This window comes from Caballeronia sordidicola (assembly GCF_000729995.1).
Taxonomy (GTDB): Bacteria; Pseudomonadota; Gammaproteobacteria; order Burkholderiales; family Burkholderiaceae; genus Caballeronia; species Caballeronia sordidicola_A.
On the sequence record NZ_JNFG01000050.1, the window covers coordinates 1 to 40,543 of the forward strand.

The window sequence follows — 40,543 nt, forward strand, 5'->3', positions numbered from 1 at the left end:
ACCTGGCCTTCAAGGTAGTGGGCGTCGGCAGCGTCGGGACTCGTTGCCTGGTTCTGTTGATGATGGATGAACTGGGAAAACCCATGTTCCTGCAGATCAAGGAGGCGCGAGCATCTGTGATCGAACAGCATTTTGATGCCGATCGGCTGAACCACGCCGGCGAGCGCGTGGTGCGTGGCCAGCGCGTGATGCAGGCCGCCAGCGACATCTTCCTTGGCTGGGCGACCGGGCCATCGGGACGCCATTTCTATTTCCGGCAATTGCGTGACATGAAGCTGTCGGCGAACATCGAATTATTCGATATCGATTTGCTGGAAGGTTACGCCCGGTTGTGCGGCTGGATACTTGCGCGCGCTCATGCAAAAGCGAGCGGCAAGGCCATCGAGATCAGCGCTTATCTGGGCCAGGGTTCACAATTCGCGGAAGCACTGGTCGCCTATTCGAAGGACTATGCTGATCAGGTTGAACGCGATTTCGACCTGTTTTCACAAGCCGTCCGAAACGGCCGGCTGGTCGCCCGCACGGACGAGGATATGGCGGCGGACTTTCATCTTTGAGCGCCCGGGCAAGTCCGGTGGCAGTCCGTCCTTTAAGGAGGCTTTATGCGCATTCGATCATTCTCGTACCGCCGTCCCGGCTGGCTTCAGTTAGCGGTTTGCAGCGTATTCCTAAGCTATGCCGGGAGCTCCTACGCGGCCAACCTTGGGTTCCTGATGAACACGCCGATTAGTTATATGAAAGAGCGTGATCTGCAGCAACTCAACCGTGCCGCGCAAAAGGCGCTGAACTCGAAGCAGGACGGCGAAGCGCTTGACTGGAACAACGACGGCACCGGCAATGCAGTTCATGTAGAGGGTACCGTTACGCCGCTCAACACACGAAAGGAAGGTGACCGGAGTTGCCGGACGATTGCTATCGTCGCCAAGGCAAAAGGTCAGACGCAAACCTGGGCGCCAACTGCTTGCAAGGACGGCGGCGCGGACAGCAAATGGCAACTGCTTAAACAATAGAGCGGGTTGCGCCAAGACCATCGGGCGATTGGGGCCACTGCAGTTGCACGCATGGCGCGAAGCGTCAAACCGTTGGGAGCTACCGATTACGCAGATCTATTCCGCAACCGGTCCGCTGATTTGAATTGTGAAGCACGTAGCGCAATGCAAGCTGGATGACATCGATTTTTAAGAACTTTGACCTACACTGAATTCGTGTCCGAACGACCTCATTCCGGGTGTGCTTCGATCGCGCAAACAGCAATGCTGTAGATGCACTGCATCATGCATTTCCACACGCAGGCCGTTCGTATCTATCGCAACGCATGAATGCCGGGCGCGCGGATGAGTCTTGCGGCAAACGCCGGCCAGGCACCTAACTCGAAGCAGAAACGCAAACAGGATCGACTATAAAAAAGCGAAGCTTTTCGTGAAGCGCAATTGTCGCTTAGCGCGCCTGGCCACTTCGTATTGAAACCGTTAACCAATCTTGGAAGGCACATCATGCGATTACAACAACGTCTTGCTGCGGAAATGTTTGGCACGTTTTGGCTAGTACTTGGCGGTTGTGGCAGTGCCGTTCTCGCAGCCAAATTTCCCGGTGTCGGAATTGGATTTGCAGGCGTCGCGCTCGCGTTCGGATTAACCGTCCTGACCATGGCTTATGCACTTGGACACATATCGGGTTGCCACTTGAATCCGGCCGTCAGCGTGGGCCTCGCTGTTGCAGGCCGTTTTTCCCCGCGCGACCTGGCGCCTTATATTGTTGCGCAGGTCGTTGGCGCGACCCTTGGAGCATTCGCGCTCTACCTGATTGCGTCCGGCGTGCCCGGATTCGACGCAGTTGCTAGCGGATTTGCATCGAATGGATACGGTGCGCGTTCACCCGGCGGGTATTCGATGACAGCCGCCCTGATCTGCGAAGTCGTGATGACGTTTTTCTTCCTGATGGTCATTCTCGGCACAACCGACGGACGCGCCATCTCCGGTTTCGCGCCGCTAGCCATCGGGCTTTGCCTGACGCTGATTCACCTGATATCCATCCCTGTGACGAATACCTCGGTCAATCCCGCACGCTCGACCGGACCGGCACTGTTCGCAGGTGGCGCCGCGATGGGTCAGCTCTGGCTTTTCTGGGTCGCGCCCATCATTGGAGCATGCATTGCGGGGGTGTTATATCCGCGGCTCTTTCCCGAGAAGGTCGAGGCGATTGCCCCGGCACCCTTGGCTATCGACGCTCCTTGACGCGGGGCTGCATGACGGCTTAATGGGGCCGAGACGGGGCTAGTGGGGCCGCGGTCACGCGATCCCCGGGACAACGGCCGCTCATGGCGCCCACGCCCTGTCCTCGCCTATCCTTGTGTTGCGACATTCGTGCCTCAAAAAAACGAATGGCCCGCCTAAGCGGGCCATTCGGTTCATGCAATCAAGCCGTGCTGTAACGAATTACAGCGGCTGGATGTTCGACGCTTGCAGACCCTTCGGGCCTTGCTTCGCTTCGTAGCTTACTTTCTGATTTTCCTGGAGTGTCTTGAAGCCTTCCGAGCGGATCTCAGAGAAATGCGCAAAGAGGTCATCGCCACCGCCGTCCGGCGTGATGAAGCCAAAACCCTTCGCATCATTAAACCACTTCACAATACCTGTTGCCATTTGCTGATTTTCCTAGAAGAGACGTAATTCCGTTTGGTAGCGCCACCGGCCGTCAATCGGCCAAGCGTTGCAGACTCCTTTTACCACGCGAAAATGACAGTCTGCAATTGGATTCTGCCCGATGTTTCCAAAACAAAGCTCCAAAAACCGTCACGTGCGCAGTCCGGAGACTGCTTGGCGCCCACAATCCGGAAGCTCAGATAATAAATAAAAGATTCGATAAGACAAAGGAAAAAATCTGTTTCTAGCTGACATCGAGGGTCCTGAGAGCGCCTGTCAATGAAAAAGGTGCTGGATACCGGCACTTGTAGCGCCGTTTTTGTATCGGAGGCGCTGTCCGGAACCGCCCATGCCGCATGCAGTTCGACTGGGCCGGCGACAGGCGCGAGCGTCGTTTGCATCGGCTCCGACCGCGGCGCATTGAGGCGCACGGGCGGCGGCGGGTCTGGCACCAACCGCCGCGCCGTCCCGCTCGGCACGGGCGAGGCAAACCAGCCTACGGATACGTCGGCGGACAAGGTCACCACAGCCGGGCCGAACGCCTACGGCATGCCTACCGCCTGGGAAAAGACAAACATCGAGCAATTAAACAACACCTTGGTCCATACCGCCGCCCCGCCCGGCTACCGCTAGCGGTAATAGTTACTCCGACGGGACGACGATCAATGCAGGGACCCTCGCGATTGGTGATATATCGCATTCAAGTGCGCTCCCATGCGTTGCATCGCCGTGACGGCCGGGAGCGGCGGGAGCTGGAATTTGCACAGTACTGTGGCGCCCACACCTGTGGTTCCGGCGACACAACCTAACACTCCGTCAGGTCCGACGAACGCCATGAGCGCCAACCGGCGACATTAGCCAGTACGTCCCTCGCGCCCCATGGACAGCTGCGCTGGTACGCATAGCTGGGGCGCCAGGTACGGTTGAAGGTTCGCCAAGCGCAAATTGTCTGGTGAAACCCGCCGCTCAATGACTTCGGCGACGGCGTCCCCTCCGTGTCGTTCAACAACGGCAACACGTGCACCGGCCGCGTCGGCGTGAGGCTACAGCAAACGTTCAGCGCCGGAATGACCTGGCAACCGTACGGGCAAGTCAGCGTCCTGCGCGCATTCGGCGAGGGCGACAACACGACCTTCGCCGGAACAAGCGTCATTCCGGGCGGCGTCGGACATACGGCTCGACGGTTGAAAGTGGACTGATCGTCCAGGTCACGCGTTCGGGCAACACGTTCGTCAGGGCGAACTATCTGACGAATCTGGGCGGTTCGCATCAACGGACCCTGGACGGAGCGCGCCCGATAGAACTGGCAGACACTCCAAGGCTCTCGCTCCCGCGGGTGAACGCGCTTTTCGGCGCGGCTTCCACGTCCGGCTCGGCGATTCGCCGCGCTCAAGCTCAATACAGGTTGCGCGGTCGACAAGACATCGCAACTCTGCACGATTGTTATTACTGACCGCGTTTTGGCGCGTTGCAGTCGGGCGTGCCGTTGCTCTTCAGAAGCGGCGTGATGCCCTGGCCTTCTGCAATCAGATAGCGGCAACCTGTTTCGTGATCGGTTTCCATCTGGACGTTGATGTCCTCCGTGGTATCGCGAGTGAACCGAGGCGATGAGTAGGCGTTAGTGGCCTGCTTCGGTTCAGCGTTCTGCGCATATGCACTGGATCCAACCAACGCCGCAAGCGATACAAGTAGCCACTTCATATTTTGTACTCCGTGATTTGCAGTCTGTGAGTCTTAGCGATAAAGCACCTTAGTGTAAGAGTGAATCGGCAAGGCTGACGCACCAATGCGCGTTGGCACCGGCGCCGGAAAGGGATAAGTCGACAGACTTGGGCCGGTCAGATCTTCTCCGGTGGTTCTACTTCGTACCGCGTTCGCGCAAATAGTTCTCGAATATTTTGAGAACGTCGGGCAAGTTTCGCCGTCCCAGGCCGATCCGGAAATGCTCGTCACCGTGATCGAGCAGCGTGCTGGGTAGCAGAAGCACGCCGGTACGTTCGAGGACTTCGGCACAGAAGCACTCGAGCTTCTCCAGCGCGTCGGGATCCAGGGCCCAATTCTCGGATTCACCCGCAAGCCACGGCCACGCCGAAACCCCGCCTGCTTCAGCAATCGAATCGTGCGACTGATAACCGGGCATGTGGACGATCATATGATCGCCAGCCCTGAACATCGAATGGACGAAAGAGAAGATCGCTTCCTGAGCGCCCGTGTGCACGATCAGGTTGTCCATATCGATTGATTCGTACAACGTCGCAAGTTCTCGCCGAAGTTCCAACGCACCGGGATATTCGGTGTATCCCAGACGCAGGCTTCCAGGACCTTCCATAGAGCCGGGCTCGAACGCAAGCAGGTCTGTGATCGACATGGATTCCGGGTCGGAACTGCACATCAAGTAGCGTGCGGCGAATTCGTGTTCAGGGCCATGCTTCAGCAGCGCGCGACCGAGTTTCTCGACTGAAAAGCGTGACTGAAGCACGCAAAAGCGCGATGCAGTCAGGCCATCTATCATGTCTTCCAACCGCGCAGGGCTCGTATCGCGGAGCTGACGGATTCCAAGGAGGGTGGCTGACATGAAGAAGCTCATCAACGACGTCTCCAGGGTCGTGCCCGAAATGCTAGACGGACTTGCCGCGCTCAACCCCGGCTTGTCGTTGCTGCAGGGCAGCACGATCATCGTGCGCGCCGATGCCGAGGCGGCCGCAGCGCGCGGCGAAGTGGCCCTGATCGCAGGCGGCGGGTCGGGGCACGAACCCGCTCACGGGGGTTACGTAGGTCCCGGCATGCTTAGCGCGGCGGTAGCCGGCGAGGTCTTCACATCGCCCTCGACCGATGCCGTCCTCGATGCCATCCGCGCCGTATCCGGTCCTGCGGGCGTGCTTCTCATTGTCAAGAATTACACGGGCGACCGCTTCAATTTTGGCCTTGCTGCGGAGATCGCGCGGGCTGAGGGCGTTGCAGTGGAAATGGTGATCGTCGCCGACGATGTCGCTCTCTCGGCGCACGGCGAACACGCTGGCCGGCGCGGTCTTGCCGGGACCGTGTTCGTGCACAAGATCGCGGGCGCTGCTGCTGCCGAGGGACGGCCACTCGGCGAAGTAGCGCAGATTGCGCGCGACGCGGCGGCAGCGCTTGGCACCATGGGCGTGGCCCTTACGCCGTGCACGGTGCCCGCCGCTGGCAAACCGGGCTTCCAACTCGCCGACGATGAAATCGAATGGGGTCTCGGCATTCACGGCGAGCCTGGCGTGGAACGTGGTGCGCTTGAACCTGCACAGCAAATTGTCGGGCGCCTGCTTGCGAAGATCATCGATGACCTTGCATTGAAGCCCGATGACCGCGTCGCGTTGCTCGTGAACAATCTGGGCGGCACGCCATCGAGTGAACTGAGCATTGTTGCGGGATCCGCGCTGCGCTACCTTCGCGAACGTCGGGTTCAGGTGGAGCGTGCGTGGTCGGGCACATTCCTGAGCGCACTCGAAATGGCGGGCATTTCCCTCACGTTATTGCGCGTGGACGATCAACGGCTCGCATGGCTCGACGCTGCAACGCAGACCACTACGTGGCCCGCGTTGAGCGGGCGGGTCGCAGACGCGTCCGTCAAGCCCGTACCTGTCGTGGCAGTTACGAGCAGCGGCGCGCGGCTCTCGCGGGACTCGTCGTTGCGACGGGTTATCGAATCGGTGTGCGCATGTCTTCTCGAAGCGGAACCGGTCCTGACCGAGATGGATCAGCGCGTGGGCGACGGCGATCTTGGTATCAGCCTATCGCGAGCGGCTCGCAGCATCCTTGGCGAAATCGATACCTATCCCTCGGAGAACACGCCGGGCACCGTGCTGCGGACCATGTCCGCCACAATAAGACGCGTGGTTGGCGGCACATCGGGACCGCTTTACGCAGTGATGCTGTTACGCGCGGCAGCGGTCATCGAACAGTCTAACGAGTCGGCCGCGAAAGATTGGTCGGCGGCGTTCACTGCGGCTGTCGATGGCGTGACGGCGCTGGGTGGCGCGCATCCCGGTGACCGAACAATGGTTGATGCACTGCATCCGGCAGCCGTTGCTCTACACGACGCGCTTGCGAAAGATAGTATCGATACGGACGAAGCACTAAAAGCAGCCGTCGATGCAGGGACATCAGGCGCGGCGTCGACGGCCTCGATGACACCCCGGCTCGGACGTTCGAGTTACGTCGGCGATCGTGCGTTGGGTTTCGCCGATCCCGGTGCGCATGCGGTCGGACTTTGGCTTGCCGCGATCCGAAGCGCACTGCAAACTTAACTAAGCTTAAGCAACTAAAACGGAGACGATAAAAATGGATCTGAATCTGCGCGGTAAGGTTGTCGTATTGACGGGCGCAAGCGTCGGGATCGGGCTCGCCGTAGCCGAGGCATTCGCGGCGGAAGGCGCGAACCTGCTGCTCGCGGCGCGACAGGAAGAGCGGCTGACGGAGGCTGCAGCGCGCATCGTGCGGGAGTTCGGTGTATCGGCGGTGCCGGTCGCTTGTGACGTCGCTACCGCTGCAGGCGTCGACAAGATCGTTGCTGCTGCGAGCACGAATTTCGGCGGTGCCGATATCCTCTTCAACAACGCCGGCACGGGCAGCAACGAGACCATCATGGACGCGCCCGATGAGAAGTGGCAGTCCTATTGGGACCTTCATGTGATGGCGGCCGTGCGCCTCGCGCGCGGTCTCGTGCCGTTGATGAAGGCGCGCGGCGGTGGCGCGATCCTGAACAACGCGTCGATATGCGCAACGCAGCCGCTCGGCTACGAGCCCATTTACAACGTGACGAAAGCCGCGTTGATGATGCTGTCGAAGAATCTGGCGAACGAGCTGATCAAGGACAACATCCGCGTCAACACGATCAATCCGGGGCTGGTGCTGACGCCCGACTGGATCAAGACGGCCAAGGAACTGACGCGCGATTCGGGCGGTGACTGGGAAGCGCATCTGCAACACGTCGCCGACGAACACGCGCCCATCCGCCGCTTCGCCACGCCAGCCGAGCTGGCAAGCTTTATCGTCTTCCTGTGCTCGGAGCGGGCTAGCTATAGCGTGGGATCAACTTATTTCGTCGATGGCGGGATGCTGAAGACGGTGTGACGCGCGCCCATGCGCTTAACCGTCCTTGCGGCTTACCGGCAACTTGTTCTCCCGCCGGATCTCGCGAATAAGCGCGCTATGGTCGAGATCGCCGTCGCCGTGATCGACCATTGAAGCGAACAGCGCATCCACGACGTGCGCAACCGGCAACTCCAACCCGAGCGACCGGGCCCGCGCCAATGCGGTCCGCGTGTCCTTCAACTGATACTTCGCGGCGCCGCCGGGTGCGAACGCTTCGTCGATCATGCGTTGTCCGTGCTTGCGCAGGATCGGCGAATCGGCGAACCCGCCAGCAAGCGCTTCGATGACCTTCGCCGGGTCCGCGCCGCCACGCTCCGCGAACAACAAAGCTTCAGCCACGGCAGCAATCGTGTTTGCCACGATCAACTGATTCGCAAGCTTCGTCTGCTGCCCGGTTCCAGCGGGGCCAACGCGCACCGGGCGACCCATCGCACCCAGCAGTTCGCGCGCTGCCTCGAAGGTGTCCAGCTCGCCGCCCGCCATGATTGCGAGCGTTGCATCAATCGCGCCTTGCTGACCGCCTGACACTGGCGCGTCGAGATAACGAAGACCGCGCTCGGCGCTCATTCTCGACTGTTCGACGGAAGTCTCCACGGGGATCGAACTCATCACGATCACGGTCGCGCCGGCGCTCAGCGCGGCTAGCACAGTCTTATCGTGGAATACGATGGCGTCGCAAGTCGGACCATCGCTCAACATGCAGATCAGTACGTTCGCACCTTGTGCAGCGTCGGCCGCCGTGTCGCAGACCACTGCCCCTTTTTCTGCAAGCGCGAAAGCCTTCCCCTTCGAACGATTCCAGGCCTGCACGCCGTACCCGGCCGTGAGCAGGTTACGCGCCATCGGCTCGCCCATGAGCCCGGTCCCCAGAAATGCAATCACCTGGTCCTTCATGCGTCACCTCGTTGTTCGGTAGTCACCATCGGCATGGTCGCCGATCCGGGACGGCGCGGCAACAGCAGCGCGCCCACTCCGCCGGCGCCGACCAGCGCAGCAATCAGAAGGAAGCCCGGCGTGTAGCTGCCGGTCGCCGTCTTGATCAGCCCAATGAGGTATGGCCCCACGAAACCGCTAAGGTTGCCAACCGAATTGATCAGTCCAATACCCGCCGCCGCACCCACGCCCGTGAGCACTTGACCCGGGATAGCCCAGAACGTGATCACCGCGCTATAGACCCCGATTGCAAGCAGGGTAAAGCCCAGGATAGTCGCCAACGGATGATCCACCACAAGCGCAATCGCAATGGACACCGCGGCCAAAAGCGCTGCGCTAGCCACGTGAACATGGCGCTCCTGCTTGCGGTCCGACCGTTTGCTCCAAAAGAACATGACGATGCCGGCAAGCGCGTACGGGATCGCCGTGATCAGGCCGTTTTGCAGCAGTCCGAGCTTGATCCCGAACGACTCCTGAAACGACTGGAGGACGCTGGGAAAGAAGAAGTTCATCGCGTTCGAACCGGACGTAATGCCGAAGTAAGTCAATGCCATCGCCCAGACAACGCGGTTTTTCAGCACGGTCCGGATCTGCGCACCGTGGCTCATGCCCCCGCCCACGGCAAGCGGTTTCGCTGCTTCTTCCGCCGCGAGGGTACGCATGAGCCAGTTGCGTTGTTCGTCGGTGAGCCAGCGCGCTTCCGACGGCCTGTCGCTCAAATAGAACCAGCAGACCACACCCAGCAAGATTGCCGGCAGCCCTTCGAGCACGTACATCAGCCGCCAACCCGTCACGCCGATATGTTCGCCAAGCTCGATCAGGCTGGCGCTCAGCGGTGCGCCGATCACCTGCGAGATCGGCACGCCGAGGTAGAAACCCGCGATCACCTGGGCGCGGTAACGCGCAGGAAACCACAGCGAGAGCAGATAGATGACCCCCGGGAAGAACCCCGCTTCCGCGACGCCGAGCACCGCCCGCAGCACGACGAAATGCACGGACGTTTGCAGCAGTCCCATCGCGCTCGCCACGATGCCCCACGTCACCATGATCCGCGCGATCCAGATGCGTGCGCCGTATCGATGCATCAGGATGTTGCTCGGCACCTCGAAAATAAAATAGCCGAGAAAGAAGATGCCCGCGCCGAAACCGTACAAGGTCTGACTGATGCCAATGTCCTGGTTCATTCGCAACGCGGCGAAACCTACGTTGGTCCGATCGAGGAAAGCAATGATAAAAAGCAGCGCCAGGAACGGGATGAGTCTGCGCGTGACGCGGCTGATCGTCTGCTTTTCCAGATCGGACACTGGCGTGGATAGTGTGCTCATTCGCGCACTCCTCGCGGGTCAGCTGTGCGCAGGACGGGGACAGCTTCGTCCTCGATATGCGCCTGCACGATGGCATCGAAGTCCGGATCGGCATGAAAGCCGAGCGCGCTGGCACGCGCGGCTTCGACATGCGTCGGCCAGCTTTCGACAATGCGTTGCACCTGAGCGTCCGGCACCCAGTCGATCAACCCGGTCGCCGCCACGCCGCCCGCGCGCGCCAGCGACTCCACCATGCCGGCGACGCTGACCGTCAGCCCCGGCAAGGGCAACGTGCGTTCGGCGCCGATGGTGGCATCGTCGAGATACATCGCGTGCAGCATGGCGTCGAGTGCGCGACGCGGCGACGAGATATACACAATCGTGTCCGGCCTGACCGGGCAAACCGCACGATGACCGTTGAGCGGCTCGCGGATGATGGAGCTGACGAAGGTTGATGCGGCCTTGTTCGGTTTGCCCGGGCGAACCGTGATGGTCGGCAGGCGCAGCGTGCGCCCATCGATAAAGCCCCGGCGGCTGTAGTCAGCCACCAGCAATTCGCCGATCGCCTTCTGCATGCCATACGACGATTTAGGCGTGGGCGCGGTTGCATCGGTGACGACGGACGGCAGTTCGCCGCCGAACACCGCGAAGCCGCTTGCGTAGACCAGGCGCGTGCGCGTAGTGCGGGCACGCAGTGCTTCGAGCAGGTTCAGCAAGCCGTACAGGTTCACCTGCATGCCGAGATCGAAATCGGCCTCCGCGGCCGAACTGACGACCGCAGCAAGATGCCAGACAAGATCGACATCGCGCGTGATCTCCGCGACGGTTTCGCGATCATCGATATCGCCAATGCGCACTTCTATGCGCGCATCGGTGGGTACGTCTTCGCCGGGGAAGGCGTCGAAGAGAATGATCTTGGCGATCTCGCGGGGCGCTTCGCCTTCGAGCTGGAATAGGCCGGCATTGAGCAGGTGGCGCGCAATCCGCTTGCCGATAAAACCGGTTCCGCCGGTGATCAGGATACGCAGGGGTGAATGTGATTGCACAGGAACGTCCTCCATGGGGTGAGCGGCCCGGCTTACACGGGTCCGCTCTGTCTCGTCTAAATTTTCTAGCGGGCCAGCCGGTTTCTCCCGGTGCCGTTAAGCTGTCGTCAGACGCGAAGCATCGCGTCGTGTGAACACGTTTATAACCGCACTTCGCCGAATAAAGTGTCGCCTACATGACAGTCTCCCAATCCCTTGAGAACGACGGCGAGCGCCCGTGGACCAGCGCGGAAGCCGTCGCTTATCTGCGCTCATGCGCAGGCATTGACCCCCTGCTCGCGGCGTTGCCTCAGGAAGAAATCGACTGGATCGTCGAGCGCGGGTCGGTTCGCCAACTCAACGCCGGCGACGCTATTCACAGCAAACATGCGCCGTCTGATTCGCTGTATCGCGTGCTGTCTGGCGCGGTGCGGATCAGCTCGGTGTCGGCGCAAGGGCGCGAGGCGATCTTCAATTACTACGGGCGCGATGAATGGTTCGGGCAAATAGGACTTATTGATGGCGGTCCGCGCACGCATGACATTCGCGCTTGCGGGCCGTGCGTGCTTTACACGCTGGCACGGCGCGATGTGCAGGCGCTGCTTGAGCGGCATCCCGCTTTGTATCGGGAATTCGCGCTGCTGTTGTGCGCGGTGATTCGATATTCGTTCGCGCTCGTGGAGGATCACGCGTTGTTGAGTTTATCGGCGCGACTGGCGAAGCATCTTGTGACCCTGGTGGATGCGTATGGGGCCGATCATCCGGCTGGGCGGATCATCGACCTGCATTTACCGCAAGAGGACTTGAGCATGCTGCTGGGTAGTAGCCGGCAGACGATGAATCGCAAGCTTGCCGAGTGGTCTCGGCTGGGACGGATCAAGGTGCAGTACAGCCAGATAGTGGTAGTGAACCGCGAAGCGCTCGTGCAGCTTTATGCGTGAGCAGATTTTTGTGGCGGGCCACGGCTTGCTGCACGCAAAGCTCTGGATAACTTCTGCATAAGTCAGTGAAGTCCTGTGGGCGAAACCTTGATAACTCAGGTGCTGTGCATAAAGTGCCAGAAGTTATCCTTCGCCCAAGTGCCCGCTCCACATTTGGTACGCGAGTTACCTGTTCGCCAGATCCTTGATTCAAAGGGCGATTGACCGCTTATCCACAGAAATGGTCGATGCTTGTTAACTATTACTATGTATACATATCAATCCATTAAAAACCATAAGGCATGGATGCACACAGCGACTTGATGCTGCCTTTTTTATGAGCGCCAGTCCGAATGCAATGACCGGCGGCGCAAGGTGCGTCTCTATGCGAACCGAACTCGCTCGCGTCATCTCCTGACAACACTTCAACCTCAGTAGTTAACATATGTTGTAATTTATTTTGTCATGGCAACATATGGTTATCGGTGCTGCGAGGCGCCATTGATAACCAATGGAACGACTGAGGAATGCCATGAACCGGTTCACATTGCTCGCAGCCGCCGTGATGGCCGCTGTGTCCACGGGCGTCTTCGCACAGGATGCGCAAACGGCCTTGGGCAAGATCCAGGCCTCCAATACGATTGCAATCGGGCATCGGGAAACGTCAGTGCCTTTTTCCTACGTCGATGCCAACAATGAGGTCATCGGTTTCTCGCAAGATATCTGCAACAAGATCATTGATGCGGTGAAGGTGAAGATCAAGAAACCTGATCTCAAGGTGCGGTTCATCCCGGTCACATCGCAGAACCGGATTGCGTTGGTGCAGAACGGCACGGTCGATCTCGAATGCGGCGTCACCACGAACCTGAAAGCGCGTCGGGACCAGGTCGCGTTTTCCGACACGTTCTTTGTCGCGACGACGCGCCTGCTGACACGCAAGGATTCGGGCATCAAGGACTTCCCGGATCTTGCCGGCAAGACCGTCGTCACGAATCAGGGAACCACGTCCGAGCGAATTCTCCGCAAGATGAATGAGGAGAAAAAGATGAACATGCAGATCATCAGCGCGAAGGACTATGGCGAAGGGCGCCTGACGCTGGAAACAGGCCGTGCAGTGGCCTACATGATGGACGACGTGCTTCTGGCCGGCACGCGCTCGCTGACGGCCAACCCCTCGGACTATGTGCTGGTCGGCACGCCACAATCTTCGGAAGCCTATGGCTTCATGCTGAGAAAGGACGATCCGGAGTTCAAGAAGCTGGTGGATGACACCATGAGCGAAATCATGAAGGGACCGGAGATTAAAGCCATGTACGCGAAATGGTTCTTGAAGCCGGTGCCGCCGAAGAACATCAACTTCGATTTCCCGATGAGCGATGCCCTTCAAAAGCTGTACGCCAATCCGAACGACACCGCTTTCGAGTGATTGCTCCTGGCGCGTAAAAAAGCCACCTTACTTCGAAGGTGGCTTTTTATTTGGAGCGGGTTAGCGTTACTCCAGGAACGGCAATGCAGTCTGTCCTTCGGCGCGCATGCCAAAGGTGTTCAAAGTCATCGCGACCAACGCGTAGTAACCGAGCAATCCGACCAGATTGATGACCACCACATGTTCGAAGCGTGCGACGGCTGCTGCGAACGTGTTATCCGATACTCGACGGGTCTCGTATAGCTCCGTGGCAAATTCATAGATGAGCGCGTCATCGGCGTCGTCGAAGGTGGGACGCTCGCCTCGCTGGATGGCATCGGCTACCGCCTTCGGAACGCCTGCATCCAACGCGATCGGATAGTGGATGAACCACTCCCCTTGCGATTGCCATCGCGCGGCGGTGACCAGAATCGCCAGTTCCGACAAGCGCAGCGACAAGCCCGTCTTGTATCGACAAAACGCGCCGAGCCGTTGAGCATGGTCAGCTAATTCCGGGCTATGAATCCACCCGAGGAACGGGCCGTTCAAGTTGCCGCGCGGACCGCTCAGGATGCTTTGAAGAACGGTTTTTTGTTCGTCGGTGGCGTTAGCGATATCGAAATTCGGCAGGCGATGGGTCATGGGTTGTCCAGAGTTTGATTGTCACTTAGTGAGCGCCCGGTGCACCGATGGACGTCAATGCCGCTTCTATGGCGTCGGAAAAACGTGCACCGATTTCATCGATTTGTGCGGGTGTCGTGATGAACGGTGGCGCCAGAAGCACATGGTCACCAACGATGCCATCTACTGTGCCGCCCATCGGATAGACCATCAGGCCGCGCTTCATCGCTTCACTTTTTATCACTGCGTGCAATTTCTTGCTTGCGTCGAATGGTGTCTTCGATACCCGGTCCTGCACCAGTTCCACGCCGATAAACAAACCTCGTCCACGGATATCGCCGATGAACGGATGCTTCGCATAATGCGCGCGCAGCAATCCACGAAGCTGCTCGCCTCTTGCCTGCACATTGTCCAGCAATTTCTCGTCGGCGATGACCCGCTGGACTTCCAAAGCTGCCGCACAAGCGGTCGCGTGGCCGATGTACGTGTGGCCATGCTGGAAGAAACCGGAGCCGTCGACAATTGTGTTGTAGATCTCGTCGCTGACCAGCGTCGCTCCAATCGCCTGGTAGCCGGCCCCCAAGCCCTTCGCGATGGTCAGAAGGTCTGGCGCCACGCCATCCTCTGCGCAAGCGTACAGGTGCCCCGTACGCCCCATCCCGGCCATGATTTCATCCAGGATCAGCAACACGCCGTACTTGTTGCACACCGCGCGGATTTTCTTGAAGTATTCGCGCACCGGCGGCACCGCGCCCGCGGTTGCCCCGACGACCGTTTCGGCGACGAAAGCTGCGACGGTATCGCCACCGAGTTCGAGGATTTTCGACTCGAGTTCATCCGCCAGGCGCTGCGCGAAAGCTTCTTCGGTTTCATCGGCGCGTTGCTCGCGATACGCATAACACGGGCTCACATGGTGAGCTTCGATGAGGATCGGAAGAAACGGTTCACGGCGCCATGCGTTGCCGCCAATAGCCAGCGCGCCGAGCGTATTGCCGTGATAACTCTGGCGACGAGCGATGAAATGACGCCGCTGCCCCTGCCCCTTTTCGACGAAATATTGGCGGGCGAGTTTGAGCGCGGCTTCGATGGCCTCGGAGCCGCCGGATGTGAAGTACACGTGGCCCAAACCAGCGGGCGCGTCTGCTATCAAGCGGTCGGACAATTCTTCCGTCACGGCCGTCGTGAAGAATGAAGTGTGTGCGTAGGGAAGCTGCTGGGCCTGCCGCTTGATGGCATCGATGACACGCTGATTGCTGTGGCCCAGGCACGATACCGCGGCCCCCCCCGATGCGTCGATGTATCGCTTCCCCTCCGAGTCGATGATTTCGATTCCATCGCCTGCAACTGCAATAGGGAGTTTGGCTCGCGGGGCGCGATGAAAAACGGTTGTCATTCTGGCCTCAACGTTTGTGACGATGCCTGTGCGCTCGTCTCTTGGAGAATAAAGGTTTTAAAGCGGAGCTCACCTTGTTGGCGAACTTCAAATTCGACGCCGGTTTCCTTGATAACGAACAGCGCAGTTGCAAGCGTATTTTCGTCGTCAGGGTCGGCCGGGTCGGTGCGATAGATAGGAAGGGTTGTGGATGTCTTGTCAGAGAGGACTTGCAGGAGCGCGAGCTTATTCACTTCGTGCATCTCAGGCAGAAGCTGTCCGAGGCGAGCTTGCCGGTCTCGCGAGGAGCGGGTCACGAGTTGCTGCTCCGCGTCTGCACCCCTATGAATCAGGTGATTCGCATGACCGGAGAGACGCTCGACGTTCTCGATGGAACAGCGTGCGACCGTCGCTTCCACACTCAGGATACGCTCGTCGCCCACGCAGCCCAGCGTGTGGTGAAATCCACTCGCTCGCGCATGGCGGCTCAGTTCATATGTTGCGTCATCGAGCGAGGACGTGTCCAGAACCGCCCGGCACAGCACCATGCGCGGTACACCGAGTTGCGGACGCTTGATCCGAAGGTTGTTGATTGCCTGAACGACGCCCGCCCGATTCACGGCGAAGGTATGTCCTGGCAATGAGCCAGGATAATAAAAACTGACGAAACCTGGTTCGCCAGCCGGCCTTATATCCACAAGCGAGCACTTGTCACGCAAGTAGGGGTCCCCGTCTTCATTGTGAGCCACGAAGCGCTCACGGTTGGACCGGGCCGCGAGCGTTGTGCAACCGTCGGGCGCGTTGTGAATCAACTCGCCCCGGCAATTCCAAAGGAAAACATCTTCCTTCATCCAACCCATCCCTGCCGCCATTCCATCCAGTTCTGCAATGGCGTCCGGGTAAGCATCTTCAGCAATCCGGCGAAGGTCTCGAACGTAGTCGCTACCGCGCCATTCGCTCACCGCTTTCCAAGCGGCACTCTGGTTCATATACGCGTTGATGACCGGACGCGCCAGGACGCCAAGGCCCAAACCAATTTCGTATGGCGAGCCGCTTATGACTAAAGGAGTGAGAAACGACATTGCTGTAACTGACCTCGTTTAAGACACGTGCTGAAGAAACTCTTTCAAGCGCTGCGATGGCGGTGTGTCGATGAGGTCGGTTGGCTTTCCGTCATGCGCAATGCCGCCCTGGTCCATGAACAACAAACGCGTTCCAACACGTTTGGCAAAGCCGATTTCGTGCGTTACAACAATCATCGTCATGCCCTCGGCCGCAAGATCCTGCATCACTTTGAGCACTTCATGCCGAAGCTCGGGGTCGAGCGCGGAAGTCGGTTCGTCGAACAGCATGAGCTTTGGCTTGATGGCGAGTGCACGCGCGATAGCAACTCGCTGCTGCTGCCCGCCGGAGAGCTCAGACGGGTAGTGATTCGCTCGCGTTTCCAGCCCCACCTTCTTCAACAACGCCACGGCCTGGTCTCGTGCATCGGCTCGGGAGGCGTTGCGCACCTCCATTGGGCCAAACATCACGTTCTCGAGCGCGGTCATCTGCGGAAACAGATTGAACTGCTGGAACACCATGCCGGCCTCAAGCCTGATTTCCTTGATGTCCGCCGTGCTGCCTTTGACGCTCTTCGTGTCGACAAGCAGGTCGCCACCAGATATTTTCTCGAGTGCATTAATGCATCGGAGCATGGTTGATTTGCCGGAACCCGATGGCCCGACGACCACGACCACTTCGCCGCTGTCGATCCGAAGACTGATGTCCTTGAGCACTTCGACGTGTCCGAAGCTCTTGGACACCTTTTGAAATTCGACCATTGTCATAAGATTCGCATCCTTCGCTCAACGACGCGCAGCGTTAGCGTCATCACGCCGGTCAGCACCAGATAAATGATGGCAACCGCCGTCCATACTTCCACTGCCCGGAAGTTGCCGGCAATAATCTCCTGTCCTTTGCGTGTCAGCTCACCCACACCAATGACGATGAAGAGTGACGTATCTTTCAAGCTCACAATGCACTGATTGCCAAGCGGCGGGATAAGCCGGCGGAATGCGAGCGGGCCGACAATCTTCAGCAAGACCCGGGGCATTGACATGCCCATTGCCAACCCCGCTTCCATCAGTCCCTTCGGAATCGAAATCAGCGCACCGCGAATCACTTCGGCCAGATACGCACCCGAGTTGACGGTGATAGCGATGATGGCGGCCGTCAAGCCGTCGATGCGAATATGAGCGAGCAACGGCAGTGCGAAATACAGGAACATCACCTGAACAACAATAGGCGTTCCACGAATCAATTCAATGTAGACCTGCGCGAGAACGTTCAGAGCGACCGGGCCATAGGCGCGGAACATTCCTGCAATCAAGCCTACGATGAAGCCGCCAATGAGACCGAACGCTGCGATAAAAACAGTGAGCTTCACGCCTTCCAGCAACTCAGGCATTGAACTCCAGATAACCGACCAATCGAAGTCCACGAACCGCTCCTAAAAACCATTGAATGGGCGCGGCGGCACTCCGCCGCGCACGTGCTGACGATCAGGATTTCGGCGGTTCTGAACCAAACCACTTCTTGTACAGCGTGGCATAGCGGCCATCGGCCTTGATCTTCTTCAACTCTTCATTGACCTTTGGCACCAACGGGCTGCCCTTGGGAAAGCCGATGCCGTACTTGTCGCCGCTTACTGGAACACCGGCCGTTTTTACCTTGCCTTTGCCCGCTGTATTGACGAAGTAAAGGACATTCGGGGTGTCATGCATGGCGGCATCGACGCGGCCCGCTTCGAGCGCGAGATACGCTTGGTCGATGTTCGGGAACTGGCGAATTTCGGCGGGCTTCAAGTTCGCCTTGATCCAGTCGATGGTCGCCGTGCCCGTCTTTGCCGCGATGACCTTGCCGTTCAAGTCATTGATTGATTTGATGCTCGTGTTGTTCGTCTGCACCATTGCCGCGAGGCCGCTGTCGTAGTACGGGTCCGAGAAATCGATGGCCTTCCTGCGTTCTTCCTTGATGGTCATCCCGGACAGGGCGACGTCGATGTTCTGCGTTTGCAGACCTGGAATTAGACCCGCGAAGTCCATGGGTTGAATGGTGTACTTCCAGCCCTGGTCCTTGGCGATTTCCGCCCACAGGTCCAGGTCAAAGCCGACGTACTTGTCGCCTTGCTTGAATTCGAACGGCATGAACGACGTGTCCGTACCCACCACCAGTTCTTTGGTCTCCGCGTGCGCCAAGCTGCTACTAAAGATGGCTACCGCAACGACCGACATAAAAAAGGAACGACGTCCCATTTGGCTTCTCTCCCCTGTATTTGGCGATGCCTCTCTCCGGCATGGAGGTCTGGCTCCGACAACACTGAGCACGAAGTAACATGCGATGCTATATTTTCACGTGTTACAACATATGTTGTCAACGTGAATGTTAGCTCGCCAAAAAAGAGTCAATGGATTTTTGCGGCGGGAAAGTCTGGATGGCGGAGACCTGCGGGCGCCGATACAACGGAAGGGGTGTCCTTGCTTCGGCGCGCGGCGACAAGATTTACGACGAGTAGGCGCCCTTCGCGTGGAGCGCGGATTCGGCCGCTTCCAGCAACTCGACGGCCGATCGCCCTTCGAGCGCAAGCAGATGGGCAACCAGAGATTCCGCTATTGCCGATGCCGCGACAAGCGATGGAAAAAAGGACGGGCTCTCGTGCGAAAAGATGAGGACATGGTCGGCGTTGAGGGCGAGGGGTGACACGGCGCTGTCGGTGATGGCGATAAGCTTGCAGCCCTGCTCTTTCGCCGCTTGCGCGACGCGCACGGCTTCGGCTGAATACGGGGCGAAGCTTGTTACGACGGTTGCGTGCCCTTTGGCCATGCCGCGTAGTTGCATTTCGAGCGTCCCGGCCTCGCCGTTGACCAAGCTCACCGATGACCGGAATAGCCGATAACCGTAGACCAGGCTGAACGCGACCGGATAACACGAGCGGAATCCCGCCACGTGGACATGCGGCGCTTTGCGCAGCATCTTCGCGACCTCGACGATCTTCGTGCCGTTTTGTGCGACCGTGACTTCGAGGTTGTGGCTTTGGGCGATGGCAAGTTCCTGGACTAATGACTCGCCGGAACCGCCTTTGACTAGCGCGCGGGCTTTGGTCGTTAGCGCTTCCGGACGCGTGCGGACACGGGCGACGAAGATTTCACGCAGCTCGTTCCAGCCGGGGAAGCCCAGTTGCTGCGATAACCGCACGAGGGCCGCGGGTTGAACGTTGGCGCGTTCGGCGACCTTCCGCATCGAAAGAACTGCGACTTCGTCAGGGAAGTTCAGCAGGAAACCGGCGCCCGCCTGGAATTGCGGGCTGAACTCGGGAAACTTCGCACGTATCGCTGAAACCAGGTCTTCGAAATTGGACGACACGAAACAAACCTCGTTAGATTGACAACATTTGTAGTTTAACGAGGTTGCTGCGTTGACGGGATGTTGTTGGCAGCCGGAAGTCGGCTCGTGGGCGCGTTTCTATCGAAACCTCGCCGGCAGATAAGGTGTTGGATCGGTGAACGTCGCTTCACCCGTCATCATTTCAGCGAGCAGCCGTCCGGTCACCGGACCGAGCGTCAGTCCATGATGGTTGTGACCAAAAGCGAACCACAGACCGGCGTGGCGTGCAGCCGGTCCGATCACGGGCCGCATATCTGGCGTGCATGGCCGCAAGCCTAGCCAGGGTTTCTCGTCCAGCCGGTTGCCGAGCCCGAAGAGCGGGCGCGCCGCGCGCTCCGCGAGATCCAGTTGCGCCGGGTTGGGCGGCCGTTCGCGTCCCGCAAGCTCAACGCCGGTTGTAAGACGTAGCCCTCGCCGCATGGGCGCCACCACATAGCCGCCTTCAATATCCACGACCGGGCGCAGCAAAGGTGAGCCCGCGTCGCTCGCGTAGTGCATGTGATAGCCGCGCTTGGCGATGAGCGGCACGCGATAACCGAGCGGTTTCAGCACCAGATCGGACCACGGACCGAGTGCGACGACCACCGATTCGGCTTCGAGTGGACCGCTATTCGTGAGTACCCGCCAACCGCTGCCGCGCGCTTCGAACGTACCCGCATCGCCGGTCGTGACCATTCCACCTTCACGCTCAAAGAGGCGCGCGTAGCCCTTCGTCAATGCGCCCGGGTCGGATACGCTTCGCGGATCGGTCCAGTGAATCGCGCCTGCATAGCCTGCGCCGAGGGAGGTTTCAGTGCTTCGCAATCCTGCGTTGTCGAATAGCGCGATGTGCAGGCCATGTGCATTCGCCACGCGCTCCGCCGCAAGCGATTCCCGTTCGAACAGTGCCGGCGACCGGTACGCCTCGAGCCAGCCGGTTGGCCGCACCAGATCGTGCAAGCCCGCGAGGTCGATCAATGCCTCGTGTTCCGCCACGCTGCGGCCGATAAGCGGAAGCATGTCGCGCGCCGCCGCCTGTAGCCGCAGCGGCGCCGACTCCCACCAAAAACGCGCGAGCCAGCCCGCGTAGGAAGGCAGCGAGCGAAGGTCGTAACGCAACTCTGTTGAATGGTTGCCCAAGAGGCGCAGCACGGTGCGCCAATCGCGTGGAAACCCGTACGGCACGACCGACGACGCCTCGATCAATCCAGCATTGCCGAAACTGGTTTCCTCCCCCGGCGCACGTCGATCCACCAGCACGACGTTGCGGCCGCGTTGCTGAAGATGAAGCGCGGCGCTTACACCCACGATACCTGCGCCGAGTACGATTACGTCTTTAGTCATAGGGTTCCATACGGCTTGCTTCAGCGCGTTCGTGCGGCTACTTCACTTCGCGATGATGTCGCGTTTGAAGTACTTCTGCGACAACTTGCTGAGCGTGCCGTCCTGGTTCAACGAAGCGAGCGCCGCGACGATTTTCGCCTTCAGTGCGGGGTCGTTCTTGCGCAGTCCGAGGCCGGTGCCTTCGCCAAGCGTCGACGGGTCCGACAGCGCCGCCCCGGCAAAATCGAAGTCTTTTCCCTCGGGTTTGGAAAGAAATCCATCGATTGAGGTCTGCACTTCCTGCACCGCGCCGTCGAGCCGCCCGGCGGAAAGATCCGCGAAAATCTGGTCCTGGCTCTGATACGTGACGACGGACACGCCTTGCGCGGCCCAGTGCGCGCGCACGAAATCCTCTTGCGTCGATCCCTGTAATACGCCCACCGATTTGCCCTTGAGACTTGCCGGTGTCGGCAGCAGCCCGGAGCCGCGTTTGGCGATCATCTGGATCGGCATCACATAGACGGCGGGAGTGAAATCGATCGCTTGCCGGCGCTTGTCGGTAATGTTCATTGCCGAGTTGATAACGTCGAACTTGCGTGCCTGCAGCGCCGGAATCAAACCGTCGAAACTGTTTTCGACCCATACGCATTTCACTTTCATGCGCTGACAAAGCGCATTGCCGATGTCGATGTCGAAGCCTTCCAGTTGACCGGACGCGGTCTTGCTCTCGAATGGCGGATAGGACGCCTCCACCCCGAAGCGCAGCGTCTGCGACGATTCGGCGTGTGCGATGCCAAGTGTGAGAGCGAGGCTGGCCGCGCCCGCGAAGCAAATCATTCTCCAGTTCATTGTCGTCACCGTAGTCATGTGTTGAACCAAACGCCATCCGTTCGAGTGGCGCGCATCGCGAACGCCGCAGCTGCCATCGCAATATAGATAGAAATAAAATAAAAGTCTAGAATGGACGAAAATGTCCACATCGAATGAAGGAGACGTAGTATGAAGGATTCACTCGGCTCCGGTCGGGACGCGGTGCAGAGCGAGGGCACAGTGCCGCTAGTCGTCGACGAAGCGCGGGTTCGCGCCGCGCTGCCCTCGCTCGATGTTCGCGGGGCGCTGACCCACATGTTCGCCGCGCTGGGCCGTGGCGAGGCTGTGCAGCCGCCGCAGACGCTCACGCTCTTTCCGCAGCAGGCGGGCGATTTCATTACGTATCTCGGCGTACTCGCCGAGGAGGGCGTGTTCGGCGCGAAGCTGTCACCGTATATCGCGAGCGCTGGCGCGCCGGTGATCACCGCGTGGACCGCGCTCATGTCCATACACAACGGCCAGCCGCTGATGTGGTGCGACGCCGCGCTGCTGACGACCGAACGCACGGCCGGCACGACTGCGCTCGCGGTCGACTACCTTGGGGCGCCCGGGAGCAGGCGGCTCGCAGTGATCGGCGCAGGCGCGGTGGCGCGGGCGCATTTGCGGCACGTGGCACCGCTGCGGGAATGGGACAATATTCGGATTTACTCACCGCGTCTCGCCGGGGATATCGACACGCAGGCCGCGATTCGAGCGATGGACCCGCGCGTGAGCATCGCCGGGTCGACGGCCGAGTGCGTGCATGATGCCGATGTCGTAATGCTTTGTACGTCGTCGGGTACACCCGTGTTGCCGCTCGGCGACCTGACAAAACCGGCGTTGATCACGTCGATCAGTACCAACGTCGCGCGGGCACACGAAATCGATCCTGCGTCGCTGCCGGGGCTCGACGTGTATTGCGACTATCGGCGGACTACGCCACAAAGCGCCGGCGAAATGATCATCGCGTCAGAGCAGCACGGCTGGTCATCCGATGCGATTCTCGGCGACTTGGCCGAACTCGCCAACGGGGCCTGCCGGACGCCATCATACGAGCGGCATGCGCTGTTTCGTTCGGTCGGCCTCGGCTTGGAAGATGTCGCGCTTGCTTACGCGCTCTACGTGCATCTGCGTGCGGGAGCCTAGCGGTATCATCGCGACTTGATCATCGCCATTCCGGTCCACTTCGATGCAGAAAAGAAAGACTCCGAAAACGAAAGCATCGGCTCGCGAGATGCTGCTTGCGCGCTATGCCCATCTGGCCGACAGCGTCACCACGCTGTTCTTCCCCTATGCGGAAGTGGTGATCCACGATCTGTCGGATCAGACGGTCGCCTATTTGTCGAACAATCTGTCCAAGCGGGAAATTGGCGACGAGTCAGCGCTTGAAGACGTTGAGGAAACGACGGCCAACAAGCTGCTCGGACCTTACGAGAAGGTGAACTGGGACGGGCGCCGGATGCGTTGCGTCAGCACCGCGCTCTTCGACGACGAAGGCAATGCCGCCGGCGTGATGTGCATCAATTTCAACATCGCTGCGTTCGAGGAGATGCGGTCTACGCTCGACCTGTTCCTGCGGGGTGCAGGCGTGGTTGCGCAACCGGCGGAACTGTTCAAGGACGACTGGCAGGAGCGCATCAATACGTTTTTGCATGGCTGGCTGCGCGAGCGGCAGATTGCGTTGAATTCGCTGACAAGGGATCATCGACGCGAGTTGGTGGAGGCTTTGCACGCCGAGGGGGCTTTTAATGGAAAGAGTTCTGCGAACTACGTGGCGAAGGTGCTTGGTATGGGTCGGGCGACCGTTTATAAGCATCTGCGGGAAATGAAAGAGGGATCGGACGATGGGGGGGCGGGAGTGCGTGGGAATGGGGCGCGGTGAGTTGATGGGTTGGGGTCGGTGATTGGAGTTCGCATTGAGGTGGCGCACACGCGACATGTGGCGAGCGTAACAACCGACGACTGGCCAGATGAGCCCGTTCGCATTTCAGGCGCTGTCAGTTTCTGCTTCCGGCCATAGGCGCGGGAACAGATATCGAACAACTTGATTGGCAACACGAGTCCGATGGGACCTTTGGGCGTTCTTGATCGAACAATGCCCAGCTTGAAAAGATCCGCCAGTGCTCGGTCCGCAGTTCGGTTTGCGAGACCCACCATGGCTTTGAATGGACATTTCGATGACCGCGTTCATGGCGGATCCGCGTGCGGGGAATTTCGACAAAAAACGACCGCAATACATAGAGATAGCCGAATCATGGCGAATCTTGTGGCGAATGTTAGAGGTCATAGATCATTCACACAGACCATTCGATTTGTCGCAAAGCGAAGCATATCGACGACGGCCCTGGCGACAGCAATCAATGTTTCTACCGATCCGTCGCGAACCCGTGACTCGCGTATGCCCCGCGCGCCCTCACACGCGAGCGAACATGACTTCGCGACTAGAACACGAGGTTTGCTTAATCATCGCCAAGTTGATGTTTCGCCGATTAGATTCCGGCTGCGGTTCTGAGTCGCGTCATGCTCTGGAGTTTCAGTACAAGAAGGTGCGGAGTTCGGGACGGATTCAGCGGTCGTTCGCGCCTTATCTGGTCCCGCGTGCCGCAAACGGTCGCTTACGAAAAAAAGGCCTGCGCCAAATTCGACCCGATTTAGCCTTTCGGCTACTTTGTACAATGTTGGAACCGCACTTTAAAGCCGCCGTGGCTCAGTTAGGCCCGTCGGATTTGACTGAGCACCGCTGCTAAAAGGTAGCATCGTCCCCACCAAGATCATTTGATTCGGCGTACGACGTAAAGCGTGACCGTTTTATCAATTGATAAACCAAGATGATCGCTTATCAACTTCGGCGTCACAAACGGACGATGCTAAGCTAGCGGAACCCAAGCTGTACTGAAACCGAGTTCACGCAGCATTGTGAACGTGTTGCAGAAGGAAACACCGTTGTCTTGGCACACATCAGGCACTCTGCGATTCGCTCGCCTCTTACCAGGCGCAGAGACTTCGATCGAAACTACCGTTCGATTCATAGGGTCCGCTGCTGCATATGCAATCAAAAACGGGTCCCTTCCAATTTCTTCGATCTCGGTGTCGGTAAGATTATCCCCATACCCTTTCGCCAATACAGCCGACACGAGCTCCGCGTCTGCTTCTTCCTGCAACAGAAGTGTCTCATAAACATCTGCACGATTAAGCCACGAGACCAACGCGTCTTTTTTCGCCTTACCCCCGCCATCTCGAACTTCTTCCAATGTTTCGATGGGCATTTTTACGGACCCTTGCTCTGCCATGTGCAGTAGCCATGCCCAAAAGACCGGCACCATCTCCATGGCGTAATAATCACGGTTGGCGGTGATGAGTACGTTTGCGTCAAGAGGATACAGCTTCGCACCGCTACCCATGCTATGACGCTCCCACCAGTGCTTGCACATTGGTAGGTCGAACCCCTAAGATTCTGCCTGCTTTGGTCGGAGTCACAAAGCCCTCAGCTATTGCTCTGCGAGTGACCTCAACTAGAGCGTTTCCAACCCTATGTCTTTTGACGATATAGTAGTTGGGTCCTCCCGCTGCATCGGCCGCTTTTTCTTTCCTTTTCGCCCTCTCGGCTTCCCAGTTTCGCCGGAACTCTTCTGTGAGATCCGACCACTGGCCGCGGTCGATTTGGCGGCGCTTTAGAAGTCGATATACGACGAGGGCGCGACTCAGCTTCCTCTGGCTCGCGAAGTTACTGATAGCCGCGATTACATCGTTGCGATCCTGGCCCAGTTGCCGGAGCTCGTCCAGCTCTGCTTCCGGCAAAAGGATCTCACTGGCGATGTCATTGCAGAACTGTTCGATCTTTTGCTCGAAATCAGCTCCGCTCACTCCCGTACGGCCTAGCCAAATATGCGCCAACTCATGTAGCAGCGTGAACGACCAAGCAACCTTCGCGTCTTGGTCATTGACAACGATGAACGGAGCTACTTTCTCCGCCAACGCGAACCCTCTAAAAATGTCCGTACTCAAGGCCGTGTGATGTGTTCCGAGATTGCCAATAAGAAGCACGAAAACACCAAGCTTCTCAGTCAAAGCACGTAGATAATTGAACGATTCTTCGACAGTCTTTTTTCTTCGAAACTCGTTTAGATCTAACGATAGCCTTGCGCAAATTGTCTTTGCTGCGTCAGCAACCGACTGATCTGGTGTAATGCTGCCGACAAAGTTCAAAGGTCTCGCTTCATCCGTATCTTCCAGCATCGATCTTACCAGTCGCTGCCGGACAAACACATCACGAACAAGAGCGTCCAGTTTCGGGGCGCTTTCGTACTCTCGACCTCCGGGTAGCGTTCGGAAGTCTTCGCCGCGTTCGCTTTTTTGCGGAGGTTGCTGGAGATAGAACGTCAGTAGTGGTCGGCGATATTGCTTGGCCATCCTAAGAAGCAGTGGCCGACTAAGAGCCTTGGTCCCTTTTTCGTATTCTTCGAGAGCATCTCGACCATTTTGGCGTGCGCCGCCGAGTTGCAACGACTTTGCGGCTTCGTCGATACCGAGGCCCGCAGTTTCTCTAGCCCACACAAGGATCTTCGGGTTTATCTGCGGCATTGTGGTGTAATCATACTGACTAAAAAAACGCGGCTTGTCGTGGCACTATGATAGAGGGTATCACAGAATAAAGGGGTCAAATACTAACCGGCTTTGCTCACGATTTCGGCTGGTCGAGCAAGCATGCTATCGGACGAAATAGTCGCCAAGACCCTAGATCTCTGACCGGACACCATCCAACGCCGACCGGACGAGCGACACGTTGCTTCCTCAGGCGAACCCCTTTGGCATGGCGCGCAGTCTCTAGCTTGCGACGGGATTAGTCATCTAGTACGTAGCCTTACGTTCGGCGACTTCCTTGCGGGAAATTCGGTGATTCGTCGGCCAAAGCCGAAGGCCTCTTGATGGTCCAACGCCGCCATCCAAGAGCTTACTGTCATGTTGGATCTATCGGGTCGGCGGCCTCTTGTCGATGTCTCGAGCGTTCGACTTATCGTTGCTCACAGAACTTGTCAGAACACAGTTGACGACTACTCGAGAGTTCTATCTTTCACAAGGAAGGTATGGATTCGAGTAAGATCGGCTTTCAATCACTTGCGGTCTTTGGCATAGATTTTTTTTGCGCGCAAGAGGCGAATTTACACCGCGACTGCATCAATACATGAAGCGAAATTCTGATCCATCTTGGTCTGAGGAGCTCGCCGATTTGCCGGAATGGGATCGCGCGTTCTGGCTCTCACGCGCTTTTATCGAGGCGAGCTTATGTCTGTGCAATAGCATGTTGAGCGGAGAACTCAGTTCCCAGTATTCAACGAGCCGCGTTGTATGGCATCTGGCTCGCCAAGGAGTCGAGTTATTTTTAAAGGCGGCAATCGGCGCTGCGGTCGGGTCGCGCTTAGTCCCAGCGACACATGATTTACGCCGCCTAGCTTTCGAATACCGACGCATCTATTCAAGCTTAAGTTTTTCTCTTGAATTTCCTTCGCACTTTCACGTAGACACAAATCTTGACCTCTTTCCCGAAGTTCAGGATACGTTTCACGCGACCTTGGATCAACGTCATCGATACCCAGCAGACCGAATGGGCGAAAGCTTTACCACAAGGGAAACGTTTGACCCTTTAATAACGCAAAGAGAATTAGAGAAACTTGATCGTGATTTAAAAATTCTTGAGTCTGCATATATACGGCGTGTACTTCAGGGTCTGCCACCCATCACGTAAGGGAGAAGAATTGTGTCACCACACCCTTTTGTGTTGACCTGGCGCGGGCCGGCAAAGGTACATGGACGCAGCCCCAGAGTTAAAACTGAGGCATAGCAACGTCAATCTCCTAGAGGGAAGCTTGGGCTGTGCTTAGCCGATAAAAGCCGGTCCCGCCAAGCCGCCCAATTGTTCCAAGCAAAAAGCCGATGTGCAGTAACGGGGTTCATATCTGTAAGCTCGTCGGCCCCGCCAAATCGACCGGCTTTAATCCTTCAGCTCTCCCCTCACTCCACCGTCACACTCTTCGCCAAATTCCTAGGCTTATCCACATCCGTCCCCCTCGCACAAGCCGTGTGATAAGCCAGCAACTGCAGCGGCACGACATGAAGAATCGGCGACAGCAACCCATAATGCTCAGGCATCCGAATCACGTGAATCCCATCCTCGCTAACAATCCGCGTATCCGAATCCGCGAAAACATAAAGCTCCCCACCTCGCGCCCTGACCTCTTGCATATTCGACTTCAGCTTTTCCAGCAGCGTGTCATTAGGCGCCACCGTCACCACCGGCATCGCCTCAGTCACCAACGCCAGCGGCCCATGCTTCAACTCCCCGGCCGGATAAGCTTCCGCATGAATATACGAGATCTCCTTAAGCTTCAACGCGCCTTCAAGTGCGATCGGATAATGCAGCCCACGCCCGAGAAACAGCGCATTCTCCTTGCGTGAAAACTCTTCCGACCAGGCGATGATCTGCGGCTCCAGCGCCAGCACGCTATTCAGCGCCGCCGGCAAATGCCGCAACTGCGTCAGATAATCCGTTTCCTGCTTCTCACTCACATGCCCGCGCAGCGTCCCAAGCGTCACGGCCAGCACAAACATCCCGACCAACTGCGTAGTAAACGCCTTAGTCGACGCCACGCCAATCTCAGTCCCCGCATGCGTCAAAAACGCGAGCTTCGTCAGCCGTACCATCGCGCTAGAGGCGACATTGCAAACCGCCAGCGTATGTTTATGCCCAAGCGCTTGCGCATGTTTCAACGCAGCGAGCGTATCCGCAGTCTCACCCGACTGCGAAATCACCACGACCAAAGCCCGTGGATTCGGCACCGACTCTCGATACCGATACTCACTCGCAATCTCCACTTGCGTAGGAATCTTCGCAACCGATTCAAGCCAGTACTTCGCCGTCATCCCCGCATACGAACTCGTGCCGCACGCGAGAATGAGCACGCTGTCGATATCGGCGAAAACCTCTGCCGCGTCCGCCCCGAACAAATCGGCGGAGAAACGATCGGTTTGGGGAATCGTGTCGGTGATCGCACGCGGCTGCTCGAAGATTTCCTTCTGCATGAAATGCCGATACGGCCCAAGCTCAACCGCGCCGCCATACGCCGCGACCACGCGCACTTCGCGCTCGGCAGGCATTCCATCGCGATCGACAATCTTCACGCCGTCCAGCGTGATTTCGACCACATCGCCTTCATCGAGGAACGCAAAACGATCGGTGCTGCCGGCGAGCGCGAGCGCATCGGAGGCGAGGAAGTTCTCGCCATCGCCCACTCCAACCACCAGCGGCGACCCCTGCCGCGCGCCGACCACGGTATGCGGCTGATCCTTGTGAATCACAGCAATGGCGTACGCGCCATGCAACTCCTTCACGGCGTCGCGCACGGTCTGGAACAGATCGCCGCGATACATGCTGTGAATCAAATGCGCGATGACCTCGGTGTCCGTCTGCGATACAAACTCGTAGCCCTTCCCGCGCAGCATCGTCCGCAAGGTCTCGTAGTTCTCGATGATCCCGTTATGCACCAGCGCCAGTTCGTTACGCGAAAAGATGGGATGCGCGTTGTCGGTGACGGGCGCGCCGTGGGTCGCCCAGCGAGTATGCGCAATGCCGGTTGCGCCTTCCAGATGCGTATCGCGGACCTGATCGGCGAGATCGGCCACGCGCGCGACGCTGCGCGCGCGCTTCGGTTCACCTTCGGCAATCACGGCTACGCCGCAGGAATCGTAGCCGCGATATTCCAGCCGCCGCAGACCTTCGACCAGCACCGATACGATGTTACGTTGCGCAACCGCGCCGACAATTCCGCACATGGCGTCGTCCTTTACAGATTGTTTTTGAATCGCTCGAAAACGCCCGGCGCTCGCCGCCCGGGCGCGCGCTCAAGCACATGACTGAGCCGTCTAATTGTTCAAGCTTTCTTTTTTGTCGGCCGTACGTAACCGCTCTTGCTGATCTGAGTTTTTTCGTTCAGCACCAGCTGGTCTTCCGCGACATCCTTCCAAACGGTCGTCCCGGCCGCGATCGACGCACCACGCCCCACACGCACCGGCGCGACGAACTGCGTATCGGAGCCGACGAACACGTCGTCCTCGATCACCGTGCGGAATTTGTTCGCGCCATCGTAATTACATGTGATCGTGCCCGCGCCGATATTCACTCGCGCCCCAATATCCGAGTCGCCGATATAACTCAAATGATTGGCCTTCGACCCACGCCCGAACACCGCGTTCTTCACTTCGACGAAGTTGCCCACGTGCGCTTCGTCGCCGAGCACCGCGCCCGGTCGCAGGCGCGCATACGGTCCGAGCACGACGTTCGCCCCGGTCGTACCGCCCTCGATATGCGTGAACGCATCAATGCGCGTGCCCGCGCCAATCGATGCATTGCGAATCACGCAGTTCGGTCCAACGATCACGTTATCCGCCAGCGTCACATCGCCTTCGAAGACGCAATTCACGTCGATAGACACATCGCGTCCGCAGGTCAGCGTGCCGCGCACATCGATTCGCGCGGGGTCCAGTAACGTCACGCCGGCAACGAGCAACTCCTCGGCAATATTGCCTTGATGAATCCGTTCAAGTTCGGCGAGTTGCTGCTTGCTGTTCACGCCGAGCGTTTCCCACTCTTCGTCGGGTTGCGACGTGACGACTTCAATGCCGGCTTCGAGCGCGCGCTCGACGACATCGGTGAGATAAAACTCGCCCTGCACGTTGTCGTTTTTCAGCGATGCCAGCCATTCGCCCAACTGCGCGGTGGGCGTAATCACAATGCCGGTATTGATCTCGGCAATCGTCAACTGGCCGGCATTCGCATCTTTCTGCTCGACAATGCACTGCACGGCGCCCGTCGGATCGCGCACGATGCGGCCGTATCCGGTTGGATCATCCAGCGTGACCGTCAGGACGCCGTAGCGGCCGTCGGACGCCGCATCGACCAGGCGTTGCAGCGTGCTGACGCGGGTAAGCGGCACATCGCCGTAAAGAATGAGCGTAGGCACGGAAGGGTCGAGCAGCGGCAGCGCTTGCTGAACCGCGTGGCCGGTGCCCAGTTGCTGATCCTGCACGGCGAACTGGACATCGGGTGCGCCGACTGCTTTCTGAACCTGTTCCGCCCCATGTCCGATCACGACGACAAGCCGTGTGGGCTTGAGCGCGCGCGCAACGTCGAGCACATGAGAGAGGAGCGGCCGGCCAGCCAGGGGATGAAGGACTTTCGGCAAGGCGGAACGCATGCGCTTGCCCATGCCTGCCGCCAAAATAACAATGTTCATGGCGTCAGCTTCGTTGAAGTGTTTGGAGCCGCCAATATAGCATGCCCGGTTAGGCGGCAAAACCCGGCGCGGCCTTGCTGAGCAACGATTCTGCGGGCTTGTGGCCCAGCGTCAAATATCGTCGAACTGAACAATCGAAATGGTCTGCGACGGTGCTTCCGTCGAACACGGGTCTTCATCGAACGCGATATCCCCGTCTGCATCCGCCACGCCCGTCGCGCGCAATCCGGCAAACGGAAACAAGCCGTGATCCATCAAATGCGACGGCACCACGTGCCCCAGCGCGTTGAACATATTCTCCACGCGACCCGGGAAACGCTTTTCCCAATCGCGGATCAGCGCCTTCATTTCCGCGCGCTTCAGGTTCGGCTGGCTGCCGCACAAGTTGCACGGAATGATCGGGAACTCGCGCAGCTCGGCGAATTTCTCCAGATCCCGTTCCTTCACATACGCCAGCGGCCGGATCACGATGTTCTTGCCATCGTCGGATTGAAGCTTGGGAGGCATACCCTTTAGCTTGCCGCCGTAGAACATATTCAGCAGCAACGTCTGCAAGATGTCATCGCGATGATGTCCAAGCGCAATTTTCGTCGCTCCAAGCTCGCCGGCCACGCGATACAAAATCCCGCGCCGCAATCTCGAACACAGCGAACACGTCGTCTTGCCTTCCGGCACCAGCCGCTTGACGATGCTGTACGTATCCTGATTCTCGATATGAAACGGAATATCCAGCTTGCTCAAATACTCGGGCAGCACATGCTCCGGAAACCCCGGCTGCTTCTGGTCGAGATTCACGGCCACGATGTCGAAGTTGATCGGCGCGCGTTCGCGCAGCCGCATCAGGAGTTCGAGCATCGCGTACGAATCCTTGCCGCCGGACAGGCAGACCATGACCTTGTCGCCGTCCTCAATCATGTTGTAGTCGGTAACAGCCTCGCCCACCTGACGCGCTAGCCGCTTAAACAACTTGTTGTTCTCGTAGGCCTGCTTCTGCTCGCGGCGCGTCAGCGGCCCGCGCATTGTCGGGACGGATGCCAACTCCTGAACCACCGGCGCTTCCGTTTCCGTTAGCGAACTCATGCTGTCACCTCTTTGATGCGAAAGACTTCGACGCCCACGGCATCGCAATCGGGATAAACGTCCGGCTTTTCCGTCGATACCACCACCGCACGCACATTCGGATGCGCCAACAAAGCGGCAGCGACGTCATCGCAGAGCGTTTCCTGCAAGTGGATATGCCCCTTGCCCACGCGCTTGGCGATGGTCGAGCGCATGAAGTCGTAGTCGACGACTTCGCGCAGCTTGTCCTCAGTCGGCGTCGATAACGCCAGTGGCACGAACAATTCCACGTTGATCACCACGCGCTGCTCGCCCTGCTTTTCGAAATCGTGCACGCCAATGTTGATGCGCACTTCGTAGTTGCGCAGAAAAAGCCGCCGGCAATCGGCCAGCCGGGGATGCGAAAGTGCGGCAAGCATGGTGATGTCCTGGTGATTCAAATTCAGATTAACTTACTAAGATTGACGCACTAAACGCCGCCGCCCGGAGCGCGGCCTGTGGTCAAAAACATGATGTCGCGTGGCGACGGCACGAGATGCTGGCCGCCGTCGACGACCAGCGTCGTCCCCGTCACGCCCGCCGCGTCGGCGAGATAACAGGCGGCGGCCACTACATCTTCCACCCGCGAAGCCCGGCCCAACGGCGTTACCTTGTGCGCGGCCTCGAACTCGCTCGCCGTCTGACCGGCGGATTGCAACGTGAGGCCCGGCGCCAGCCCGACCACGCGCAACTTTGGCGCTAGCGCCTGAGCCAGCGCGACGGTTGCATTCTCCAGCGCCGCCTTGGTCAGCGTGTACGACAGGTAATCGGGATTCATGTTGTACAGCTTCTGGTCGAGCACGTTGATGACGCAGCCACGCCGGGTTTCGTCGTCGGCGGCGGCATCGGGCGTGGCGTCGTACAGCGCACGTGCCAATGCCAGCGGCGCGCCGACGTTGATCGCCATCATTTCTAAAAGACGCGGGTAGCTGAAGTCGCGCGCGGTGTCCTCGACAAAACTCGACGCGTTGTTCACCACGCAATGCAGACCACCCAACGCATCGATACATGCAGGCACCAGTCGCGCCACGTCGCTCTCCACGCCAAGATCCGCGTGCAGCGCGACCGACCGTCGACCGAGGGCACGTATCGACTGGACGACTTCTTGGGCATCGCCCTCAGAACCGCCAAAATGCACCGCTACGTCCCAGCCGCGCGCAGCGAAACCGAGCGCCAGCCCGCGGCCGATGCGCTTTGCCGCGCCGGTGATCAGCACCACGCGGGCTTTCGGCGCGGAAGAATCTGGAGAAGTGGACGAAGAAACGCTCATTTACAATGCCGGAATGAATCCAAAAGCTCAAGAATCCGACAGTTTACCTGTTCCCGGCCCCGACGCACTCGCGCAGTCCGAGTTGCTGACAGCACGCATCCGGGCGGAAATCGCCTCGGCGGGCGGCTGGCTGCCGTTCAGCCGGTATATGGAACTGGCGCTATACGCGCCCGGCCTCGGCTATTACAGCGGCGGCGCCATGAAATTCGGCAAACGCGGCGACGATGGCAGCGACTTCGTCACCGCGCCGGAAATGTCGCCGCTGTTCTCGTCGACGCTCGCGCGGCCCGTCGCGCAGGCATTGCGCGACAGCGGCACGCGCAATGTGATGGAATTTGGTGCCGGAACGGGCAAGCTTGCCGCTGGCTTGCTGAACTCGCTTCAAGCGCTCGACGTTCCCTTCGATAGCTACGCAATCGTCGATTTATCGGGCGAATTGCAGGAACGCCAGCGCGCGACGATTGAAGCCGATGCTCCAGAACTCGCATCGAAGGTGAAATGGCTCAGCGCATTGCCGGAGCATTTCGAAGGCGTAGTAATCGGCAACGAAGTGCTCGACGCCATGCCAGTGCGTCTGGTCGTACGCAAACTGGGCGTGTGGCATGAGCGCGGCGTATCGTGGACGAACAACCGTTTCGCATTCGACGACAAACCCTTGCTAGCCGCTCTGGACGATCCGCTTCTGGCCGAAATCGATGCGACCATCGATGAAGTCAACGACGAGCCGTTCATCGAATACCTGAGCGAGACGCACGAAGCGGCGTTGGCTTTCACGCGCACCATTTGTACGATGCTCACGCGCGGCGCGGCGTTTTTCATCGATTACGGCTTTCCGCGGCGCGAGTTTTATCACGCTCAACGCGCGCAGGGTACGCTTATGTGCCATTACCGGCACAGGTCGCACGGCGATCCGTTCTTGTATCCTGGGCTGCAGGACATCACGGCGCACGTGGAGTTTTCGGGGATCGCGGAGGCCGGCACGGAAGCGGGCGCCGATCTGCTCGGCTTCACGTCGCAGGCGCGTTTCCTGATGAACGCCGGTATTACGGATGCGCTTTCCGATCTCGATCCTTCAGATGTCCGGCGTTTTCTGCCGGCTGCGAATGCGGTTCAGAAGTTATTATCGGAGGCGGAAATGGGCGAACTGTTCAAGGTGATCGCGTTCTCGCGCGGTATCGACGACACGCTGGCCGCGTTCTCGTCCGGCGACCGTTCACATACCCTTTGAAATCATGATCCGCTGGGTACTCACCACGTTTATTGCGTTGTCGATTCTCTCGGCGTGTTTGCCGTGGATGAAAAAACTCGGCATTGGCAGGTTACCCGGCGATTTCACGCTGCGGCTTTTCGGACGGGAATATCCGTTTCCGTTCATGTCGACCATTCTGCTGTCGCTCGTGCTGTCGTTGCTGGCGCGAGCGCTTTAATTGCGTGGAAGCACCGCGTCCACCGCCGCCACGCGCGCAGCATGAACCGCATCCTTGATCTTCCCCGGCTGGTCCGCGTACTGCTGCGCGACCGCGCCGGCATCGACCGAACGCGCCGCCACTAACGCTTCGCGCAAGCGCTCGGCCTGCGGATACGGTTGCTGGCTCAAACCGAGACGGCCGCGAGCATCGGAGACGCAGGCTTGCAGCGCTTCAGCAAAGCGCGCGGGTTTGCGCAGCGCGTCGCAACGCTCGAACAAGCGCACCAGCGCCGCCGCCCCGAACTCCATCACCCGATGAATATTGCCGTGCTCACGCGCTACCAGCAGCGCGAGATCGCGACATTCGTTCGGCACGCGCAAACGCTCGCACAACGGTTTCAGCAGATCGACACTTCGCCCTTCATGACCGATATGGCGCGGCAGGATATCGTCGGGCGTGGTCGCCTTGCCAAGATCGTGCGTCAGCGCGGCGAAGCGCACCGGAAGCGCATAACCGTGCGCCGCCGCGTAATCCAAAACCATCATCACGTGCACGCCGGTATCGACTTCCGGGTGATAGTCGGCGCGCTGCGGCACGCCCCACAGCGAATCCACTTCCGGCAAAATCCGCTCGAGCGCGCCACATTCGCGCAGCACGTCGAACATCCGCGAAGGCGTCTTCTCCATCAAGCCTCGCGACACTTCCTGCCACACGCGCTCGGACACGAGCGCATCGACTTCGCCATCCGCGACCATGCGTTTCATCAGCGCGAGCGTTTCGTCCGCGATCGTGAAATCCGCGAAACGCGCAGCAAATCGCGCAATGCGCAGAATCCGCACCGGATCTTCGATAAACGCTTCACCCACATGCCGGAACACGCGCGCGTCAAGATCGGCGCGGCCATTGAACGGATCAATGACCGGCCCGGTCAGCTCGCCATCCGGGCGCACCTCGCGCGCCATTGCGTTGACGGTCAGATCGCGGCGCGCGAGATCTTCTTCCAGCGTGACATCAGGCGCGTAGAAAAACTGAAAGCCGTGATATCCCGCCGATGTCTTCCGCTCAGTCCGCGCGAGCGCATATTCCTCATGCGTTTGCGGATGCAAAAACACGGGGAAATCCTTGCCGACGGGCTTGAAACCTTGCGCCGTCATCTGCTCGGGCGTCGCACCGACCACGACATAATCGCGGTCCTGAACCGGCAGGCCGAGCATGTCATCGCGGATCGCGCCGCCCACGGCGTAAATGTTCATCGCTCGTTCCGTGCGCCTTCAATCCACTCCGCCACCTCCGGCAACGCGGTGATGCGAGCGGCGTAAGCGAGCGCCGCTTCGCTCAACTTGGGCGCGTAGGAATTGAAGCGCATGACGACAGCCGCGTACATCGCGTCGGCAATACCGAACTCCTTGCCGAACAGGAACGGGCCACCGTGCGCGTCGAGGCAATTGCGCCAGATCAGGTCGATCCGTTTCACGTTCGCCAGCGCGCCCGCCGTGAGGGTCTGGCCGAAGGCCTGATGCTGGATATTCATCGACATCTGCTCGCGCAGATCCGCGAACCCCGCGTGCATCTCCGCGCTGATGCTGCGGGCGTGCGCCCGCGCGGCGGCATCGCGCGGCCACATGGCGTGCTGCGGGAATAACTCGGCCAGCGTCTCCATGATCGCGGCCGATTCCCACACGGCGTCGCCGGCATCGGTCACGAGGCAAGGCACTTTCCCCGACGGCGAATGCGCGAGGATATTTGCGCTCGAATCCGGCTGGCCGAGGCGGATCATGACTTCCTCGAAAGGAATGCCGAAGTGCTTGAGCACGAGCCACGGCCGCATGGACCACGACGACACATTCTTGTCACCGATAATGAGTTTCATCGCAAATATCTTGGGTTAAGGCACTGCTTAAGGAACACAACGTTCAACGCCCGGCGGACGCCCGAAACGTATTGAAGCGCGAACGCGACGACGAACCCGTGAGGTACATCGGCGCAATGGCTTCAATGCTCGCTGGTTCTTCGATGCCGAGTTCCGGCGCCATCGGTCCGCTTGCTATGTTGGGCGTTTTCATCGAATCGAGATTATCGCGCGACATCATGGGTTCGCCGGGCGCGAGTTCAAGCGACATCGCCTGGAGGCGGCCGAGCATATCGGGCAAACGGATGATCTTCGCGTTTTTGCCGATCGCCGCGCCGCTGAACCGGACCAGTTCTTCGAGCGTGTAGACCGTCGGCCCGGTGAGTTCATACACGCGGCCGGAGGCGGCATCCAGATCGAGCACGTTGGCAAATGCCTTCGCAACATCGCCGACAAAAACCGGCTGAAACTTGGCCTGCGAACACGCCAGCGGAATCACCGGAAATATCCGTTCAAGAAACGCGAACTGATTCAGGAAGTTGTCTTCGGGACCGAACACCACGGATGGACGAAAGATCGTGGTCGCCAGATTCGATTCGCGCACGGCTTTTTCGCCGTCGCCCTTAGAGCGCAGATACATGCTCGGCCCTTTCGGATCCGCGCCAAGTGCGCTCATGTGGATCAGGCGCCGCACGCCCTTCGCCTGACACGCGGCGACGATCTTGCTCGGCAACTCCACATGCGCCTTGGCGAATTGCGGACCGTAGGGATCGCCGCGCTTGCCTTGCAGAATGCCGACCAGGTTGATGACTGCGTCCGCTTGAGAGACGAAGGCGGCAAGCTGGACGGGATCGAAGAGATTGGTTTCGATCACATCCACAGGCAGCAGCGTCAATTGCGCCGCATTCTCGCGACGCCGCGTGGCGATGCGCACGTTCTTGCCAAGCTCGACAAGCGCATTCACCAGATGACTGCCGATAAACCCCGATCCGCCGATCAGCGCAATGGTTTGATGTCGCATCTTCGCCTCCATAAGTGGCGGTCTGCGAAAGCGTCGGGGCGGCAGCGCCGCGCATGACTTTCGACTGACCGTTCATGCCGGAAAAGCGAAACGCGCGGCGAGTCTGGCTGCAGGCCCCTTACGGCGCGATATAACCGAGCCGCGTTTTCAGCGATTGCGGCCGCCCTTCGAACAGCGCCGCATAGTACACGGTGTTCGACAGCACGTTCTTGACGTAATCGCGGGTTTCGGTGAACGGAATGGTTTCAGCAAAAATCGCGCCCTCTACCGGTGCGCTCAGCGTGGAACGCCACTGCGTCGGGCGTCCGGGGCCAGCGTTATAACCGGCGGTGGCGAGGACGGCGGAATCGTCGAACTGGTTATAGACCATCGCCAGATAATTCGTGCCGAGCAGGATGTTGGTATCGAGATCGTTCATCTGTTCACGCGAGATGGGTCCCATGCCGATCTTCTTCGCCACGAGTTGCGCGGTACCAGGCATCAACTGCATGAGGCCGCCCGCGCCCACTTCCGACTTCGCGTTGATGATGAAACGCGATTCCTGGCGAATCAGGCCATATGCCCATTCGACATCGAGTCCGGTGTTCTTCGACTCACGCTCAACCACATCACGATACGGCGACAGATACCGCAATGAGAAATCGTGCTCGGTCTTGGTTTTGTCCGCCGTGTTCACCGCGCGGTCGAACAATTCGATCCGCTTTGCATACTGCGCGGCCGCGATCAATTGCCGGTCCGTCATGGTACGCAGCGGCCAGTTCCATTCGCGGTTGCCTTCGAGCCGGAGGTTCATGGCGTAGAACTTCTGCGACAGCGCAAAACTTGGCACCGCCGCAGCCTGGGCGACTTCGGCGTCGCTGACTTCCGTGCGCGGCGGCACCGTGATCTTCTGGCCAAGCTCTTCAGACGCCAGCTGGCCGTAGAAGTTGAACTGATCCGCGATACCCGCGAATTCCTGATTGGCCGTAGCGGTGTCGCCGGCTTGCTTCAGTGCGCGCGCGTGCCAGTAAATCCACGCAGGCTGGTTGCGCAGCGTGGGCGGCATTTGTTCGATCGACCAGCGCACCATGGTCCAGTCGCCGGCGAGCAATGCGCTGCGCGTGCGCCATTCATAGGCGGGATTCGACAACGGCGCATTCACCGAAAGCCGGTACCAGTCGACCGCGCTCGGCATGCGCTTCGATGCGGCCTGATAAGCGATCGTGCCCCAGCCAATAGCGCGTTCCGTCGGCGTCAATGCCGGCGCAACCGAGCTGAACGATGCCGCTGCCATGGCCGGATCGTTGCGCGCCATGCGGGTGATGGCGACGAGCGCCAGTTGATGCGAGGACGTGTCGCGACCTACGCCGCGTGCGAGATACAGCGGCGGGGTGTTGGCGGCGGTGTCGAAGACGCTTTGATCCGGGCGTTGCTGGCCGAGTGCGTCCGCGATCTTGCTGCCGGTGTTCGTATAGTTCTGCTCGTAGGCTAGGCGGATTTGCTGCCAGACGTCGTCCGCGGTGAATTGCTGCGAGACGGCCAGTGCGTTGATCAGGTCGACGCAACCATCGCCATACCATTTAGGATCCACAAGCAGAGCGCGCGCGGCGTCAGCGACATTCTCTCCGCGCGAGGCTCGCGCTTCGAGCGCGTAGCATTTCACCTGCGTGTCGTCGTTGAGTACGAAGCGCGGGTATTGGTCGAGGAAATTGCGCCAGTCGTGGCGAGCGCCGAGCACGGTCAGGTAGTCGTTGCGCATGCGGTCGGCGATAGCCTGGCCGTCGTAGCGCTGCAGGAACGCGAGGACCGGCTCGTCCGGTGCGTCGACGCGCGCGTGTCCTTGCGAGTCGAAGAGTTGCGGCTTGATTGTGAAGTAATCGATATAACCCGGCGCCGGATAATTCGGAATTTGCGCGGCGAGTTGCATGGCACGGCCGGCGTCATTCGAGCGCGCGGCTTCGCGCAACTGGATGAAGATGCGGTCGTCGGGCGAGAGCGAATAGTCAGCGGCTGTCGGGCGCACGGCGGAGGCGGTACCGCATCCGATCAGCGTGATCGCGGCGAGCGCGGTTGCGGCTGCGAGATATACTCGTTTGAGACGTTTTGACATCGTTATTTCTGGAGCGCGAAGTGATGCAAAGCATAGCACGCAACCCCCTGCTGGAAACCAAAAGCGCGCTGCGTGCAACCCTGCTTGCAACCCGCGAGGCGCAAGGCGCTCGGGCCGATCAGGACGCACGTGGCGAAGCGTTGGCGCGGCGTTTGATGGAAGCGGTCGCGCGTCATCCGAAAGCGTCGTGCATTGGTTTTTATTGGCCGGTCGCCGCGGAGTTCGATGCGCGTGATGTGCTGACTGTCTGGCTGGCGCTGGATGCATCGCGGAAGGCGGCATTGCCGGTGGTGATTGCGCCCAGGGCGCCGCTGGTTTTTCATGCGTGGCAGCCGAATGTGGCGATGAAGAAGGGGCGCTATGGCATTGCCGTGCCGGCCGAGGAGCATGTGGTTGTGCCGGACTTGCTCGTCATTCCGTGTGTGGGTTTTGATGCTGATCGATATCGGCTCGGGTATGGCGGAGGGTATTACGATCGGACGCTGGCTGATTGGCCGGGGGGCCTGGCGCCGGCGACGATTGGGGTGGCTTTTGAATCTGCCAAGTGTGATGCCCTCCCGAGGGGGGAATTTGATTTGCCCCTCGGGGCGATTGTGAC

At 59.2% G+C, this 40,543-nt stretch carries 40 protein-coding genes; 14 read left to right on the plus strand and 26 right to left on the minus strand.

From position 1 onward, the window contains the following. The 3 genes from FH08_RS0131630 to aqpZ all read left to right on the plus strand — a co-directional run. Nucleotides 1-557, plus strand: a 557-nt coding sequence (locus FH08_RS0131630) for a DUF2252 family protein (RefSeq protein WP_031362202.1), incomplete at its 5' end; no start/stop codon positions are given. A 45-nt stretch (nucleotides 558-602) separates the two neighbouring features. Then, nucleotides 603-1,010 carry a hypothetical protein gene (locus FH08_RS0131635; protein WP_035567578.1) on the plus strand — a complete coding sequence of 136 codons (408 nt, stop codon included), beginning with the start codon at nucleotides 603-605 and terminating at the stop codon, nucleotides 1,008-1,010. A gap of 483 nt (nucleotides 1,011-1,493) precedes the next feature. Then, nucleotides 1,494-2,234, plus strand: a complete 741-nt coding sequence (gene aqpZ / locus FH08_RS0131640) for an aquaporin Z (protein ID WP_031362204.1) — start codon at nucleotides 1,494-1,496, stop codon at nucleotides 2,232-2,234. A gap of 201 nt (nucleotides 2,235-2,435) precedes the next feature. Here aqpZ and FH08_RS0131645 read toward each other — a convergent pair whose 3' ends face one another. Then, nucleotides 2,436-2,639, minus strand: coding sequence for a cold-shock protein (locus tag FH08_RS0131645; protein WP_031362205.1), 204 nt, complete (start codon nucleotides 2,637-2,639; stop codon nucleotides 2,436-2,438). Nucleotides 2,640-2,918: 279 nt separating this feature from the next. Here FH08_RS0131645 and FH08_RS0131650 point away from each other — a divergent pair, with 279 nt between their 5' ends. Beyond that, on the plus strand, nucleotides 2,919-3,272 hold the full coding sequence (locus tag FH08_RS0131650) for a hypothetical protein (RefSeq protein WP_031362206.1): 354 nt from the start codon (nucleotides 2,919-2,921) through the stop codon (nucleotides 3,270-3,272). 362 nt (nucleotides 3,273-3,634) lie between these two features. Further along, entirely contained in the window at nucleotides 3,635-3,838 is a 204-nt protein-coding gene (locus FH08_RS0131655) for an autotransporter domain-containing protein (RefSeq protein ID WP_031362207.1), read from the plus strand. A gap of 247 nt (nucleotides 3,839-4,085) precedes the next feature. Here the strand turns inward: FH08_RS0131655 and FH08_RS0131660 are convergent, their stop codons facing one another. Both FH08_RS0131660 and FH08_RS49690 read right to left on the minus strand, forming a co-directional pair. Then, complete coding sequence (locus tag FH08_RS0131660) at nucleotides 4,086-4,340, minus strand: DUF6440 family protein (RefSeq protein WP_031362208.1); 255 nt, start codon at nucleotides 4,338-4,340, stop codon at nucleotides 4,086-4,088. A 157-nt stretch (nucleotides 4,341-4,497) separates the two neighbouring features. Then, entirely contained in the window at nucleotides 4,498-5,214 is a 717-nt protein-coding gene (locus tag FH08_RS49690) for an aminotransferase class I/II-fold pyridoxal phosphate-dependent enzyme (protein WP_235210564.1), read from the minus strand. On the opposite strand from FH08_RS49690, the gene dhaK reads away from it, so the two are divergent. Together dhaK and FH08_RS0131675 are read left to right on the plus strand one after the other, a co-directional pair. Beyond that, on the plus strand, nucleotides 5,213-6,919 hold the full coding sequence (gene dhaK, locus FH08_RS0131670) for a dihydroxyacetone kinase subunit DhaK (protein WP_031362210.1): 1,707 nt from the start codon (nucleotides 5,213-5,215) through the stop codon (nucleotides 6,917-6,919). The two genes, FH08_RS49690 and dhaK, sit on opposite strands and share 2 nt — an antisense overlap. A 34-nt stretch (nucleotides 6,920-6,953) precedes the next feature. After that, nucleotides 6,954-7,745 (plus strand): SDR family NAD(P)-dependent oxidoreductase, encoded by a 792-nt coding sequence (locus tag FH08_RS0131675; RefSeq protein WP_031362211.1) that lies wholly within the window; start codon nucleotides 6,954-6,956, stop codon nucleotides 7,743-7,745. A gap of 15 nt (nucleotides 7,746-7,760) precedes the next feature. Here FH08_RS0131675 and FH08_RS0131680 read toward each other — a convergent pair whose 3' ends face one another. From FH08_RS0131680 to denD, 3 genes are read right to left on the minus strand one after another with little or no spacing between them, the layout of a single operon-like run. Next, on the minus strand, nucleotides 7,761-8,660 hold the full coding sequence (locus tag FH08_RS0131680; RefSeq protein ID WP_031362212.1) for an NAD(P)-dependent oxidoreductase: 900 nt from the start codon (nucleotides 8,658-8,660) through the stop codon (nucleotides 7,761-7,763). Continuing rightward, nucleotides 8,657-10,024: an MFS transporter gene (locus FH08_RS0131685; RefSeq protein WP_031362213.1), complete on the minus strand. Its 1,368-nt coding sequence runs from the start codon at nucleotides 10,022-10,024 to the stop codon at nucleotides 8,657-8,659. Before FH08_RS0131685 ends, FH08_RS0131680 begins: the two co-directional genes overlap by 4 nt. Then, nucleotides 10,021-11,031 (minus strand): D-erythronate dehydrogenase, encoded by a 1,011-nt coding sequence (gene denD / locus FH08_RS0131690; RefSeq protein WP_051888685.1) that lies wholly within the window; start codon nucleotides 11,029-11,031, stop codon nucleotides 10,021-10,023. The genes FH08_RS0131685 and denD overlap by 4 nt, the downstream gene beginning before the upstream one ends. Before the next feature lie 194 nt (nucleotides 11,032-11,225). Here denD and FH08_RS0131695 point away from each other — a divergent pair, with 194 nt between their 5' ends. Together FH08_RS0131695 and FH08_RS0131700 are read left to right on the plus strand one after the other, a co-directional pair. Beyond that, a complete protein-coding gene (locus FH08_RS0131695) occupies nucleotides 11,226-11,969 on the plus strand; it encodes a Crp/Fnr family transcriptional regulator (protein WP_051888682.1) in 744 nt (247 codons plus the stop codon). 511 nt (nucleotides 11,970-12,480) lie between these two features. After that, complete coding sequence (locus tag FH08_RS0131700) at nucleotides 12,481-13,374, plus strand: glutamate/aspartate ABC transporter substrate-binding protein (protein ID WP_031362216.1); 894 nt, start codon at nucleotides 12,481-12,483, stop codon at nucleotides 13,372-13,374. A gap of 66 nt (nucleotides 13,375-13,440) precedes the next feature. Here FH08_RS0131700 and FH08_RS0131705 read toward each other — a convergent pair whose 3' ends face one another. The 9 genes from FH08_RS0131705 to FH08_RS0131745 form a co-directional block, all read right to left on the minus strand. Next, nucleotides 13,441-13,995, minus strand: coding sequence for a carboxymuconolactone decarboxylase family protein (locus FH08_RS0131705; protein WP_031362217.1), 555 nt, complete (start codon nucleotides 13,993-13,995; stop codon nucleotides 13,441-13,443). Between the two features lie 25 nt (nucleotides 13,996-14,020). Continuing rightward, nucleotides 14,021-15,367, minus strand: a complete 1,347-nt coding sequence (locus FH08_RS0131710) for an aspartate aminotransferase family protein (protein WP_031362218.1) — start codon at nucleotides 15,365-15,367, stop codon at nucleotides 14,021-14,023. Further along, nucleotides 15,364-16,428: a C45 family autoproteolytic acyltransferase/hydolase gene (locus FH08_RS0131715; protein ID WP_031362219.1), complete on the minus strand. Its 1,065-nt coding sequence runs from the start codon at nucleotides 16,426-16,428 to the stop codon at nucleotides 15,364-15,366. Before FH08_RS0131715 ends, FH08_RS0131710 begins: the two co-directional genes overlap by 4 nt. Nucleotides 16,429-16,446: 18 nt before the next feature. Next, on the minus strand, nucleotides 16,447-17,175 hold the full coding sequence (gene glnQ / locus FH08_RS0131720; RefSeq protein WP_031362220.1) for a glutamine ABC transporter ATP-binding protein GlnQ: 729 nt from the start codon (nucleotides 17,173-17,175) through the stop codon (nucleotides 16,447-16,449). Beyond that, nucleotides 17,172-17,828: a glutamine ABC transporter permease GlnP gene (gene glnP, locus FH08_RS0131725; RefSeq protein ID WP_031362221.1), complete on the minus strand. Its 657-nt coding sequence runs from the start codon at nucleotides 17,826-17,828 to the stop codon at nucleotides 17,172-17,174. The genes glnQ and glnP overlap by 4 nt, the downstream gene beginning before the upstream one ends. 61 nt (nucleotides 17,829-17,889) lie before the next feature. Beyond that, entirely contained in the window at nucleotides 17,890-18,642 is a 753-nt protein-coding gene (gene glnH / locus FH08_RS0131730) for a glutamine ABC transporter substrate-binding protein GlnH (RefSeq protein ID WP_031362222.1), read from the minus strand. Between the two features lie 247 nt (nucleotides 18,643-18,889). Continuing rightward, nucleotides 18,890-19,750: a MurR/RpiR family transcriptional regulator gene (locus FH08_RS0131735; protein ID WP_031362223.1), complete on the minus strand. Its 861-nt coding sequence runs from the start codon at nucleotides 19,748-19,750 to the stop codon at nucleotides 18,890-18,892. Between the two features lie 99 nt (nucleotides 19,751-19,849). Next, the gene (locus FH08_RS0131740; RefSeq protein ID WP_031362224.1) at nucleotides 19,850-21,094 is read right to left on the minus strand and encodes an NAD(P)/FAD-dependent oxidoreductase; all 1,245 of its coding nucleotides are present in this window, start codon (nucleotides 21,092-21,094) and stop codon (nucleotides 19,850-19,852) included. A gap of 42 nt (nucleotides 21,095-21,136) precedes the next feature. After that, entirely contained in the window at nucleotides 21,137-21,922 is a 786-nt protein-coding gene (locus FH08_RS0131745) for an ABC transporter substrate-binding protein (RefSeq protein WP_031362225.1), read from the minus strand. A 150-nt stretch (nucleotides 21,923-22,072) separates the two neighbouring features. Here FH08_RS0131745 and FH08_RS0131750 point away from each other — a divergent pair, with 150 nt between their 5' ends. Together FH08_RS0131750 and FH08_RS0131755 are read left to right on the plus strand one after the other, a co-directional pair. Further along, nucleotides 22,073-23,068 (plus strand): ornithine cyclodeaminase family protein, encoded by a 996-nt coding sequence (locus tag FH08_RS0131750; RefSeq protein ID WP_051888683.1) that lies wholly within the window; start codon nucleotides 22,073-22,075, stop codon nucleotides 23,066-23,068. 43 nt (nucleotides 23,069-23,111) lie between these two features. Beyond that, nucleotides 23,112-23,804, plus strand: a complete 693-nt coding sequence (locus FH08_RS0131755) for a helix-turn-helix transcriptional regulator (RefSeq protein WP_051888684.1) — start codon at nucleotides 23,112-23,114, stop codon at nucleotides 23,802-23,804. Nucleotides 23,805-24,789: 985 nt separating this feature from the next. Here the strand turns inward: FH08_RS0131755 and FH08_RS0131760 are convergent. From FH08_RS0131760 to FH08_RS0131790, 7 genes are all read right to left on the minus strand, one after another. Continuing rightward, a complete protein-coding gene (locus tag FH08_RS0131760) occupies nucleotides 24,790-25,323 on the minus strand; it encodes a DUF4411 family protein (RefSeq protein WP_063771248.1) in 534 nt (177 codons plus the stop codon). A gap of 1 nt (nucleotide 25,324) precedes the next feature. Further along, nucleotides 25,325-26,503 carry an ImmA/IrrE family metallo-endopeptidase gene (locus FH08_RS0131765; RefSeq protein ID WP_031362229.1) on the minus strand — a complete coding sequence of 393 codons (1,179 nt, stop codon included), beginning with the start codon at nucleotides 26,501-26,503 and terminating at the stop codon, nucleotides 25,325-25,327. A 1,428-nt stretch (nucleotides 26,504-27,931) separates the two neighbouring features. Continuing rightward, the gene (gene glmS, locus FH08_RS0131770) at nucleotides 27,932-29,749 is read right to left on the minus strand and encodes a glutamine--fructose-6-phosphate transaminase (isomerizing) (RefSeq protein WP_031362230.1); all 1,818 of its coding nucleotides are present in this window, start codon (nucleotides 29,747-29,749) and stop codon (nucleotides 27,932-27,934) included. 98 nt (nucleotides 29,750-29,847) lie between these two features. After that, nucleotides 29,848-31,209 (minus strand): bifunctional UDP-N-acetylglucosamine diphosphorylase/glucosamine-1-phosphate N-acetyltransferase GlmU, encoded by a 1,362-nt coding sequence (gene glmU, locus FH08_RS0131775; protein WP_031362231.1) that lies wholly within the window; start codon nucleotides 31,207-31,209, stop codon nucleotides 29,848-29,850. Nucleotides 31,210-31,320: 111 nt separating this feature from the next. Next, nucleotides 31,321-32,229: a tRNA 2-thiocytidine(32) synthetase TtcA gene (gene ttcA, locus FH08_RS0131780; protein WP_200878818.1), complete on the minus strand. Its 909-nt coding sequence runs from the start codon at nucleotides 32,227-32,229 to the stop codon at nucleotides 31,321-31,323. Nucleotides 32,230-32,285: 56 nt separating this feature from the next. After that, nucleotides 32,286-32,687 (minus strand): dihydroneopterin aldolase, encoded by a 402-nt coding sequence (locus FH08_RS0131785; protein ID WP_031362233.1) that lies wholly within the window; start codon nucleotides 32,685-32,687, stop codon nucleotides 32,286-32,288. A gap of 50 nt (nucleotides 32,688-32,737) precedes the next feature. Beyond that, nucleotides 32,738-33,577 (minus strand): SDR family oxidoreductase, encoded by an 840-nt coding sequence (locus tag FH08_RS0131790; RefSeq protein WP_031362234.1) that lies wholly within the window; start codon nucleotides 33,575-33,577, stop codon nucleotides 32,738-32,740. A gap of 13 nt (nucleotides 33,578-33,590) precedes the next feature. Between FH08_RS0131790 and FH08_RS0131795 the strand changes: the two genes are divergently transcribed. Both FH08_RS0131795 and FH08_RS0131800 read left to right on the plus strand, forming a co-directional pair. Then, on the plus strand, nucleotides 33,591-34,805 hold the full coding sequence (locus FH08_RS0131795) for a class I SAM-dependent methyltransferase (RefSeq protein WP_031362235.1): 1,215 nt from the start codon (nucleotides 33,591-33,593) through the stop codon (nucleotides 34,803-34,805). A gap of 4 nt (nucleotides 34,806-34,809) precedes the next feature. Further along, on the plus strand, nucleotides 34,810-35,004 hold the full coding sequence (locus FH08_RS0131800) for a DUF2905 domain-containing protein (protein ID WP_031362236.1): 195 nt from the start codon (nucleotides 34,810-34,812) through the stop codon (nucleotides 35,002-35,004). On the opposite strand, the gene FH08_RS0131805 is transcribed toward FH08_RS0131800, so the two are convergent. From FH08_RS0131805 to FH08_RS0131820, 4 genes are all read right to left on the minus strand, one after another. Next, nucleotides 35,001-36,239, minus strand: coding sequence for a multifunctional CCA addition/repair protein (locus FH08_RS0131805; RefSeq protein ID WP_031362237.1), 1,239 nt, complete (start codon nucleotides 36,237-36,239; stop codon nucleotides 35,001-35,003). The genes FH08_RS0131800 and FH08_RS0131805 overlap by 4 nt on opposite strands. Continuing rightward, a complete protein-coding gene (locus tag FH08_RS0131810; RefSeq protein ID WP_031362238.1) occupies nucleotides 36,236-36,856 on the minus strand; it encodes a glutathione S-transferase family protein in 621 nt (206 codons plus the stop codon). The genes FH08_RS0131805 and FH08_RS0131810 overlap by 4 nt, the downstream gene beginning before the upstream one ends. Before the next feature lie 43 nt (nucleotides 36,857-36,899). After that, entirely contained in the window at nucleotides 36,900-37,856 is a 957-nt protein-coding gene (locus FH08_RS0131815) for a complex I NDUFA9 subunit family protein (RefSeq protein ID WP_031362239.1), read from the minus strand. Between the two features lie 118 nt (nucleotides 37,857-37,974). Then, entirely contained in the window at nucleotides 37,975-39,945 is a 1,971-nt protein-coding gene (locus FH08_RS0131820) for a lytic transglycosylase domain-containing protein (RefSeq protein ID WP_031362240.1), read from the minus strand. A 23-nt stretch (nucleotides 39,946-39,968) separates the two neighbouring features. Here FH08_RS0131820 and FH08_RS0131825 point away from each other — a divergent pair. Then, the coding region (locus FH08_RS0131825) for a 5-formyltetrahydrofolate cyclo-ligase (RefSeq protein WP_031362241.1) at nucleotides 39,969-40,543 on the plus strand (575 nt) is incomplete at its 3' end.

Excerpts from the sequence above, each read along its gene's own strand:
- FH08_RS0131705 (WP_031362217.1), bottom strand. The coding sequence starts at position 13,995 with ATGACCCATCGCCTGCCGAATTTCGATATCGCTAACGCCACCGACGAA.
- FH08_RS0131695 (WP_051888682.1), top strand. The coding sequence starts at position 11,226 with ATGACAGTCTCCCAATCCCTTGAGAACGACGGCGAGCGCCCGTGGACC.
- aqpZ (WP_031362204.1), top strand. The coding sequence starts at position 1,494 with ATGCGATTACAACAACGTCTTGCTGCGGAAATGTTTGGCACGTTTTGG.
- FH08_RS0131810 (WP_031362238.1), bottom strand. The coding sequence starts at position 36,856 with ATGAAACTCATTATCGGTGACAAGAATGTGTCGTCGTGGTCCATGCGG.
- FH08_RS0131745 (WP_031362225.1), bottom strand. The coding sequence starts at position 21,922 with ATGAACTGGAGAATGATTTGCTTCGCGGGCGCGGCCAGCCTCGCTCTC.
- FH08_RS0131680 (WP_031362212.1), bottom strand. The coding sequence starts at position 8,660 with ATGAAGGACCAGGTGATTGCATTTCTGGGGACCGGGCTCATGGGCGAG.
- glmU (WP_031362231.1), bottom strand. The coding sequence starts at position 31,209 with ATGAACATTGTTATTTTGGCGGCAGGCATGGGCAAGCGCATGCGTTCC.
- FH08_RS0131750 (WP_051888683.1), top strand. The coding sequence starts at position 22,073 with ATGAAGGATTCACTCGGCTCCGGTCGGGACGCGGTGCAGAGCGAGGGC.
- glnQ (WP_031362220.1), bottom strand. The coding sequence starts at position 17,175 with ATGACAATGGTCGAATTTCAAAAGGTGTCCAAGAGCTTCGGACACGTC.
- FH08_RS0131755 (WP_051888684.1), top strand. The coding sequence starts at position 23,112 with ATGCAGAAAAGAAAGACTCCGAAAACGAAAGCATCGGCTCGCGAGATG.
- FH08_RS0131805 (WP_031362237.1), bottom strand. The coding sequence starts at position 36,239 with ATGAACATTTACGCCGTGGGCGGCGCGATCCGCGATGACATGCTCGGC.
- FH08_RS0131715 (WP_031362219.1), bottom strand. The coding sequence starts at position 16,428 with ATGTCGTTTCTCACTCCTTTAGTCATAAGCGGCTCGCCATACGAAATT.
- FH08_RS0131795 (WP_031362235.1), top strand. The coding sequence starts at position 33,591 with ATGAATCCAAAAGCTCAAGAATCCGACAGTTTACCTGTTCCCGGCCCC.
- FH08_RS0131760 (WP_063771248.1), bottom strand. The coding sequence starts at position 25,323 with ATGGGTAGCGGTGCGAAGCTGTATCCTCTTGACGCAAACGTACTCATC.
- FH08_RS0131740 (WP_031362224.1), bottom strand. The coding sequence starts at position 21,094 with ATGACTAAAGACGTAATCGTACTCGGCGCAGGTATCGTGGGTGTAAGC.
- FH08_RS0131815 (WP_031362239.1), bottom strand. The coding sequence starts at position 37,856 with ATGCGACATCAAACCATTGCGCTGATCGGCGGATCGGGGTTTATCGGC.
- FH08_RS0131785 (WP_031362233.1), bottom strand. The coding sequence starts at position 32,687 with ATGCTTGCCGCACTTTCGCATCCCCGGCTGGCCGATTGCCGGCGGCTT.
- FH08_RS0131700 (WP_031362216.1), top strand. The coding sequence starts at position 12,481 with ATGAACCGGTTCACATTGCTCGCAGCCGCCGTGATGGCCGCTGTGTCC.
- FH08_RS0131650 (WP_031362206.1), top strand. The coding sequence starts at position 2,919 with ATGAAAAAGGTGCTGGATACCGGCACTTGTAGCGCCGTTTTTGTATCG.
- FH08_RS0131790 (WP_031362234.1), bottom strand. The coding sequence starts at position 33,577 with ATGAGCGTTTCTTCGTCCACTTCTCCAGATTCTTCCGCGCCGAAAGCC.
- FH08_RS0131645 (WP_031362205.1), bottom strand. The coding sequence starts at position 2,639 with ATGGCAACAGGTATTGTGAAGTGGTTTAATGATGCGAAGGGTTTTGGC.
- glnH (WP_031362222.1), bottom strand. The coding sequence starts at position 18,642 with ATGGGACGTCGTTCCTTTTTTATGTCGGTCGTTGCGGTAGCCATCTTT.
- FH08_RS0131765 (WP_031362229.1), bottom strand. The coding sequence starts at position 26,503 with ATGCCGCAGATAAACCCGAAGATCCTTGTGTGGGCTAGAGAAACTGCG.
- glmS (WP_031362230.1), bottom strand. The coding sequence starts at position 29,749 with ATGTGCGGAATTGTCGGCGCGGTTGCGCAACGTAACATCGTATCGGTG.
- FH08_RS0131710 (WP_031362218.1), bottom strand. The coding sequence starts at position 15,367 with ATGACAACCGTTTTTCATCGCGCCCCGCGAGCCAAACTCCCTATTGCA.
- FH08_RS0131685 (WP_031362213.1), bottom strand. The coding sequence starts at position 10,024 with ATGAGCACACTATCCACGCCAGTGTCCGATCTGGAAAAGCAGACGATC.
- ttcA (WP_200878818.1), bottom strand. The coding sequence starts at position 32,229 with ATGCGCGGGCCGCTGACGCGCCGCGAGCAGAAGCAGGCCTACGAGAAC.
- FH08_RS49690 (WP_235210564.1), bottom strand. The coding sequence starts at position 5,214 with ATGTCAGCCACCCTCCTTGGAATCCGTCAGCTCCGCGATACGAGCCCT.
- dhaK (WP_031362210.1), top strand. The coding sequence starts at position 5,213 with ATGAAGAAGCTCATCAACGACGTCTCCAGGGTCGTGCCCGAAATGCTA.
- FH08_RS0131800 (WP_031362236.1), top strand. The coding sequence starts at position 34,810 with ATGATCCGCTGGGTACTCACCACGTTTATTGCGTTGTCGATTCTCTCG.
- FH08_RS0131820 (WP_031362240.1), bottom strand. The coding sequence starts at position 39,945 with ATGTCAAAACGTCTCAAACGAGTATATCTCGCAGCCGCAACCGCGCTC.
- FH08_RS0131675 (WP_031362211.1), top strand. The coding sequence starts at position 6,954 with ATGGATCTGAATCTGCGCGGTAAGGTTGTCGTATTGACGGGCGCAAGC.
- FH08_RS0131635 (WP_035567578.1), top strand. The coding sequence starts at position 603 with ATGCGCATTCGATCATTCTCGTACCGCCGTCCCGGCTGGCTTCAGTTA.
- FH08_RS0131660 (WP_031362208.1), bottom strand. The coding sequence starts at position 4,340 with ATGAAGTGGCTACTTGTATCGCTTGCGGCGTTGGTTGGATCCAGTGCA.